The organism is Virgibacillus xinjiangensis (assembly GCF_042643145.1).
Classification (GTDB): Bacteria; Bacillota; Bacilli; order Bacillales; family Amphibacillaceae; genus Virgibacillus_O; species Virgibacillus_O xinjiangensis.
The window spans coordinates 1-57,671 of record NZ_JBHRSA010000004.1 but is presented as its reverse complement, the minus strand read 5'-3'; the positions used below and the strand labels follow the sequence as shown (position 1 = coordinate 57,671).

52 protein-coding genes, 1 tRNA gene and 1 pseudogene (1 of these 54 running past the window's edge) are annotated in these 57,671 nt (G+C 41.8%); 10 read left to right on the top strand and 44 right to left on the bottom strand.

The genetic code is table 11. The features are described 5' to 3' along the window. Positions 1-481: the 3' portion of a transcription repressor NadR gene (locus ACFOGI_RS01230; RefSeq protein ID WP_390267184.1), read on the top strand. The gene continues 59 nt to the left of window position 1, outside the view; 481 of the gene's 540 nt are visible here — the last part of the coding sequence; the start codon falls outside the window, past its left edge; the stop codon is at positions 479-481. Positions 482-550: 69 nt separating this feature from the next. Here ACFOGI_RS01230 and cysK read toward each other — a convergent pair whose 3' ends face one another. The 16 genes from cysK to ACFOGI_RS01150 form a co-directional block, all read right to left on the bottom strand. After that, positions 551-1,471 carry a cysteine synthase A gene (gene cysK / locus ACFOGI_RS01225; RefSeq protein WP_390267181.1) on the bottom strand — a complete coding sequence of 307 codons (921 nt, stop codon included), beginning with the start codon at positions 1,469-1,471 and terminating at the stop codon, positions 551-553. Positions 1,472-1,492: 21 nt separating this feature from the next. Then, positions 1,493-1,921, bottom strand: coding sequence for a PH domain-containing protein (locus ACFOGI_RS01220; RefSeq protein ID WP_390268050.1), 429 nt, complete (start codon positions 1,919-1,921; stop codon positions 1,493-1,495). Between the two features lie 95 nt (positions 1,922-2,016). After that, positions 2,017-3,543 (bottom strand): FAD-dependent oxidoreductase, encoded by a 1,527-nt coding sequence (locus tag ACFOGI_RS01215; protein WP_390267178.1) that lies wholly within the window; start codon positions 3,541-3,543, stop codon positions 2,017-2,019. Positions 3,544-3,606: 63 nt separating this feature from the next. After that, positions 3,607-4,437, bottom strand: a complete 831-nt coding sequence (locus ACFOGI_RS01210) for a gamma-glutamylcyclotransferase (RefSeq protein ID WP_390267175.1) — start codon at positions 4,435-4,437, stop codon at positions 3,607-3,609. Positions 4,438-4,691: 254 nt separating this feature from the next. After that, complete coding sequence (locus ACFOGI_RS01205; protein WP_390267172.1) at positions 4,692-5,555, bottom strand: 5'-3' exonuclease; 864 nt, start codon at positions 5,553-5,555, stop codon at positions 4,692-4,694. A gap of 15 nt (positions 5,556-5,570) precedes the next feature. Beyond that, complete coding sequence (locus ACFOGI_RS01200; protein WP_390267169.1) at positions 5,571-9,185, bottom strand: dynamin family protein; 3,615 nt, start codon at positions 9,183-9,185, stop codon at positions 5,571-5,573. 154 nt (positions 9,186-9,339) lie between these two features. After that, positions 9,340-10,869: an acyl-CoA carboxylase subunit beta gene (locus ACFOGI_RS01195; RefSeq protein WP_390267166.1), complete on the bottom strand. Its 1,530-nt coding sequence runs from the start codon at positions 10,867-10,869 to the stop codon at positions 9,340-9,342. Positions 10,870-10,886: 17 nt separating this feature from the next. After that, positions 10,887-11,666 (bottom strand): enoyl-CoA hydratase, encoded by a 780-nt coding sequence (locus tag ACFOGI_RS01190; protein WP_390267163.1) that lies wholly within the window; start codon positions 11,664-11,666, stop codon positions 10,887-10,889. 62 nt (positions 11,667-11,728) lie between these two features. Continuing rightward, positions 11,729-11,947, bottom strand: coding sequence for an acetyl-CoA carboxylase biotin carboxyl carrier protein subunit (locus ACFOGI_RS01185; RefSeq protein WP_390267160.1), 219 nt, complete (start codon positions 11,945-11,947; stop codon positions 11,729-11,731). After that, entirely contained in the window at positions 11,948-13,315 is a 1,368-nt protein-coding gene (locus ACFOGI_RS01180) for an acetyl-CoA carboxylase biotin carboxylase subunit (RefSeq protein ID WP_390267157.1), read from the bottom strand. 60 nt (positions 13,316-13,375) lie between these two features. Continuing rightward, positions 13,376-14,518 (bottom strand): acyl-CoA dehydrogenase family protein, encoded by a 1,143-nt coding sequence (locus ACFOGI_RS01175; protein WP_390267154.1) that lies wholly within the window; start codon positions 14,516-14,518, stop codon positions 13,376-13,378. Between the two features lie 134 nt (positions 14,519-14,652). After that, complete coding sequence (parC, locus tag ACFOGI_RS01170; protein ID WP_390267151.1) at positions 14,653-17,103, bottom strand: DNA topoisomerase IV subunit A; 2,451 nt, start codon at positions 17,101-17,103, stop codon at positions 14,653-14,655. Positions 17,104-17,127: 24 nt separating this feature from the next. Next, a complete protein-coding gene (parE, locus tag ACFOGI_RS01165; RefSeq protein WP_390267148.1) occupies positions 17,128-19,119 on the bottom strand; it encodes a DNA topoisomerase IV subunit B in 1,992 nt (663 codons plus the stop codon). 173 nt (positions 19,120-19,292) lie between these two features. Beyond that, positions 19,293-19,709 carry a CoA-binding protein gene (locus tag ACFOGI_RS01160; RefSeq protein WP_390267145.1) on the bottom strand — a complete coding sequence of 139 codons (417 nt, stop codon included), beginning with the start codon at positions 19,707-19,709 and terminating at the stop codon, positions 19,293-19,295. Between the two features lie 15 nt (positions 19,710-19,724). Next, positions 19,725-21,251 (bottom strand): ABC transporter permease/substrate-binding protein, encoded by a 1,527-nt coding sequence (locus ACFOGI_RS01155; protein ID WP_390267141.1) that lies wholly within the window; start codon positions 21,249-21,251, stop codon positions 19,725-19,727. After that, on the bottom strand, positions 21,244-22,314 hold the full coding sequence (locus tag ACFOGI_RS01150; RefSeq protein WP_390267138.1) for an ABC transporter ATP-binding protein: 1,071 nt from the start codon (positions 22,312-22,314) through the stop codon (positions 21,244-21,246). The genes ACFOGI_RS01155 and ACFOGI_RS01150 overlap by 8 nt, the downstream gene beginning before the upstream one ends. A gap of 208 nt (positions 22,315-22,522) precedes the next feature. On the opposite strand from ACFOGI_RS01150, the gene plsY reads away from it, so the two are divergent. The 3 genes from plsY (at position 22,523) to ACFOGI_RS01135 (ending at position 23,749) form a co-directional block, all read left to right on the top strand. Next, positions 22,523-23,104: a glycerol-3-phosphate 1-O-acyltransferase PlsY gene (plsY, locus tag ACFOGI_RS01145; protein WP_390267135.1), complete on the top strand. Its 582-nt coding sequence runs from the start codon at positions 22,523-22,525 to the stop codon at positions 23,102-23,104. Between the two features lie 83 nt (positions 23,105-23,187). Beyond that, positions 23,188-23,418 carry a membrane protein insertion efficiency factor YidD gene (yidD, locus tag ACFOGI_RS01140; protein ID WP_390267132.1) on the top strand — a complete coding sequence of 77 codons (231 nt, stop codon included), beginning with the start codon at positions 23,188-23,190 and terminating at the stop codon, positions 23,416-23,418. 34 nt (positions 23,419-23,452) lie between these two features. Next, complete coding sequence (locus ACFOGI_RS01135) at positions 23,453-23,749, top strand: HesB/YadR/YfhF family protein (RefSeq protein WP_390267129.1); 297 nt, start codon at positions 23,453-23,455, stop codon at positions 23,747-23,749. 31 nt (positions 23,750-23,780) lie between these two features. Here ACFOGI_RS01135 and ACFOGI_RS01130 read toward each other — a convergent pair whose 3' ends face one another. From ACFOGI_RS01130 to ACFOGI_RS01100, 7 genes are all read right to left on the bottom strand, one after another. Then, positions 23,781-24,083, bottom strand: coding sequence for a hypothetical protein (locus tag ACFOGI_RS01130; RefSeq protein WP_390267126.1), 303 nt, complete (start codon positions 24,081-24,083; stop codon positions 23,781-23,783). A 2-nt stretch (positions 24,084-24,085) separates the two neighbouring features. Then, positions 24,086-24,508 carry an acyl-CoA thioesterase gene (locus ACFOGI_RS01125; RefSeq protein WP_390267123.1) on the bottom strand — a complete coding sequence of 141 codons (423 nt, stop codon included), beginning with the start codon at positions 24,506-24,508 and terminating at the stop codon, positions 24,086-24,088. A gap of 119 nt (positions 24,509-24,627) precedes the next feature. Next, on the bottom strand, positions 24,628-24,861 hold the full coding sequence (gene tlp, locus ACFOGI_RS01120; RefSeq protein ID WP_390267121.1) for a small acid-soluble spore protein Tlp: 234 nt from the start codon (positions 24,859-24,861) through the stop codon (positions 24,628-24,630). A gap of 127 nt (positions 24,862-24,988) precedes the next feature. Next, positions 24,989-25,129 (bottom strand): FbpB family small basic protein, encoded by a 141-nt coding sequence (locus ACFOGI_RS01115; RefSeq protein ID WP_390267118.1) that lies wholly within the window; start codon positions 25,127-25,129, stop codon positions 24,989-24,991. 249 nt (positions 25,130-25,378) lie between these two features. Beyond that, positions 25,379-28,087 (bottom strand): aconitate hydratase AcnA, encoded by a 2,709-nt coding sequence (gene acnA / locus ACFOGI_RS01110; protein WP_390267115.1) that lies wholly within the window; start codon positions 28,085-28,087, stop codon positions 25,379-25,381. 259 nt (positions 28,088-28,346) lie between these two features. After that, positions 28,347-29,087, bottom strand: coding sequence for an ATP-binding protein (locus ACFOGI_RS01105; RefSeq protein WP_390267112.1), 741 nt, complete (start codon positions 29,085-29,087; stop codon positions 28,347-28,349). Further along, entirely contained in the window at positions 29,053-29,340 is a 288-nt protein-coding gene (locus tag ACFOGI_RS01100) for a PAS domain-containing protein (RefSeq protein ID WP_390268047.1), read from the bottom strand. Before ACFOGI_RS01100 ends, ACFOGI_RS01105 begins: the two co-directional genes overlap by 35 nt. Before the next feature lie 393 nt (positions 29,341-29,733). On the opposite strand from ACFOGI_RS01100, the gene ACFOGI_RS01095 reads away from it, so the two are divergent. Further along, on the top strand, positions 29,734-30,213 hold the full coding sequence (locus tag ACFOGI_RS01095) for a DUF2621 family protein (protein ID WP_390267109.1): 480 nt from the start codon (positions 29,734-29,736) through the stop codon (positions 30,211-30,213). A gap of 41 nt (positions 30,214-30,254) precedes the next feature. Here the strand turns inward: ACFOGI_RS01095 and ACFOGI_RS01090 are convergent, their stop codons facing one another. From ACFOGI_RS01090 to ACFOGI_RS01055, 8 genes are all read right to left on the bottom strand, one after another. Continuing rightward, entirely contained in the window at positions 30,255-30,731 is a 477-nt protein-coding gene (locus tag ACFOGI_RS01090) for a CcdC family protein (protein WP_390267106.1), read from the bottom strand. A 67-nt stretch (positions 30,732-30,798) separates the two neighbouring features. Continuing rightward, complete coding sequence (locus ACFOGI_RS01085; protein WP_390267103.1) at positions 30,799-31,230, bottom strand: Na(+)/H(+) antiporter subunit B; 432 nt, start codon at positions 31,228-31,230, stop codon at positions 30,799-30,801. Positions 31,231-31,298: 68 nt separating this feature from the next. After that, on the bottom strand, positions 31,299-32,003 hold the full coding sequence (locus ACFOGI_RS01080) for a cytochrome c biogenesis CcdA family protein (protein WP_390267100.1): 705 nt from the start codon (positions 32,001-32,003) through the stop codon (positions 31,299-31,301). Positions 32,004-32,191: 188 nt separating this feature from the next. Next, positions 32,192-32,419, bottom strand: coding sequence for a YneF family protein (locus ACFOGI_RS01075; protein WP_390267097.1), 228 nt, complete (start codon positions 32,417-32,419; stop codon positions 32,192-32,194). Between the two features lie 45 nt (positions 32,420-32,464). After that, complete coding sequence (gene sirA / locus ACFOGI_RS01070; protein WP_390267094.1) at positions 32,465-32,935, bottom strand: sporulation inhibitor of replication protein SirA; 471 nt, start codon at positions 32,933-32,935, stop codon at positions 32,465-32,467. Between the two features lie 125 nt (positions 32,936-33,060). Continuing rightward, positions 33,061-35,064 carry a transketolase gene (gene tkt, locus ACFOGI_RS01065; RefSeq protein WP_390267091.1) on the bottom strand — a complete coding sequence of 668 codons (2,004 nt, stop codon included), beginning with the start codon at positions 35,062-35,064 and terminating at the stop codon, positions 33,061-33,063. A gap of 113 nt (positions 35,065-35,177) precedes the next feature. Next, a complete protein-coding gene (locus ACFOGI_RS01060; RefSeq protein WP_390267088.1) occupies positions 35,178-35,411 on the bottom strand; it encodes a DUF896 domain-containing protein in 234 nt (77 codons plus the stop codon). Between the two features lie 95 nt (positions 35,412-35,506). Then, a complete protein-coding gene (locus tag ACFOGI_RS01055; protein WP_390267085.1) occupies positions 35,507-36,145 on the bottom strand; it encodes a YneB family resolvase-like protein in 639 nt (212 codons plus the stop codon). Positions 36,146-36,425: 280 nt separating this feature from the next. Between ACFOGI_RS01055 and lexA the strand changes: the two genes are divergently transcribed. The 3 genes from lexA to ACFOGI_RS01040 all read left to right on the top strand — a co-directional run bounded on the left by lexA (position 36,426) and on the right by ACFOGI_RS01040 (position 38,307). Beyond that, a complete protein-coding gene (gene lexA / locus ACFOGI_RS01050; RefSeq protein WP_390267082.1) occupies positions 36,426-37,049 on the top strand; it encodes a transcriptional repressor LexA in 624 nt (207 codons plus the stop codon). A gap of 190 nt (positions 37,050-37,239) precedes the next feature. Next, positions 37,240-37,313 (top strand) — tRNA-Gln (locus ACFOGI_RS01045). 148 nt (positions 37,314-37,461) lie between these two features. Then, positions 37,462-38,307 carry a protein-glutamine gamma-glutamyltransferase gene (locus tag ACFOGI_RS01040; RefSeq protein ID WP_390267079.1) on the top strand — a complete coding sequence of 282 codons (846 nt, stop codon included), beginning with the start codon at positions 37,462-37,464 and terminating at the stop codon, positions 38,305-38,307. A 93-nt stretch (positions 38,308-38,400) separates the two neighbouring features. On the opposite strand, the gene ACFOGI_RS01035 is transcribed toward ACFOGI_RS01040, so the two are convergent. The 6 genes from ACFOGI_RS01035 to uvsE all read right to left on the bottom strand — a co-directional run bounded on the left by ACFOGI_RS01035 (position 38,401) and on the right by uvsE (position 46,605). Next, a complete protein-coding gene (locus tag ACFOGI_RS01035) occupies positions 38,401-41,136 on the bottom strand; it encodes a tetratricopeptide repeat protein (protein ID WP_390267076.1) in 2,736 nt (911 codons plus the stop codon). 176 nt (positions 41,137-41,312) lie between these two features. Then, complete coding sequence (locus tag ACFOGI_RS01030) at positions 41,313-42,224, bottom strand: AEC family transporter (protein WP_390267073.1); 912 nt, start codon at positions 42,222-42,224, stop codon at positions 41,313-41,315. A 402-nt stretch (positions 42,225-42,626) separates the two neighbouring features. Beyond that, entirely contained in the window at positions 42,627-43,592 is a 966-nt protein-coding gene (locus ACFOGI_RS01025) for a 3-hydroxyacyl-CoA dehydrogenase family protein (protein ID WP_390267070.1), read from the bottom strand. 340 nt (positions 43,593-43,932) lie between these two features. Then, positions 43,933-44,775 (bottom strand): manganese catalase family protein, encoded by an 843-nt coding sequence (locus ACFOGI_RS01020; protein WP_390267067.1) that lies wholly within the window; start codon positions 44,773-44,775, stop codon positions 43,933-43,935. A 487-nt stretch (positions 44,776-45,262) separates the two neighbouring features. Beyond that, the gene (locus tag ACFOGI_RS01015; RefSeq protein ID WP_390267064.1) at positions 45,263-45,436 is read right to left on the bottom strand and encodes a Spo0E family sporulation regulatory protein-aspartic acid phosphatase; all 174 of its coding nucleotides are present in this window, start codon (positions 45,434-45,436) and stop codon (positions 45,263-45,265) included. Positions 45,437-45,627: 191 nt separating this feature from the next. After that, positions 45,628-46,605, bottom strand: coding sequence for a UV DNA damage repair endonuclease UvsE (gene uvsE / locus ACFOGI_RS01010; RefSeq protein ID WP_390267062.1), 978 nt, complete (start codon positions 46,603-46,605; stop codon positions 45,628-45,630). A gap of 291 nt (positions 46,606-46,896) precedes the next feature. Here uvsE and ACFOGI_RS01005 point away from each other — a divergent pair, with 291 nt between their 5' ends. Further along, complete coding sequence (locus tag ACFOGI_RS01005; protein ID WP_390267060.1) at positions 46,897-47,466, top strand: low temperature-induced protein; 570 nt, start codon at positions 46,897-46,899, stop codon at positions 47,464-47,466. A 750-nt stretch (positions 47,467-48,216) separates the two neighbouring features. Continuing rightward, complete coding sequence (locus ACFOGI_RS01000) at positions 48,217-49,554, top strand: N-acetylmuramoyl-L-alanine amidase (protein WP_390267057.1); 1,338 nt, start codon at positions 48,217-48,219, stop codon at positions 49,552-49,554. A 1,333-nt stretch (positions 49,555-50,887) separates the two neighbouring features. Here ACFOGI_RS01000 and ACFOGI_RS00995 read toward each other — a convergent pair. The 7 genes and pseudogenes from ACFOGI_RS00995 to ACFOGI_RS00965 form a co-directional block, all read right to left on the bottom strand. After that, positions 50,888-50,965, bottom strand: coding sequence for a putative holin-like toxin (locus tag ACFOGI_RS00995; protein ID WP_390268044.1), 78 nt, complete (start codon positions 50,963-50,965; stop codon positions 50,888-50,890). Positions 50,966-51,592: 627 nt separating this feature from the next. Beyond that, a pseudogene (locus ACFOGI_RS00990) lies at positions 51,593-51,691 on the bottom strand (transposase); the annotation flags it as partial. Between the two features lie 158 nt (positions 51,692-51,849). Beyond that, positions 51,850-52,215: a transposase gene (locus tag ACFOGI_RS00985; protein WP_390268041.1), complete on the bottom strand. Its 366-nt coding sequence runs from the start codon at positions 52,213-52,215 to the stop codon at positions 51,850-51,852. Positions 52,216-52,647: 432 nt separating this feature from the next. Further along, positions 52,648-52,821 (bottom strand): aspartyl-phosphate phosphatase Spo0E family protein, encoded by a 174-nt coding sequence (locus ACFOGI_RS00980; protein WP_390267054.1) that lies wholly within the window; start codon positions 52,819-52,821, stop codon positions 52,648-52,650. 300 nt (positions 52,822-53,121) lie between these two features. Further along, positions 53,122-54,480 carry an MFS transporter gene (locus ACFOGI_RS00975; protein WP_390267051.1) on the bottom strand — a complete coding sequence of 453 codons (1,359 nt, stop codon included), beginning with the start codon at positions 54,478-54,480 and terminating at the stop codon, positions 53,122-53,124. Between the two features lie 956 nt (positions 54,481-55,436). Continuing rightward, positions 55,437-56,744 carry an LLM class flavin-dependent oxidoreductase gene (locus ACFOGI_RS00970; RefSeq protein WP_390267048.1) on the bottom strand — a complete coding sequence of 436 codons (1,308 nt, stop codon included), beginning with the start codon at positions 56,742-56,744 and terminating at the stop codon, positions 55,437-55,439. 80 nt (positions 56,745-56,824) lie between these two features. After that, positions 56,825-57,577 (bottom strand): 3-oxoacyl-ACP reductase, encoded by a 753-nt coding sequence (locus ACFOGI_RS00965; protein ID WP_390267045.1) that lies wholly within the window; start codon positions 57,575-57,577, stop codon positions 56,825-56,827. Positions 57,578-57,671: the final 94 nt, after the last annotated feature.

Genomic DNA, 57,671 nt, shown 5'->3' with positions numbered 1-57,671 from the left:
CAAACAATCATCAAAGCCAATTACCGGGAGTGAATTTGCCAAACGAGCAAATGTCAGCAGACAAGTGATTGTACAGGATGTGTCCATTCTTAAGGCCAAAAATGAACCAATCATTGCAACCAGCCAAGGGTATTTCTATATGAGCCAAGCTGCTGACAAAGAGACACAGCGCAAAGTCGTCGTCTGCAAACATGTACCTGAACAAACGCTGGATGAGCTCTATCATATCGTGGATCATGGCGTGACAGTGAAGGATGTGATTGTGGAACATCCCGTATATGGTGACTTGACCGCTTCTTTGCGGGTGAGCAATCGAAAAGAGGCAGATGAATTTGTAAGGCGGATACAGGATACAGAAGCTGCGTATTTATTGACACTGACCGATGGTATACATCTTCATACCTTAGAAGCAGATTCCATGGGGAAAATCGAGTCCGCTTGCAAGGATCTTGACGATGCAGGAATACTTTTTTCCCAATAGTATATGTTTCTTGAATTACTTGATCTTCATTTAAAAACCCCGACATCAATAAGATGCCGGGGTTTTTAATTAGTCCTCAAATAGGTCCATACTCAAATAACGCTCTCCGGAATCCGGAGCGATGCAAACAACCTGTTTACCCTTTCCAATATTTTTGGCCACATTGATAGCTGCATAGATGGCCGCAGCACCGGAAGGACCCACAAAGATTCCCTCCATTCTGGCCAGCTTTCTCAAAATCCCGATGGCCTGATCGTCTTCTATCCGGATAATTTCATTGTATACTTCAGTATTGAGGATATCCGGAACAAATCCAGGACTCGTACCAACCAGCTTATGCTTTCCCGGTTGCCCCCCGGAAAGGACGGGAGATCCTTCAGGTTCCACGACAGCAACATGCAAATCCGGAAGTTTTTCGCGTAAAGCCTCACCGGTTCCCGTAACAGTTCCACCGGTTCCTGCTGTGCATACAAAGGCATCCAGCTTTCCATCCATCTGCTCATAAATTTCCAATGCAGTAGTGGTACGATGGATATCCGGGTTGGCTGTGTTCTCGAATTGCTGGGGAATAAAGCTTCCCGGGATTTCCTTCTGGAGTTCAAGCGCCTTTCGAATGGCCCCTGGCATCTTTTCTTCACTAGGAGTCAGTACAACCTCAGCCCCATATGCCTTGAGGATATTCCGTCTCTCCATTGTGCTGTTATCAGGCATCACCATAATCGCTTTATAACCTTTGGCAGATGCATTCATAGCAAGCCCGATGCCTGTATTTCCGCTTGTCGGCTCAATGATCGTAGCCCCTGGTTCGATTAATCCTTCTTCCTCTGCCACCTTAATCATATTGAAGGCAGCTCTATCCTTTACGCTCTTACTTGGGTTGAATGCCTCCAATTTGACATATACATCGGCTGCTTCTTCAGGGACAATTCTATTTAACTTCACCAATGGGGTTTGACCGATAAGTTCTGTAACATTATTAACGACTCTCATACGTTATCCCTCATTCCTGTTTTATTTTTTTCTGATTTCTAAATCGGGGTTTTGTCGGATCAGTTCATCGATGAATTCTTTTTCCTGGTTCGGTGAGACGGACACGATATTATATCTGCCCGAATAGATTTCCAAGCGGTGACGGGACAGGGCTGGAGCAGCAAATATACTTTTTACTTTCCTGATTTCGATGATCTGGTCGATGTTGACTTTTAGCCTGATGGGGCCATATCTGATAATTAAGAGGTTGTTTTGGATTATGTAGCCAGTACGGAACCAGAACCATAATAACAATAAGGAGAACGGCAGCACAAATATTGCCCCGGACAGATAACCCCTTATTAAAGGAGTAGCAACACCAATGACAGCTATTCCCCACATCAAAGCTGTTAACCAGTGGTCTTTTTTGGATGGGAAGTACATCACATTCTCCTTACACATAGAATACATCAATTATATATCACCTGACGGGTTTTACCAAAATATTTAATCGGAGAACTTGGATTTAAAAAAGCCGCTTCCCAGTGGGAATACGGCTTTTTTCCTTATTGTTCATCCAGACGTTTTAATGCTTCTACTGCCGGTCCATCGATCACTTCACCGGTTGCGGTGAACCTGGACCCATGGCATGGACAGTCCCAAGTAGAATTGCCGTCATTCCACTCCACACCACAACCTAAGTGGGTGCAAGTGAGATCCAGCATATGAAGATTCCCTTCACCATCGCGATAAGCACCTACATCCTTTCCGTCCACTTTTAGAACGGCTCCCTGCTCTTTCTTCAGATCCTCCGGCTTTTCAGGACGTGTATAAGTCTCGTACTCATCAGGGTTGTGATTCGATCTTTCATTATCTTGCATACTGCCGATGTTGCGTTGTGGGGAGAATAGTTCCTGATAAGGGTTTTCTTTCCCTTCGACTAAATCAGCCAGCAATTTTCCGCCCACAGCTGCGTTAGCCAATCCCCATTTCCCAAAGCCGGTTGCAGTATATATACCATCCTCCTGTGGATTAAGCAAACCTACGAAAGGCATTCGGTCTGGAGAAATATAGTCATGAGAGAACCAGCGGTAAACTATTTCTTCTTCACCAAAGTTCTCCTTTGCGTAAGTGGCAAGCTTTTCATAACGTTGCTCGCTGGATGTCCCATCCCCGACTGGATGGCTCTCTCCACCCACGAGAATATAGTCTTCTCCCTCTTTATTCATTTTCCTTAATGTTCTTCTTGGAAGGTCTGTGTTGATATACATTCCGTCAGGGAATTCATTCAGCTCATTGTTCACTTTAAGGGCAAGTGCATATGAGCCCTCCGGATTTAAGTTTCCCGAGTAGAATTTATCCGGTTCATGGATTGGAAAATGAGTAGCTACAATTACCTGATTACTTGTGACTTTATAACCCTGTTCTGAATGGCAAAGGATATGGTCTTTGTTCTCTATCTCTACTACTCTTGTGTAGTCATATATTTTTGCGTCAAGTTGAACAAGTTCTCCCAATAAACCATTCAAGAATTTCATCGGATGGAACTGTGCTTGGTTCCGCATCATAAGTGCTGCTTCAATATCCAAGCTTAATGGCAGGTCTTCCAAGAAGTCCCCCTCTATTCCCAACTTTTCATAGGCATCCAATTCTTTCATTAATTTGCTGCGATTCTCTTCCTCTTGGGTAAACACAAATGCTTCCTGTTCTTCTAAGTCGCATTCGATCTGCAACTCTTCGGAGAGCTGTTTGATCAAGGCAATTCCTTCCATGTTCGCTTGATAATATAGTTTCGCCCAGTCCTGCCCATATCGGTTGATCAGTTCATCGTAGACCAGATTATGTTGGGCAGTGAGTTTCGCTGTCGTATTTCCGGTGGTACCATTGACAAGTTCCCGTGCTTCAAGCAGAGCAACTTTTTTCCCGCGCTTTGCCAATAAGTATGCTGCCGTGATACCTGCTATACCACCTCCAACGATTGCTACATCTACATTTATATTTTCATCTAGTTGCTTGTATTTCAACTGATCGGCTGTGGCGCGCCAAAATGATTGGGTCTGATTTGGCAATGAGGTGTTCTTTTGCTGTGACAATGGTATTACCTCCTTATGAATATATCTTTAATACTAGTAACCTGAATAAAGATAGGGTAAACCTCACCCCTTGTTTAGAAGGTTCAGCAACCGTCTTCGCAAGCCGTCGATATAACCTCCGCTAAGAATGCCTTCTGCTCCCCTGAGGATCTCTTCAGCGTATTTTGGTGTAGGAGCTGTCTCTTTCTGTTTTTCCATTCCAATAAAAGTCAAAGTATCAACGATTTGCCCTGACTTCAGTTCAACTTGTACAACAGCAGGACGATAAGCATTCGAGTATACTCCCTCCCGTTGGTACAAATAGTCAATCGCTTCCATTGGTACCTTATATACAATTCCTTCCACCTGTTCACCAAATGATTCGATGATATCCGCCTTACCGCCGTCATTGGAGGATCTGGATAACCGAAAACCGTGATTGTGAAGCAAAGCTTTTCCGATTGAATCATTAAAATGTTGGTCTACCTTTGCCAGCTTAAAACGCTCATCATCCATGCAGGAGCCGTAGGCAAAATAAAAGAGGTCCTCTCTCATTAAATAGCGGTAGACTTTCCAATCTCCTAAAGGGATGGATCTTGCTGTTTCTCGAACAGCATCTTTATAGAGCGGAACTATTACCTCGAAAGATTGGGCCCTGTCATTGTAAGCTGTCCATTCTATCAATCCACCGATTGATGAGTCAGTTCTGATTGTCTGCAGTTGATCAATGGTCACCTTATACATCTCTCCATAGACTCTCTGGAGTGGGTCCTCTTTAAGTAGTGGCCAGCCGTTCCCTGTATCCTCCAGTTTCCCATACACCCATGCATGAAGAGATACGCAATCTGCTCCTTTTAGTCGCTCGTGTAATTCTTCTCCTCTTCGCAGTCTTCCATAGACAAACAACCGATGCATTCAAATCTCCCCCTCCAAAGATTTATATTACGCTATACCCTTTACCTATATTGTAAATGCTACCCCGCGTCGCATATACCCCCTCCTTTCGATAGAATACACCTATGGGGTATGAGGAATACGGGTGGTGGGTATATTGACGGGGTGCGGGGGTATATCGATTAGAGGCTGGGGTATTTATTTGTGCCATATTGTTTAAAGGGAATAAAAAAAGATGGCCTGGTTAAGGCCACCTTTAGTGCTTGATTTATGAATTATATGAGTTTCTCCAGATTCCTGAATTCCAATTCCTGGAATTTTTCCTCGACTTTTCTTTTATCATACTGCCAGACTGCTGATTCCAACTCACAACCAACGGGAACATCGCATTTAATCTCAGCAAGATTTCGGGAAAGATGAAGCATTTCTAGATTATTACGGATCTTTGACTGGACTCCTTTCGGAAGAGAGTCAAGATTTTCAAGCAAATCTTCAATTGTTGTGTATTCTTCCAAGAGTTTCCGTGCGGTTTTCTCCCCAATTCCTTTTACACCAGGATAATTGTCGGAAGGATCCCCCATTAAGGCTTTCAGATCAACTATCTGATTGGGCAATAAGCCTTTTTTATCATAGAAATTCTCGTGGCTGTATACATCATAATTCCCCTGCCCTTTCTTCATGATCGCTACTTGTATTCCTTTATCAACCAGCTGCAGGATATCCTGGTCGCCTGTCAAAACAAGGACATCATTCTCTTCCTTGTACATATTCGCCAATGTACCGATACAATCGTCTGCTTCAAAGTTTTCTATACCGATGTTAGGCATATCGAATGAGGCAACCACTTCTTTAACCAAATCAAATTGTGGCAAGAGTTCTACAGGTGGTTCATCCCTATTCGCTTTATATCCTTCATATAACTCCGTCCGGAATGTTCTGCTTCCCATATCCCAGCAGCATATCATATGTGTAGGCTGAAATCTGTCAGCAGCATCCAACATATATCTTAGAAACTGATACACGCCATTCGTAGGAATACCTTTGCTTGTTTTCATGAAATTCCCCCGAAAGGAAGTGGCAAAAAATCCCCGAAACAATAAAGCCATTCCATCTACTAACATTATCTTCTGTCTATCCATTTTGTTGCTACACCTCTAATTAAGTTTTTTGCTGATTTCCCTGAGGACTTTTTCTTTATCCTTGAGACGGTCCAAGTCTACAGGAGCATTCATCATTTCCAAATGGTTGTTCAGATGCTGTTCTGCATACGACTTTGCTGTCTGTTTGAAATGATCAACTCTGTTTTTCCATGCTGTGCAATAATGCTTTTCCATCTTCGTTCTATTATGATCGAGGTATTGTTGGGCATATGGCTCAAGTTCTTGATAGATTTTGTCCTTCATCATTTCTTTCTCATTCTTTACAAAGAATGCCTTTGTTCCATTATAACCCGCCAGAATATGTTTAAATTCGGCAGGCTTGAGCTGACTGAAAGCCTGCTTATAAGAAGGTGTTTCTATTTCCTGTTCACCTGCTTCAGGTAGAAAGAAAGTCCCATCAATTTTTTCTAAATCCTTGGCAAGTGAATCATGACTCTCTTTTTCTAAAGTACGAAGGAATGATTCAATCCTTAAAGAGACAGCCTGTACCTCTTGAAGCAGCTCATACCCTGAGTAATCCAGCAATTTTTGGAGGCTTTGTTTCAGTTGTTCTTGTGCTTTCCTGCCGGATTCTGTGATGGTTGTAGGATTGAACATCTCCTTGAACATATCATGGAAGCGGATCGACAACCGCTCAAGTACATAGTAAATCTGTTTTTCTACTTTCTGAGCTATCTTGGTCTCGTCCAGGCTCGTATCCCATTCATTTATTGTCTCATTAATTAACTCCATATTCGAGCGAAGCTTTTCTTTACGTGCCTTTCTTTCCTTTTCATTTAAGCTTAAGGATTCTACATAGTGGTTAAGTGTACGATATGCATGATAAACATCCATAGCTGCAGATTGAATCGTAAGCCGTTGGAGATCTTGGCTGATGAACTGATGAAATCTCTCTTCAAATTCACGAATCTGCGAATTCAGCTTGGTGCCATCTTGCTTTTCTTTTAAAGAGCGTTTGCTTGATACAGGGAATAGCCTTGGGAAGCGAATGCCCAACTCTACCAGTTGCTCTTCCACATAGTTTGTTACCATGCTCAATTCTTCTTCATCTGCCGCCAAATCAGCTGCATTGACGATAAAGAACATTTTATCGAGTTCAAAGGCCTCTTTTACTCTACCCAGCTGCATTAGGAAGTCTTTATCCGCACGAGAGAGAGCATGATTGTAATATGTCACATACAAAATGGCATCTGCGTGTTTAATATAGTCGAAAGCGACATTTGTATGCCTTGCATTCACAGAATCTGCTCCAGGTGTATCCACTAGGGTGATCCCTTGTCTTGTTAAGGAAGAATCAAAGTATAAATCAATTGATTCAATATAGCAAGCCTTCGTTTCATCCGTTACATAGGCTGAAAACTCATCCAATGTAATGTCGACCTGGTTGCCAATACGATCTTTTATTTGGCTATATCCCCTCAGCATTGCTGTCAAATAAGACTGATACATACTGTCCAGTTTGTTGTTGCGATGAATTCCCTCTTTTTCAATCCATTCCAGCAGTTCCTCTGTCTTTTTATCCTCCGGCTGAAAGATCTTGGTCATCAAAAGGAGATCGTTTTTAATGGCCTCATGGTCTTTGATTTTAACGGTGACGGTGCCATGGGGATGATCTTTCGTCACAGGGCGGATCCGGTTGACAGCTGCTGTTGTCGGGTTGGGAGAGACAGGCAGGGCCTGCTGTCCGAGTAAAGCATTCGCAAATGATGATTTACCGGCACTGAATGCTCCGAATAAAGCAATGGTAAAGGATCTATCGGTTAATCGATTCTGTTTGCTCCTCAGATCATCTATATGACCTTGAAATCCTGGTAGTCCATTGATTGTTTGTATTGTCTTTTCTATATCCTGCAATACATCATGCACCGAAAGTGTGTCATCCCTCTCTGTACTAATGTCTGTCATTTCCCTGTCGGGTGTATTTTGAGAGATAGTCTGTTGTTCTTCCACCTCATCCGGCTGGAGGAATTCTTGGTTACTGGTCAACGTGCCTTCGATCAGCTCCCAATCCTCCCTGTCGGTTGCAGGTGCCTGCAACTGTGCTTCCAGATGATGTAATTGTTCATCAAGTTCCTTTTTCAGCCTATGCTGTTCTTCCTCTATATGTTTCTGCTTTTTCAGCTTTTCTATCTTCTGCTTCAAGTCTTCAGTCGTTTTTCTGTTCTTTTCTACTATGGCATCCCTGAGTGATGGGAGCAATTTCAAAAACTTTTGCTTAAATTTACTCTTGATATCTGCTCCTACATCATTAGTATAGTTGAGTAAATAATCTCCAGTTACTTTCGCTCCAGGTTTAATCAACCTTTCTGCATCCCCAGGACGATAGGCAACAGTGATTTCCTGGATTGTCTGGTCTATATTACTTTCATTTACCCCATACTCTTTTACTAACCGGGCGAATTTATCCCGAAGTTTCCACTGAATTGCTGTTTCAGCATTTTTATTAAGTGCTCCTATAAATCTTTCAGCCCTCGCCTGACGTTCTTCCTGCGTCTTTTTTTTCGAATTGAAAAGACCTATTTTAAAATCACTTTGTTGGGACTCTAAATAGAGTCTGGCCGTTTCACGAAGATCGGCAGGCATCAAATAGGCATTTTTTAAGGTTTGCTGCATCTCCTGTTGAAAGGCTTTTTCCAACTGTTCAGCTTCAGCCTCGGTCTCCTCCAGTTTGGATTCCCATTCTTCAAGCTCTCCCATTTCTGCGTCGTTTTCCCCCTCGGGAAGCTGATCTTCGTATCGCTTGATTAACTCTTTCTTGTGATCTGCCACCACTTGTTTGACGGAGTGTTCGATATGAAAAAAGGAATCTTTCTTCTTCATTACTTGTTTAACCGATGTCTTAATGTCCTCTACCTCATTATGAGGAGCATTGGGATCGAACAAGGAAGAATAATAGATTCGACTTGGCTGCAATCCCCATTGTCTGAACGTATCAGTAACACTCGTGTGGAATTGTTCGAAAGGTATTTCCTGTTCATCATGTTTGTCCACCTGGTTGATGATTACGTAATATGGAATTTCTTTCTGCTGTAAGGATCGCAGAAAATGTAAATTCACTTCCGACTGTACATGGTTGTAATCCATGACGTAATAAAGGACATCTACTAAATGCAGAGAGGATTCGGTCATGATCCGATCTGCATCATCTGCTGCATCAATTCCCGGAGTGTCGACGAACGATACGCCCGGCCGTACCAGCTCTTTTGCCGTGCTGATTTCAATCCGTTCAATAGCATCCTTATCTTTCGAGTATTCCTTGATCATGTCCATATCATATGGCTCTTGATATTCCACTGGATGATGACGCCGAAAGTAAACCCGCGCGGTTCCCTTTCCGGAACTGATTTTAACTACATTGGCACTGGTCGGGATGGGACTTTTCGGCAGAATATCAGCTCCGAGCAGATAATTGATCATAGAAGATTTGCCTGCAGAGAAATGCCCTGCAAAACTGATGACCAATTCTTCATTTTTCAGCTTCTCATATAGTTCTCCTATTTTCTCAGCATTCAACCGATCTCCATGGTTCTTCATCACTTTATATAAAGCCACGAGCTGGTCAAGTTTGATTCTTGGTCTTATAGCATCTTTAACTGGCAACGTTTTCATTTCCTTTCCTGATTTGTCAATATTCTATCGTTTTATTATACGAGAAACCTGTTGGTATTTCTACCTTCAATAGAAATCTTTGTTTACATAATAATATTATAGTAAATAAAGTTGACTGCAAAAAAACAAGCCCCGGCTCAACCAGAGCTAACAACTAAACCGGATATACCCCATGTTTTCTTTCCGTGAATTGGACATCCTTTCTCTTATACTCCTCGAAACGCATGATTAATTCTTTTCTTAATGCAGAAGGCTGTACAACAGCATCAATCACCATTTCCGATGCCAGCCGGTACACATCTATATTATTCTTATATTCTTCCTGTTTTTCTCGGACAAATGCCTCGCGTTCTTCATTTGGCAGTTCGGCAATTTTATTGGCATATACGGCGTTAACGGCCGCTTCAGGCCCCATCACAGCTATCTGGGCTGAGGGCAGGGCTATACAGCAATCAGGCTCAAAAGCAGGTCCAGCCATTGCATACAAACCAGCCCCGAAAGCTTTGCGCACAATAACGGAAATTTTTGGAACGGTGGCCTCACTCATAGCTGCAATCATTTTGGCACCATGCCGGATAATGCCCGCTCGTTCGACGTGCGTGCCAATCATAAATCCAGGAATATCAGCCAGAAATAATAGCGGTATATGAAAGGCATCACAGAGTTGGATGAATTTTGCTGCTTTATCGGCAGAATCTGGAAACAATACGCCCCCTTTTACTTTAGGTTGGTTTGCGATGACGCCTACTGACTTCCCATTTATTCTAGCAAAACCGGTGATAATTTCTTTGGCGAACTTTTTCTTTACTTCACAGAAACTCTCATCATCGATGAGATGATCGATCAAATGATACATATTGAATGGTGCATTTGGGTTTTCCGGAATCAGATCGGCAATGCTTCCGCTTATGTCCTTAATGCCTTTTGTGGCAACGTCCAGAGGTTTCTCCCGGAAGTTGGCAGGAAAATACGATAAATATCTGCGTGCATAGTTAATTGCTTCTCTCTCATTCTTTACAAGAACGTCACCTACTCCAGAAACAGTTGCATGCATTCTCGCTCCGCCCATTTCTTCCAGGCTCACTTTTTCCCCGATTACTTTTTCTGCCATTCTTGGAGAACCGAGATACATGGAAGCATTCCCGTCCACCATTATCACTACATCACAAAAAGCAGGGATATACGCTCCTCCTGCAGCAGAGGGGCCGAACAACAGACAGACCTGCGGTACTCTCCCTGAGAGTTTTATTTGATTATGGAAAATCCGGCCCGCCCCTCTTCTGCCAGGAAACATTTCTATTTGGTCTGTGATTCGTGCCCCGGCCGAATCCACCAAATAAAGTATTGGGAGTTCGAGTTTCATGGCGGTCTCCTGGATACGCAGTATTTTCTCGACCGTTTTTTCCCCCCAGGATCCTGCTTTAACGGTAGAATCATTTGCCATAACACAGACGGACTGACCGTTCACTGTGCCAATACCAGTAACTACACCATCGGCAGGAAGGGACTCATCCAGACAGTTTGCAAAAAAAGCATCTTCTATATCCAATCCTTCATCAAGGAGCAGTTCTAATCTCTCTCGAACAAAAAGCTTTCCCTGCTTTTTATTTTTCTCATGGTATTTTTCCCGTCCGCCTTGTTTGATTTCATCTGTCCTCTTTTGCAGATCGTCAATATATTTCATGGAATGACCTCCTGCCATTATTCTCCTTTATAAACCGGCTTCCTCTTCTCGTGGAATGCCTTTAACCCCTCGCGTCGGTCTGAAGAATACAGCGTTCCTTTATAGCTCAAATGTTCTATTGCCAAACCGGTAGAGATGTCTGTCTGCATCCCGTGATTAATGGCTGTTTTAGCCTCGCTGACAGCGATTGGGCCATTTTCAGCGATGGAAGCAGCAAGGGTTCCTGCTGACTCTAATAGATTACTCGGTTCTGTCACTTGCTCAATCAATCCCAGTTTGAGTGCTTCAAGAGCAGTAACCGGTTTGGCTGTATAAATCAGACGTTTGGCCTGCCCAATACCTATCAACCGTGGCAGGCGCTGGGTGCCTCCTGCACCTGGAATAATTGCCAAGGAAGTTTCGGTCAGTCCCATTTTGGCTTCTGATGATGCTAATCGGATATCACAGGCAAGTGCAAGTTCCAACCCTCCTCCGTAAGAGGCACCATTCATTGCAGCTATGACCGGCATTCTCATTTTTTCCACATTCCCAATGGTTTCACAGATATAGCTGACCGTTTGAATAACTTCTTGTTCTGACATTCCGCTTCTTTCTTTAAGGTCAGCTCCTGCACAAAAGGCCTTCTGACCTGCACCCGTGATAATTGTACAGTATACTCGGGAATCTCTGTTGATTTGACAGATTACTTCGTTCATCTCATCCAACAGTTCAGTCGACAAAGAATTTGCTGCTTTCGGTCTGTTCAAGGTGATCCGGGCGATATGCGCTTCCGTCACTTTCCACTCGACTAAAGCCATTATATCCTCCTTCTCCTGTAGAATGATGAACCCGTTTTAAATGTGCATTTGATAATCAGCTTCTACCCTGGCTCGATGACAATTAAGATATCGCCTTCGTTTACAAAATCCCCTTCGTTCACTTTAATCTCCTTGACAATCCCATCCTCTTCCGCTGTCAGAGGTATTTCCATTTTCATGGATTCGAGGATGACGATATCCTGATCTTCCTCCACAGTGTCTCCGATGCCGACAGTTATTTTCCAGACATTGCCGGCCATACTAGCTTTCAGCAACTGCATTCATATCCCCTCCTGTTTATTTCTGGCTATGGGATGATAATGGTCATCGATAAAGGAAGTCGTAGTCTGTCCTTTGATGAATGCCTCTGATTGTGCAACTTCCCGGAGCGTTCGCAGATTTGTCTTGATACCTTTGATTTCATATTGGTCGAGAGCTTCCTTTAATCGTTCGATAGCTGCCTCTCTCGTCTCCCCCTTCACGATAAGTTTCCCAATCATTGGGTCATAGAACGGTGTCACCTGATAGTTTTCGGTGACAGCGACTTCGTTACGTATATTTTCTCCATGGGGCGGTTGAAATCTATCTATATGACCGGGCGAGGGATAAAATGAAAGTGGATCCTCTGCATAAATTCGTGTCTCGATTGCATGTCCTTGAATTTGAAGCTGTTCTTGTCTGAACTGGAGTTTCTCTCCATTCGCTATATCTATCTGGGTCTTGACCAGATCAACACCTGTAATTTCTTCAGTAACTGGATGTTCTACTTGGATGCGGGTGTTCATTTCTAAAAAGTAGAATCTCTCCTGCTCATCCACCAAAAATTCTAATGTGCCGACATTTTCGTAACCTAATGCCTTTGCAGCCTTTACAGCTGCTTTCCCCATTTTTCTTCGGGTTTCTTCAGAAATAAATGGGGAGGGGGCTTCTTCTAGGACTTTTTGATTCCTCCTTTGAATAGAGCACTCCCGTTCAAACAGATGAACAACATTCCCGAATGAGTCGGCAATAATTTGTATCTCAATATGATGGGATTCAACAAGCTTCTTCTCCAGGAACATAGAGCCGTCCCCGAAAAACGCCTTTGCTCGTTTGGAGTTACTGGCGAATGCTTGCATCAATTCTTCATCATTGTTCACGGTTTGGAGTCCGATTCCGCCTCCACCTGCAGAAGCTTTCAACATGATCGGATAGCCGATTTTATTAGCACATCTGACGGCTTCTGCAGCAGAGGTTAAAACCCCTTCAGATCCTGGAAGTACTGGAACTCCTGCATTCTTCATAAGTTTCCTGGATATCGACTTATTCCCCATCTTTCTAATGATCTCCGTTGATGGTCCAATAAAGATGATTCCTTCCTGTCTGCACCTTTCAGCAAATGCCGGGTTTTCACTATGGAAGCCATATCCTGGATGAATAGCATCTGCTTTCAATTTCTTAGCGGCCTCCATGATTTTATCCATATTCATATAGCTTTCTTCCGCCCTTGATGGTCCGATTAAATAGCTTTCATCAGCTAAACGGACATGTGGGGCGTACTGGTCTGCTTCTGAATAAACAGCAATTGTGTGTATGTCCATGTCTTTGCACGTACGGATTATACGGCTGGCAATTTCTCCCCGGTTGGCGATCAACAGTCTCTTAATCATGGATATTGCCTCCCCTGATTCTTGTCCTTCATGCCCGCAGCCTGCCAATTAAGTTCACTTTCAACAGCCGAGGTGCCGCGCAATAACAAGTCTCTGAATCTCTGAAGTCCCTTCACCAATCTCCAGCAATTTGGCATCTCTTAAATATCTTTCAACCTCATATTCCCGCATATAACCATAGCCACCGTGGATTTGTACAGCTTGGTTTGCCGCCCGGAAAGCTGTTTCGGTCGCATACAGTTTCGCAAAAGCAGCTTCCTTGCTGAAGTCTTTCTCCTTATCTTTCAACCATGCAGCTTTATATACCATATTACGTGCCAATTCTATTTCCATTGCCATATCCGCCAATTTGAACTGAATGGATTGAAAATTGGAAATATTACTCCCGAACTGCTCCCTCTCTTTAGCATAGGCTAATGACTTATCCAGAGATGCCTGGGCGATTCCCAAACCAAGTGCGCCTATGGATATTCTACCGCCATCCAAGGTTTTTAGAAATTGCGAGAAACCTTGATCCGGCTGTCCAAGGAGGTTTTTTTGTGAAACGCTTACATTTTCCAGGATGATTTGTGCCGTATCCGAACCACGGACACCCATTTTATCATAGTTGCTTGTAATCTGGATTCCTGCAGTATCACTTGGTACGATAATGGACGAAATCGTCTTCTTCCCTTTTCTATCTTTACCAGTAACAGCTGTTACAATCACCTGCTCAGAATATCCAGCATTGGTGATGAAACATTTTTCACCGTTAATCAGGTAATTTTCACCCTCCACCACTGCTGTCGTTTTAGTTCCGCCCGCATCTGAACCAGCATTTGGTTCTGTCAGACCAAAAGCACCAAGGGTTTTCCCTTGAGCCATAGGAACCAGAAATGTTTGTTTTTGTTCTTCAGATCCAAAATAATAGATGGGACTTGCACCTAATGAAACGGCTGCGGCATAGCTCAGGCCAGTACTTCCGCATACTCGTCCGATTTCCTCTACCGCAAGTGCATAGGACAGGGTGCCTCCCCCCGAACCACCATATTTTTCAGGGAAAGGAATTCCCAGCAGACCCAAATCGCCCATTTGCTTGAAAATGTCTGCCGGGAATCTAGCCTCTTTGTCAATTTCTTGTGCCCTGGGACGTATAATCTCGTCGGCGAACTCCCTAACCACTTTTTGCACCATGGATTGTTCCTTTGTCAGTTCAAAATTCACCCCATAACCCTCCTCGGCGTACCGGAATAAGTTATCAATCAGAGTATACATCTAAATATTAGCCTGTACGCTAACAAACATCAATAATTGTTGCTATTTTCTTAACTTTACATCATATTCAGCTGATTGTCCTGTTATTCCTCGGCTTCCTCAAAGGGTTTTTCATAGTCGGGTTCTGCCCAGACCTCGCTCACCTGGCCATGCTTATCAGCATCGATGACGAACGATCCGTTGCTGTACCGGTCCCTGAAGGATAATTCTTCAGGGGAAATAGTGTATATCTCGCCATTCTCCGTTTTGGCAGCCAGCTTCTCATCTTCCTCCATTGCATAAAATCCTTTCACCCGATGTGGTTTATTCTTCAATTCCTTTAGCATTACCAGGCCGCGCTTAGCCCTGCCCGTTTTCTCGAATTCCCTTAATCTCATACGTTTGCAAGCACCCCGTTGGGTTACCAGTACAAGCGATGGGTTGGAGAGACCATCAAATACCTGACCAGCAGCAACATGTTCTTCATCTTTCAACTGTATAGCTTTGACTCCGCCGGCTCTTTGGCCAACCAAAGACACTTCGGATTCCTCATACCACAAGCCGTAACCGGTATTGGAGGCAATAAAAATATCACATCTGCCATTGGACATATGAACATCTATCAGTTCATCATTTTTTTTCACGTTTAGCGCAATCAATGGCTTTGAATGTCGTTGAGCATCATACAATTTTAATTCGCTTCGTTTGATCATCCCATTTTTCGTAAAGAAGATCAGGTAGTGATCATCATGGAACTCTCTGATTGGTATGGTTTTTATAATCTGCTCTTCTTTTTCCATGGAGACAATATTGGAAATATGCTGCCCCATATCCTTCCAACGTATGTCTGGCAACTGATGAACAGGTATGACGAGATATCTGCCCCTGTTCGTAAATAACAGCAGTTTATCTGTCGTATTCAACTCATTCAGTGAGATAAGGTGATCTCCTTCTTTCAAAGCTAGGTCCTCTCCATTTGAAGCAGCGTAGGAACGCAGGCTTGTCCGCTTGACATAACCATCTCTTGTTACGGAAGTGAGTACATCTTCACTGGCTATCATCACTTCAATGTTGATCTTCAATTCCTCTATTTTATCTTCAATAAGTGTTTTTCGAGGTTCTGCAAATGTTTTCTTAATTTCCTTCAAGTCTTTTTTAATCGTCTGATGAAGCTTTTTTTCATTTGACAAAATGGACTCATATTCTGCTATCTTCTTCTGAAGCTCTTCCGCTTCCTTTTCCAGCATGGTGATGTCGGTATTGGTCAGCCTGTATAATTGGAGCATGACAATTGCCTCCGCCTGGACTTCTGTAAAGCCATACGCTTCAATGATCCGCCTTTTGGCATCCTGCTTGTCTTTGGATTCCCTGATGGTCGTAATCAGCTGATCCAGGATGGAAACGGCCTTGATCAGACCTTCGACAATATGGGCACGGTTCTTGGCCTTTCTCAAATCGTAGGCGGTTTGTCTAGTCATGACATCCTTCTGATGCTGGATATATGCATCAATTATCTGGGGAAGGGAGAGCAGTTTTGGTGTTTTATCCTGAATAGCAACCATGTTGAAGTGGTAAGTTACCTGCAGGTCCGTGTTTTTATAAAGATAGTTCAATATACCTTGACTGTTAGCATCTTTCTTCAATTCGATCACAATACGCAGGCCTGTCCGGTCTGTCTCATCCCTTACCTCTGCAATGCCTTCCACTTTTCGGTCAAGCCGGAGCTCGTCCATCTTCTTAACCATATTCGCCTTGTTCACTTCATATGGGACTTCGTCGATGACAATTTGTTGGCGGTTTCCGCGAAGATCTTCGATGTTGGCTTTACCGCGTACAATGACTTTCCCGCGTCCAGTCTCATACGCCTTCTTAATTCCATCTACCCCCTGAATGACCCCCCCGGTGGGAAAATCCGGTCCCTTCATAACCGTCATCAAATCATCAACACCAGCCTGAGGTTTATCCATGCGCAAAATGATCGCATCAATTACTTCTGTAAGGTTATGAGGAGGTATATCTGTTGCATAGCCGGAAGAAATGCCGGTAGAGCCATTGACCAGGAGGTTAGGGAACTTCGCTGGAAGAACGACCGGCTCCTCGGAGGTCTCATCGAAATTAAGGATGAAATCTACCGTTTCCTTATCAATATCACGAAGCAGTTCTGATGTGATCCGGGCCAGACGGGCTTCCGTATAACGCATAGCTGCAGGCGGATCTCCATCAATACTTCCGTTATTGCCATGCATTTCCACCAATACATTTCTCATTTTCCAATCCTGGCTCATCCGTACCATTGCTTCATAGACAGAAGAATCACCATGTGGGTGGTAATTGCCGATAACGGTTCCCACTGTCTTCGCTGATTTACGGAAATTCTTATCATGAGTATTCCGCTCTTCATGCATGGCATATAAAATTCTTCTCTGTACAGGTTTCAGCCCGTCTCGTGCGTCAGGCAGTGCTCTATCCTGGATAATATACTTGCTGTACCTTCCAAATCTGTCACCTATCACTTCTTCTAAAGGAAGGTCCAAATATTTTTCTGGCTGTGCCAAAGCAATCTCCCCTTAATTAGCTATCTATGAATTATGAATTTTATCGTTTTCCAATATGCTTGCATCTTCATCCATCCCGAACTTCACATGGCCTTCAATCCACTTCCTGCGGGGTTCTACCTTATCTCCCATCAATGTCGTCACTCTCCGTTCGGCTCTTGCAAGGTCATCGATGGTTACGCGGATCAATGTGCGTGTTTCAGGATTCATTGTAGTTTCCCATAATTGGTCGGCATTCATTTCACCCAAACCTTTATACCGCTGGATAATGTAGCCGTTTTTAAATTCCTTTACTGCCTGTTTCATTTCCTCTTCTTCCCAAGCATAGACAGTCTTTTCTTTTTTCCCTTTGCCCTTGGAGATTTTGAATAGAGGCGGAAGGGCAATAAATATTTTACCTTCCTCTACGAGTGCACGCATATAGCGGTAGAAGAAGGTGAGTAGAAGTACTTGAATATGCGCACCATCTGTGTCTGCGTCTGTCATGATGATAATCTTATCGTATTGCACATCTTCCATGTTGAAATCTCCGCCTACACCTGCTCCGATTGTATGGATGATAGTGGAAATTTCTTCATTCTTGAAGACATCTTCGAGATTGGCCTTTTCTGTGTTGATTACTTTTCCCCTTAGGGGAAGTACCGCTTGGAATTTCCGATCCCTTCCTTGTTTCGCAGAGCCTCCAGCAGAATCACCCTCAACAAGATATAGCTCATTTTTACTTGCATTCCTGGACTGTGCAGGCGTCAGCTTACCACTGAGCAGTGCGTCCTTTTTCCGTTTCTTCTTGCCGGAGCGGGCATCTTCTCTCGCTTTTCGGGCCGCTTCCCTGGCTTCTTTCGCCTTAATCGCCTTTTTGATAAGCAATGTAGAAATATCCGCGTTTTCTTCCAAAAAGTAAGTGAGCTTCTCGGAAACCACTGCATCAACAGATGATCTGGCTTCCGAAGTGCCAAGCTTCCCTTTCGTTTGTCCTTCGAATTGGAGCATTTCTTCTGGGATCCTGACGGAAACGATTGCTGTCAAACCTTCTCGAAGGTCTGTCCCCTCCAGGTTTTTGTCTTTTTCTTTCAGGAGACCAGTTCTTCTTGCATACTCGTTGAACGTACGTGTGATTGCAGCTCTCGCGCCTGATTCATGGGTACCACCGTCTTTCGTGCGAACGTTATTTACAAAGGACAGCATGCTTTCTGCATATCCATCATTGAATTGAAAAGCGAAATCCGCCTCGATCCCCTGCTGCTCCCCTTCAAATGAAACCACTTCATGCAAAGTATCCTTTTCTTCATTCAAATATGCTACGAAGGATTCTAATCCATCGGGATATTCATATAACTCGTTATCACCTGACCGTTTATCCTCCAATTCTATTTTCAAGCCTTTCAGGAGAAATGCAGATTCCCTTAAGCGTTCAGATAATGTTTCAAAATTATAGACAGTTGCTGAGAATATGGACGTATCCGGTTTGAAATGGATAACAGTTCCGGACTTTCGTGTCTTTCCTTTCTTTTCAAGGGATCCTACTGGTTTGCCACCATGCTCAAACCGCTGGAAAAATTCCTCTCCGTCCCTGTAAATGGTCACTTCCAGCCACTCAGACAGTGCGTTCACTACCGAAGCACCGACGCCATGCAGTCCTCCACTAGTTTTATAGCCGCCTTGGCCGAACTTGCCGCCAGCATGCAGAACTGTGAAAATCACCTCTGCTGTCGGCCGGCCTGTCCGATGCATACCTGTTGGTATCCCTCTTCCGGTGTCCTGTACCGATATACTGTTATCTTTATGTATGGTTACCTTGATGAGATTGCCGTAACCGGCCAAAGCTTCATCTACGGCATTGTCCACTATTTCAAATACTAAATGATGAAGACCACGAGTATCTGTGCTTCCAATATACATGCCAGGCCGTTTTCGGACAGCGTCCAAACCTTCTAGTACCTGAATCGATTCGTCTGTATATGTTTCTGAATGATTTACCAACCTGCTGTCGACTCCTTTCTTGTTCACCGAGTCCATGGATACATGCTATATTTCTATAATAGAACAAATGTTTGTTTGTGTAAAATTTTGTTTTCACGCCACCCTATAAGTACTTCAAAACATGTGCTATTAAGTATACTATATCTGTAAGCAGCATGCTAACAGCAAAAAAGGATGACAGCTGTGTGTCATCCCTCTCGCTCTCCATATTATTTCAAGAGAACGGCATGGACTACCTTAATGCATAGGTCCATTATTACCGTAAATTCACGTTCTTTCAAGTAGTGGTAGGCATCTTCATTGATAATGCCTTGCTGAGCCCAAAAAACACGACAATCTGTTTCTGCGGCTTCTTCAGCAATTGCCGGCAGATGTTCCGGCCTCCTGAATACGTTGATGATATCAATCGGTTCTTCAATTTCTTTCAAAGAACGATAGGACTTTTCACCAAGAACTTCATTCACCATAGGGTTGACTGGAATAATCCTGTATCCGTTCTGCTGCATAATATCGGCAATTTGGTAGGAAGTCCGGCCGGGGTTATCCGACAGGCCGACCACCGCAATGTTCTTTGACGTACCCAATATATTTCGCAACTCTTCATTCGACGGATTTTCCCATCCCATAAGAACCATCCTCCTCTAATTTTCCAGTAAGCCTTCTTCCACTAGATATTCCCTTGCTACATCATGTGGAGATCTGTCTTCATAATCAACTTGATAGTTCATCTGTCGCATTTCATCATCGGTGATTTTCCCGCCCAGCTGGTTCAGGGAACCTTCCAGTTCAGGGTATTGCTGCAGAGTCTCTTCTCTAATAAGTGGTGCCCCCTGATATGGTGGGAAAAGATTTTCCGTGTCTTCCAGGGTTACTAATCCTAATTCCACCATATAACTGTCTGTTGCATAAGCATCGATAACTTCAACTTCCCCGTTCGACAGTGCATCCTGCCTAATTCCCGGTTCCATTGTGCGGATGTTACTTATATCGATATTATAGACATCTTGCATCCCAACATAACCATCATAACGGTCGGTGAATTCTAGCGTGAAACCGGCAGTAATTTCATCCTGTACCTTTCTGAGATCTCCGATCGTTTCCAAGTTATACCGCTCTGCTAGTTCCCTGGTTGTCGCTACCGCATAGGTATTATTGAACTTCATCGGCTGCAGAAATTCCATGCCATATGTTTGTTTCATACCCTTTTTCGCTTGTTCATATACATCACCAGCCTCGTTGCTCTCTGCTTGTTGTTCTAGATGCGTTACAAGGGCCGTGCCTGTAAATTCAGGATAAATATCAATGTCCCCCTCCTGAAGGGCAGTAAACACGAACGCTGTTTTACCTAAACCAGGTTCGAGTGCCACTGTCAGATCTGTATCTTCTTCAATCAGCAGTTTGTACATATTTATTAATATTTCCGGTTCAGAGCCCATCTTACCACCGATAACTAAATCGGCACGTGAATCTTTTGTGGTGAAGAAAGGAATGCTTACAATCAACAGGGCACTGACTAAAACTGCCAGGAGAGATTTAAAGCCAATCTTGCCAGAAACTTTCTCCAAACCACGTAGGATGACATCCAAAAATATCGCCAGCAAGGCTGCCGGTATCGCTCCCAACAGAATCAGGTGAACATCTGCGCCCCGGTCAATCCCCAAAAGGATCAGTTCTCCCAGTCCGCCTGCTCCAATTAGAGCTGCAATGGTTGTCGTACCAACAATAAGTACCATTGATGTACGGATCCCTGCCATGATAACTGGCATTGCTAATGGAAGCTCGACCTTTGTGAGACGCTTATATGAATTCATCCCCATTCCGGTAGCGGCTTCTTTCAATGCTGGATCGACTTCTTTGATGCCAGTATACGTATTTCTTAAAATCGGTAGAATTCCATATATCGTTAAGGCTACAATGGCAGGTGTAGTCCCGATCCCAAAGAATGGGATCAAGAACGCTAGAACGGCTAGGCTCGGAATGGTTTGCAAGACAGCTGATACACCAATAACCGGGTCCGCGACCTTTTGATATCTTGTCAAAATGATACCAACAGGCACAGAGATAATGATAGCGATCAACAACGCAAGGATCGAAATCTGCAGATGTTCCCAAAGTGTTTGGTAAAGTTGGTCTTGCCTCGATTGAAGAACGGAAATAAACTCACTCACTAGTAAGACCCCCGTTCTTCTGCAATTCCTCATCTTTCAGGAAAGAAAGGATTTGATCATGACTGAGAATCCCTACTAACTTGTCCTGCTTTAATACGGGGAAGAATTCCTGTTTATTATCCAAAACCATATCCGCAGCTCTAATCAATGGCAGATGGTTGTCCAGTGTTGTAACAGCGGTGGGTTCCCCATCCTGTACCGCGCCCAAATATAAACCAGATTTATCACATACCGCATATAATCCTTGGTGGGGTATTGCTCCGTTATCAAAAAATGTTTCTGTAATCACGCGCTCATCCGCAGGTTGGGCAATGACATCTACGGCGGTATGCCAAGGAGATTTTTTCTCACCGATAAAATCTTTGACAAATTGATTTTTTGGACTGACGATCAACTGCTGAGGTTGGTCATATTGTACGATTTCTCCCTCTTTCATCAGGCACACTTGATCCCCGATTGCTAATGCCTCGTCCATATCATGGGTAACAAAAACGATGGTTTTCTCAATTTCTTTCTGAAGCCTACGAATATCTTCTTGAAGCTGTTCACGACTGATAGGGTCCAATGCACTGAAAGGCTCGTCCATAAGAATGATGTCTGGATCAGCCGCCAAGGCCCGGACCACTCCAACCCGCTGCTGTTGCCCACCAGACAATTCGTGAGGCATCCTGTCCATATAGGTTGATGGTTCCAAACCGACCATATCCAACAAGTCCTCACATCTTTTTTTCACTTTTTTCCGTTTCCATTTCATCATCTCTGGAACCACAGAAATATTTTCAGCGATGGTCAAATGGGGAAACAACGCTATTTCTTGAAGCACATAACCGATATTCCAGCGAAGTTCATCGATGTTAAATGTTTTTATATCCTGGTTATCTATATAGATGGATCCGGCTGTCGGCTCTATTAAGCGGTTGATCATTTTAAGGCTGGTTGTTTTCCCACACCCGCTTGGACCTATCAATGTAACAATTTCCCCTTTTCGGATCGTTAAGGAAAAATTCTTGACTGCTTCGGTCCCGTCCGTATAAGTTTTCCATATGTTCCTGAATTCAATCATCATTTTCCCCCTGCTGTAGAACTTTAATATGCATTGATTTCTTACAGTCTTTAGTTTATACCCTACATTCAATAAAGAAAAACGATACACCTTTCCGGGGATAAGAACAGGGATCTTTCCAATTTAAGGTTCTTTCCTTCCCTACTTCATGCTAAAATAACAACAGATTCAAAAGGATCAGGAATTCTTTTAGAAAGTAGGAGCGATGATGGACTATATTTTATTTGGTATTATTGCATATCTTTTAGGTTCTATCCCATCGGCTTTGATCGTTGGGAAAGTTGGATACCAGCTCGATATAAGAGAACATGGTAGTGGAAATTTAGGTGCAACCAACACATTCAGAGTATTGGGGTTAAAGGCTGGGATCATTGTCACTTTGTCTGATATCTTAAAAGGTACAGCTGCAGCAAGTCTACCTCTCTTAATGGACGGGGATGTCAACCGACTTGTAATTGGGTTGTTCGCTGTTCTTGGCCATACATATCCTCTTTTCGCTAGATTTAAAGGAGGGAAGGCTGTAGCTACTTCGGGAGGTATTATATTGGGAGTGAACCCATTGCTATTTGCTCTTATGATTATCAGTTTTTTGCTTACTCTGTACTTCTCCAAGTATGTATCATTATCATCGATGATTACGGGTATTGTAGCTGTAATTGCCTCCTCTATTATGGGGGAACTGGGACTCACCATCGTCACAGCTTTGCTTACACTCTTTGTTTTTTATAGACATAAGGAGAACTTGAGGCGTATAAAAAACAAGACAGAGCCCAAAATCACTTGGATGTGACCTATGTATTGCACCATGCTGTCAGACTTTAGTATACTTGAACCATTAAGTGATGATAGCAGATCCAATGAAGGGGTCATAGGATGAAACACATTTTCATAGGAATCATTACATTCTATCGGAAGGCAATAAGCCCTTTCACTCCTCCCTCCTGTCGTTTTTATCCAAGCTGTTCTGCATATGGATTAGAGGCATTTGAACGTTTTGGAGCAGTGAAGGGAGCCTACTTGACCATAAAAAGAATCAGTAAATGTCACCCTTTCCATGCTGGCGGAGTTGATTTGGTGCCAGAGAAGGACGACCAGAAACGATGATATAAGGGATCTGGATTTAAAGGAGAGATTATATTTGGAAATACAAATCAGTAAAGAAGCAGCAAAATGGTACAAAAGAGAAATGGACATAGAAGAAGATTCCACTTCGCTGCGATTTTACGTACGATATGGCGGAATGGGAGGAAACATCCCAGGATTTTCATTGGGAGTGAAAGAGAGTATTCCCGAGAATCCACATACTTCCAAGAAAGTGGAAGGTCTCCAATTTTTCATTGAAAGTAATGATGCTTGGTATTTTGATGGCAAAGACCTGAAAATAACCTACAGCAGAAAAAATGACGAACCACAGTTTAAATATTTAGAACACTAAAAAAGAGGTGTGCTGCAAGCACACCTCTTTTCTAATCCAGCTTAAATCTTTTCAGGTGTTCATACTTCCCTTCCCTCTTCAAAATATCTCGCTGCCTGCTCCCAAATAAGTCAAAATGAGGGTAATTCTCATCACGGTGGATCCACTTTGGATGGAGGTCATACTGCGCTCCCCATTTTTCCAGTTTGGTTAAATTACTGCATCCAACCTTTGTGACAGAGTCACATCCGGGGAAACGATCATCCAGCCAAAAATGAGTCAAGAAAGCGATCTTCCCATCTGTTACATCTTTTTTCCATGTTTCCACTTCTTTTTTACTTACTCCGAATGCCATCTTTAATCGTCCTCTTTACTTTGAAGGTATGCTTGATGCCACTCCGGGAAAGCCTTTCTTAACGAAAGGGGCCTGAAGCTATCTTTATGTACAATGACATGCTGGGTTGTGCCCTCTACAGCAACGTCGCCCTCACCATTGAGGATTTGATAGCCATAGGTTGTCCGGACGCCATTATATGCTTCAAGCCAAGTGATGACAGCAACCTCTTCTCCATACCGGACGGGCCTCTTGAATGAGACATTGGCATCGGTCACCGGCGAAACGACATTATTTCTCTCCATTTCGGTATAACTGAGACCAAGGTTTTCAATGAACTTGGTCCTTCCTATTTCGAACCACACGAGATAATTGGCATGGTAAACAACGCCCATTTTATCTGTCTCTTGATACCTTACTTCTATTGTAGTTCGTATTTTCCTCATGTTCTGCCCCCCTCACTGTCTAACTTTCTATATCCTACCATAGATAACCAGTAAGAATGCAGATTTTTGTTTCGAAGGGCATTAGGAGGAAGGGACCAAATAATGGCCCCTTCTTGAGCTTAGTGAAGGTTATTGTGTTGTGCTTCATCCTTGATTTCTTGGCGCATTCCTCTCACTGCCTCTTCTCGTCGCTTGTTCTTTTCCTTGATTTTCTCTTTTTGTTCCCCATGGGAAAACTCCATTGTCTCGTTAGCTTTCTCCATGTTCTGCAAAGTATCTTGCACCATACTCTGAAGCTTTTCTACATTGTCACTGCGATCGTCTGGCTTCGGCTTATAATTATGATGTGTCACTTATAACCCTCCTCTGTATGGCTCACCCATAGTCTTTTCAAAATATGGATCAATATAACTGTAAATGATTACCTTAGACAGAGACAGAGGAAATCCCATATCCAGTATGATTGGATATGGGACTAGGTTATTCGGCTTTCTTTTTTTGAGAAGAAAGATGGATGCGTTTATCCACTTCTTCTTCCAGTTTATCCATCAACAAACGATCGTTCAATATTTGTTGGCGGTTTTCCTTTACTAATTCCTCAAAAGTTAATCTCTTTTTCAAAGAAATAGCAGTTCACTCCTTTACGTGCCGTAGAGAAAAGGGTTGATTACTGGAAAAGCTCCAGCATGACGATCATCGTCTCTCTACCAGCTGATATTCCAGCATTTTTGGTATACAGCCAAGCTGTTAGTAAGAAGTATCACCAGCTATTTCAATTAATATAACTTTTCGTTAATTGAATATATAAAATTTATCTTTTATATAATAAAAAACCAGCATCGATATCGATGCTGGTTCTTTAAAAGACGATTATGCCTCTACTTTATCACGAAGAACCATTTGCAGGATTCCTCCGTGACGATAATAATCAATTTCCACTTCACTATCGAAACGGGCAATCGCGTTAAACTCTGTCGTCTTCCCGTCCTCATCTACAGCAGTTACTTTTACCAGATCATGCGGCTTGACATCTTCACCTATCTCCACATTAAATGTCTCTTTACCGGTCAGACCTAGTTGATCAGCACCTTGGCCTTTCTCAAACTGTAATGGAAGCACGCCCATCATGACCAGGTTTGAGCGGTGGATACGTTCAAAGCTTTCAGCAATAACTGTCTTGATGCCCAGAAGGTTTGTACCTTTAGCTGCCCAGTCACGTGAAGAACCCATTCCGTAGTCTTTTCCACCAAGGACGATTAATCCTGTGCCATCCTGCTGATACTTCATAGCAGCGTCATAAATAGGCATGACGTCACCAGTCGGCCAATATGTTGTATATCCGCCTTCCGTACCAGGAGCCAGAAGGTTACGGATTCGAATGTTGGCGAATGTTCCACGCATCATAACCTCATGATTTCCACGGCGGGATCCATAGGAGTTAAAGTTACGAGGAGATACTCCTTTATCCTGCAGGTGCTTGCCAGCCGGCATATCTTTTGCGATTGCACCAGCAGGTGAAATATGGTCCGTCGTTACAGAATCACCGAACTTGCCAATAGCACGCAGTTTGTTTAATGGCTTTACTGTATCTGCTTCTTTGGACAACCCTTCAAAGAATGGAGGGTTTTGTATATAAGTAGAATCTTTATCCCATTCAAACAACGGTTCGTCTGTCGTATTAATTTCATTCCATTTTTCATTGGATTCAAATACATTTTCGTATTCTTTACGGAAAATCTCAGGTGTAACAACCTTCTCGACCTGCTCCTTGATTTCTTGCATAGAAGGCCAAATGTCATTCATGTATACGGAATTTCCGTCTTTATCTTGGCCTAAAGGTTCTTTAGATAGATCTACGTCCACTGTTCCCGCTAATGCATACGCAACAACCAACGGAGGAGAAGCAAGGTAGTTCGCCTTCACCAATGGATGAATCCGCCCTTCAAAGTTACGGTTACCTGATAGCACAGAAGAAACCAGCAGGTCATTATCGGCTATAGCCTGCTCAATCTCTGGACGGAGTGGTCCTGAGTTACCGATGCAAGTAGTACATCCGTACCCGACAAGGTTAAATCCAAGCTGATCCAAATAAGGCATCAAGCCGGAGTCTTCCAAGTATTTGGTAACAACTTTGGAACCAGGAGCAAGAGATGTCTTGACATACTCCGGAACATCCAACCCTTTTTCGACCGCATTTTTCGCAAGCAGTCCTGCACCAAGCATAACATATGGGTTGGAGGTGTTTGTGCAGGAAGTTATGGCTGCAATTGCCAGAGAACCTGTTTTCATCACAGAACGGCTGCCATTAGGATGCTCGATTTCTGCTTCTTTATCAAATTCGGATTTATCCATACCGAATCCTTGGTTTCCTTCCGGAGCAGTTACAGCTTTATTGAATTCCTCTTTCATGTCGGAAAGCGCAATCAAATCCTGTGGACGTTTCGGTCCAGATAAGTTCGGTTCAAGATCTGACAGGTCAATTTCCACTAACTCCGTATACTCTGGGTCTTCCTGATCGGCGGAATACCATAGATTGTTTTCTTTGCAATACTGTTCTACGAGGTCCACCTGGCTTTGATCACGGCCTGTAAGCTTCAGGTAATTTAAAGATTCTTCATCCACAGGGAAGAAGCCGCATGTCGCTCCATACTCTGGTGCCATATTGGAAATGGTTGCACGGTCTGCAAGAGGCATATCTTTAAGTCCCGGCCCGAAATATTCGACAAACTTGCCGACTACATTTTTCTCACGCAACACCTGTGTAACTTTTAAAGCTAAGTCAGTAGCTGTTGTTCCATTCGGAAAGCTTCCCGTGAATTTCACACCGATCACATCAGGTGCAGGAATAAAGGATGGCTGTCCCAACATTCCAGCTTCAGCTTCGATGCCGCCAACACCCCACCCTAGGACTCCTAGACCATTGATCATAGTGGTGTGTGAATCCGTACCGACTAATGTATCTGGATATGCTTCCAATTCACCTTCACTATTTTTGTTTCCGTGTACCACATTTGCAATGTATTCCAGGTTTACCTGGTGAACGATTCCTGTGGCTGGTGGTACTGCACGATAATTTTCAAAAGCCTTCTGAGCCCAATTAAGAAACTCATAACGCTCCGCATTTCGCTCAAATTCAAGGTCCATATTTGCTTTCAACGCATTAGGCGTACCGTATTGATCGACTTGAACAGAGTGGTCGATAACAAGGTCTACCGGAACTTCCGGGTTGATCTTGTTTGGCTCTCCGCCCATATCCACCATAGCTTTCCTTAAGGAAGCCAAGTCGACTACGGCAGGAACCCCTGTAAAGTCCTGTAGGATTACGCGGGATGGCTTGAAAGGTACATCACTGCCCTTCCCACCTTCTGTTCCCCATTTAGCCAAACCTTCCACATGCTCATCTTTGATCTGATGGCCATCATGCTGGCGAAGCAATGATTCCAACAGAACACGGATAGAGAATGGCAGACGTGAAACTTTGCCCAGCCCAGCATTTTCTACCGCCTTTAAATCATAGTAAGTATACGTTTTTCCGTTAACGTCAAATTGCTTTTTGGAATTAAACGCGTTATTTCCCATATTTTAACCCCTCTCCCAAAATCTTGCTGTCGTCATAGTCCCTGTTTATCTTTAAAGAAAACGGGTACAAATGACCGTAGTGCAATTCTCTGTTAATACTAATTGCATAAAGGAAATGAATGAAAATTATCATTTCGATTTATATTTTATACGAAGAGAGACTATAAAACAATTATTTAACGTAAAAGTAGATATATTAATATCTTATGTAAAGTGATAAGGAAAACTTATACTCTTGCTAAACAGCTATGTTCTGAACTTATATCCCTTCTTGTGTTGGAAAACTTATCATAAAAGTACTTCCTTTCTCTTCATTTCTTTTTACGGAAAGTTTTCCATTATGCCTTTCCAGAATTTTTTTGGTGATCATCAAGCCAAGCCCTGTGCCACCCTTTTTGGTGGTGAAGAAAGGCTCACCTAATTTGTGGATGAGCTCATCAGGAACTCCTGCTCCTTCATCCGTTACCTGGATGCAGATTTCTTCAGTATTCTTTATCGTTTTTACAACGATTCTGCCAGGCTCTTCCATTGCTTCTATGGAATTTTTGATTAAATTCAGCAAAACTTGCTTCACTTGTGAACGGTCACAATAGATGAAAGAGGCATCTTCCTCTTCTGCTATATGGCTAATGTCGATACCTTTTATTTTCGCCTGGGTCGACATCAGTGTAACCACATCCCTTATCATTTCTGTCACCGGCTCCATTTTCAGATGGTCTGTCAATGGTTTGGAAACAAAAAGCAGTTCCGTGGTGATTTTTTCCATCTTCTCAATTTCTTCCAACATGATCTTATAATACTCATCCCTGCCTTTGACTCCAGCCTGCAATAATTGGAGAAACCCTTTCAATGAAGTAAGGGGGTTTCGGATTTCATGTGCAATACCAGCAGCAAGCTGTCCAGCGTCGGACATTTTTTCATACCGAATCATCAGTTCTTCCAATTCTTTTCTCTCTGTCATATCTTTAAAGATGCTGACGTAGAAATGGTTGCCTGTCATTTGGTCTTCTATTTTTTTTTAAATTGCATTCAGATCTGATGTACTCGCCATTAGTATGCAATAGACTGGCCGTAAACGTTTGGCTGTGTTCCGCCGCCTTATCTACGGTATTCTTTATGAAAGAGGCACCCTGGGGGGATACTAGTTCATGCCACTTGAGTGTCCGGACTTGCGAAAGGTCATAGCCGAGCATCTTCTCAAAGGATTTAGATATGTACCTGGCATTCCCTCCTTCGTCCCAAACAATAATCATTCTATCGGTGGCCTCACCTATCCAACTCAAAATTGAGGGAGGGAGCTTGGACTGGTCTGTTAGAATCCCACTTGAAAACCCTCTGTTTGTCTCCGGGTTGTTTTGTTTATATAGATTTTTATACTGCATGGTTGTAAATTCCTCCCTCCAAAATATAAAAGCCTGCAATTTTCACATACACTATTGTCCGTTCTGTTTGCCCTTTCAAGCGCCTTGTGTCTTGTCTAACCCATAAATTCCTATTATAATTGATGTTAACGGCTTGTATGTTCCTACCATAATTTTACTATCAGATTATATGTAATACTACTATAAAGAGAACAAAAAATAAATCGCTTGAAATTAGAAAATAGGGTTTCCGTTATCGTTCTCTTGGAAAACCAGGTGAAAAAAATGGCAATTGTATTGGATTATTTAATCGTACTTTGGGGTTTTATCATGATCGGTCTCATGGGCATTGGCGGTTTTTTCATGTTTCGAAAGTTCCTGAAAAAACTGCCAAAAGCTGACGGCCGTTCTGATATGGACTGGGAAGAATTTTATATGGAGAAAACACGACATATGTGGCAGGAAAAGGAGAAGGAATTTCTAGAGGAACTTGTCTCGCCAGTCCCGGAGCTGTTCCGAGACGTTGCCAGACACAAGATTGCCAGTAAGGTTGGTGAAGTGGCACTCCGAAAAAATGAACAGACCATTACTGAGGATACATTGATTGAAGGATATATAGTAGCAACTCCCAAGCGGGATCATAAATTTCTCCGAAAGAAACTGGAGGAAAAAAATATCGACACTACACCATATGAGCACCTGTTCAGCCAGTCAAGGGTGGATTATGCGGAAAATTGGCAGGAGCGCTATCCCTCCGGCCGATGATTGTCCACAAAAATGCGCCAAGAGTTTTTCTTGGCGCATTTTTAGGCTGTCTGACATTTCAGCTGCCTCTCCATCTGTACATATTTATAGAGCATGGCAGATCGCCATGTCAGAATCATGAAGAGAGCCAGAATGAAGAACATTCCGCTCGTCTCACCAAAGGAAATCGTACTGCCGATAATCAATTTGAAGACCAGTCGGAATACAAGCAGAGCCACGAGGATGACCGCAAAGTATTTAGACGGTATCAAGTAGATGTCCTGGCCCCTTACCTCAAATTTGGTTGTTTTAATAAGAAAGATTGAACATACCATACCTGCCGCTCCAGCTTCGAGAACCTGCAAAAAATTGATGTGGAACATAGGAAAGATAAACATCAATCCTCCCGTACTCATAAATAAAGGCGGCAGTATGATCTTCCTTACTGAGGCGGGCTTCTTAGCCGCCCTGAGGCGGATAACAATCATCATGGAAGCCATACAGGCAGCAACAATGGTACTAGCTATCAGCCAAAACATGCTAACCACTCTTTCCTGTTGGCAAATACGGTATTTCAATAAGCTTATAAGTCATTCAAGCCCCTCCTTATTGCTCCGTATCTTCAGCGATCGTTAAGATGATGGTCATCATGACACCGACAACCGTTAAATAAACACCTAGATCAAATAACATGGCTGTTGCCAATTCCACTTCACCAAATATTGGAAAATGGAAATAACCGAAAGTTTGGGATAAGAATGGCACACCAAACAGGAAGGAACCGGCTCCGGTACCCAGTGCGACAGCCAAACCGATCGGTATCATTGTCGTATAATTAATTGGCAGCATCTTCTTTACGGCTTCCATTCCATAGGCCATGTTCAATAGAAGAATGGCAGCGGCTGTCAATAAACCGCCGATAAACCCGCCTCCGGGAGCATTGTGTCCAGCGATAAACAAATAAATGGAAAAGCCAAGCAGAATAAATGTAATAACGGAAGTGGTCGTCCGCAGAATTAGGTCATTCGTTCTGTTCATATAAATACGTCCCCTTTTTCATTCACCTTATAATACTTAATGATAGTACAATTATACCTAAAAATCCATTAAAATCCGTAGAACCCAAACCACCCGGCTAGAAATGCAGTTATCTTGGTCGTCCAGTCAAAAAACAAGGCAACCCCCATGGCAATCATTACATAACCGCCGATTTTCACCAGACGGGAACTGTGTTTTTTAAACCAACTTAATTTTCCTATGAAAAGAGACAGGACAAAAAATGGTATGGAAAATCCTAGTACATAACTGATCATCATTACCATGCCTACATCAGGGTTCGTGGCTGCAAGTGACAGAACAATAGCCAGAATGGGCCCTGTACAAGGGGTCCATCCAAGAGAAAATGCCGTACCCACTAAATAGGATCCAAAGTAACCGGCAGGCCGGTTTTTAAATTGAATTTTTCTATCTTTCATCAGAAATTCAAAATTCAAGACACCTACAATCACAAGACCGAAAAAGACAATCAGAACGGCTCCAATTTGCCTGATAATGTTCTGGTAAGTCATCAAAAACTCGGAGATATAGGAAGTCGTAAAACCTATCATGATGAATACACTCGAGAAACCAAGCAGGAAAAACAAGGTATGGAGCATGGCCTTTTTATTGAGCTTTGTATTTTCCTCCTGAATATCGCTTACACTCATACCGGTTATGTAGGATAGGAAAGCTGGAAAGAGAGGCAAAACACAGGGGGATACAAACGACAGGAAACCTGCCCCGAAAGCGAGAAAAACATTGATCTCTTCCATAGTAATCCTCCTAATGACATCGCTTTATTCATTTTAACAGAATCAGAAGGTCAGACAAGCAATTGATTTTGACAATAACGCAACAATCACATCAAACTTTCCAGCAATTAAAAATACCCCCAACTATAAGAATAGAAAGGAGTATATCTGCATGCCTCACATTATTTTGAATAATGAATTAGTGCATATTACTTACCGGACTGATTCTGGTTGTTCATCGCCCGCATCATTTGATTGATTTTCTTTTGGCTAGGCTTCTGTCCCATCTGCATCATTAATGTGCGTAGCATCTGTTCATTGATTGGCGGGTTCTTCTTTAAATAATTCATCATATACTTTCTTGCAATGAAAAATCCAAGCGCAACACCGGCAATCAATGCCAAAATTGCAATTAGTACGACCCAAATCGTGCTCATTTCAAGCTTTCCTCCTTCGTGTTGTCTCCTATACAGTATAGTAAATTACTGATAAGAATACAACACATGTCCACTCAGGGATACATTGAGCTGCTGGATGGGAGAGATCCAGCCGAACTTCAAATGATTGTTTCCTACTACGAATAATTTGTTATCAAATCTACGAAGCAGGGGAAACAACAAATCTTCTGCATCCTGTAATGTTTTACAGACAAATTGTAATTGCTTTTCCTTTATGTGTAAAGAAATATACTTATCTTCCAGATAGAATTCCACCATGTCCCCATTTATTACGATCTTTTCACTACGAGAAAAACCAAAGTCACGGCATGTCTCCAAATATGTAACTAAATCGTTGACGGAAAAACTGTTTGTAATATAGTTAAATTGATTTCTTAGGTCTGGTCTGCGGTGGTTGCGTTGATAAGCATATATGAAACGGTATAATAGATCACTTTTATGGAAATAATTATTAGCTATTTCTTCTTTGATCCAGAAGATAGAATACTCATACATACAATCATCTCCTTTTATAACCTATTATACGTATGTAACTTTAAAAAAATGTCACTTCCTCTTGCAAACCCCCACTAGTTTTGTCAAAAAAAGATGGCTCCAATAAAGGAGCCATCTTCAGACAATTACTTGATAACAGATTCTACATACTTAATCACATTTTCGACGGTGAATCCATATTCTTCCATCACTTTTTCTCCATTGGCAGAGGCACCGAATCTGTCAATGCCAAGTACTTTTCCTTCGTCGCCCACATAGCGTTCCCAACCGAAAGGTGAGCCCATTTCGATTGCCACACGACTTTTCACAGCAGGAGGAAGTACCTCATTACGGTAAGCTTCATCCTGTGCATTAAAGCGATCCCAAGAAGGCATGCTTACTACGCTGACCTCAATTCCTTTTTCTTTCAGTTCCTGTTGCGCACGTACCGCCAGTTGGACCTCAGAACCCGTTGCAAGAAGCAGGGCATCCGGTGTTTCTTTATCGCTTTTGCTTACGACATAAGCACCTTTTTTAACACCTTCATAGGCTTTTTCCTTTGTTCCTTCCAATGTTGGGAGGTTCTGTCTGGTCAGCACAAGAGCGTTTGGCTGGTCAGTTGATTCGAGTGCAAGTCTCCAAGCAGCCTGTGTTTCATTAGCGTCTCCTGGACGGATTAGAGATAATCCTGGCATCGCTCTCAGAGAGGATAATTGCTCGATCGGTTCATGGGTAGGACCATCTTCACCTACAGCAATGGAATCATGGGTAAACACATATGTTACAGGAGCCTGCTGAATAGAAGCCAAACGGATAGATGGACGCAGATAATCACTGAAGACAAAGAATGTACCTGCAAACACTTTTAGCCCTCCGTGAAGTGCCATACCATTCAGGGCAGCACCCATGGCATGTTCACGCACACCGAACCAGATATTTCTTCCAGCATAGTTTTTACGTGAAAAATCATCTTCTCCTTCAATCAGCGTTTTATTTGAGCCTGCCAGGTCGGCACTTCCTCCGAAGAAGTTTGGCACGGACTTGGCAATAGCGTTCAGCACCTTGCCTGACGATGCACGTGTCGCCAATGTATCCTTCTCAGGCTCAAATACTGGAAGTTCTTTATCCCAATCTGCAGGGAGTTCCCCTTTAAGTGCGAGTTCAAACTCTTCGCCTGCTTCCGGATATTTTTCCTTATATGTTTCCAGTTTTTGGTTCCACTCTGCTTCAGCTTCTTCCCCTTGCTTACCGATTTTTTCATTGAAATCGGCATAGACGTCTTCTGGTACATGGAACTCTTCATGTTCCCATTCATAAAATTCCTTCGTGAGTTTGACTTCATCTCCGCCCAGAGGAGCACCGTGAGATGCAGCAGAAGCAGATTTGTTCGGAGAACCATAGCCGATTACAGTTTTAACTTCGATCAATGTCGGCTGGTCTGTATTCGCTTGTGCTTCTTTAATGGCATTACGGATTTCGTCCACATCATTTCCGTCCTCTACACGGAGTACTTGCCATCCATATGCCTTGAAGCGCTGCTCAGAATTGTCGGAGAAAGACCTGTTCAGATCACCATCAAGGGAAATATCGTTGGAATCATAAAGAGCAATCAGCTTCCCTAGGCCGAGATGTCCAGCCAAAGATGCAGCTTCATGAGAGATCCCTTCCATCAAGTCCCCGTCACTGACAATTGCATAAGTATAATGGTCAACCATATCGATGTCATCTTTATTGAATTTTGCGCTTAGATGAGCTTCAGCCATAGCCATTCCAACTGACATTGCTATCCCTTGCCCAAGTGGCCCTGTAGTTGCTTCCACACCGTCGGTATGATGTACTTCCGGATGTCCTGGTGTTTTGGAATCCCACTGACGGAAATTCTTCAGATCATCCATTGTCACGTTATAACCCGAAAGGTGAAGCAGGCTGTATAGAAGCATGGAACCATGGCCTGCAGATAAAACAAAGCGGTCTCTATTGAACCACTTGGAATTTTTAGGATTATGGTTCATAAAGTCTGTCCACAATGTATAAGCCATTGGGGCAGCGCCCATAGGCAAACCCGGGTGTCCGGAGTTTGCATTCTCGATCGCGTCGATCGACAATGTACGAATGGTGTTGATTGATTTCTGTTCAATTGCGTTTGCCATTTAAAATCTCCTTTACTCTTTCTGTCTGATAAGTTTGTCACATATACATTCTATAATGAAACATTTCACATAACAAGTCTGAGTTCTGCTCCTATGGAAACGTAAAATTAAATTTAGTGCTTTTTATTCCTGTCTTGAAGATCCCTTACTTTTTGAGGAGTTACATCGTTCCCATCAGGATCCATGACTGTCATCGATTTGAACTGGTTTTTAAACGACCTGCGGACATTTTTCAAGTATTCTTCCCGAAGCTGTTTCTGTTCCTCTTTTTCCGTTTCCGTCAATCCGTCTTTCTTTGATTTTTTGGAAAGCTCATTGATCCGCTCAATTTTTCCTTTTGATAACATGGTCTATAACCTCCTTGGCTGTCCTGTCCAACAAACTAAAAGAGCAGGGACAGTCTCGTCCTTGCTCTTCATCTTATCTTTCCATATGGACATTATCAAGTATTTTGATACTCCTTGTATCTACGGTGTACCGTCGCTTTCGAGACAGGGTAACCCAAGTTATTCAAGGTCCTGGCAATTTCTTCAAACGTAAGTTTATTCTGTCTCAACCGTACTACTTCTTCTATTGGGAAATCGACTCTCTCCCTGCCTGGGGCATTATTGCGGTTGGAAAGGTTATCTGCTGGGTTGAAGCCGTTGCTGACCGCCTTTTTCATTCCTCTCTTAATTTTGGTATTATGGATTTTACGTTGATATTCCTCTACGATTCCTACAATTTGGAGAACCATGGAATCGGACTCGGAAAGTTCCAATTCTCCATCGTGGATTGCGGTATAAACTGGAACCTTGAGTTTTTGCAGCTGATGGAACAAAGCGATTTTGGTATTTCCCCGGCCGAGCCTTGTCTCATCCTGTATTAGAAGACAGTCAGCTTTTCCTTCTGTAAAATAATCCAGCATTTCAAATACCCCGTCCCGGTCAATATCATAACCGCTCTTCTGTTCTTCTATGGTGGCAACCACTTCAAAACCGAAATTCACAGCAAGATCATTAAGTTCCTTCCTCTGCCTTGCGAGTGATGTTTCCTGTTCGGTTTTATTCGTACTTACTCTACAATACACGATAGCTTTCATTGGACAAAACCCCTTGTGTTAATCTCAGCTGGTTATCATAGCAAAATAAAGAAACCCCAACATTAATATAAAAGTAATTATATAAAATGCATCGGTCTTTGTTATTTTACCAAACATTCAGCATTCCTCCCACTAAAATATAAGAACTATTGTTCGCATACAAATCATGTTAATACGAACATACGGTCCTGTCAACCGTTTTTTCGAACTAACGTTTGCATTAGCTAGTACCGAATGGTAAACTATCACTAGTAAATTCTATGTGCGAGGTGTTTGATAGATGACTAAGCTTTCAAAAAGGCAGCAAATGATCCTTGATTATATAAAAGAACAAGTCGGCGATAAAGGTTATCCACCTTCCGTCCGAGAAATCGCTGAAGCAGTCGGACTGGCTTCCAGCTCCACGGTACACGGGCATTTATCCAGATTGGAGAGCAAGGGCTTCATCAGGAGGGATCCTACAAAACCGCGTGCTATAGAAGTCTTGAATCTGGAAGAGGAAAACAATATTCCAAGAGAAGAAGTTCGGTATGCCCCAGTCATAGGTAAAGTTACAGCAGGCTTGCCTATAACTGCCGTGGAAAATATCGAAGAGTTCATTCCTCTCCCTGATTCCACTGCAGGTACGGATGATAATCTATTTATTCTAGTAATTGATGGGGAAAGTATGATAGAAGCTGGAATACTTGATGGGGACATGGTCATCGTAAAGCAGCAGAACACTGCTCAGAACAGTGATATAGTGGTAGCGATGACCGAGGAGAATGAAGCGACAGTAAAACGGTTTTTCAAAGAGAAGGATCATATCCGTCTTCAGCCGGAGAATGCTACCATGGAACCTCTCATCTATGACAATGTGACGATACTTGGAAAGGTAATAGGTCTCTACAGGAATATCCATTAAAAAAGCTGCCATGTGGCAGCTTTTTTAATGTTCCTTGCCCATATACATGCTAGAATTGGACTGCTAATTTCGAGCAAACATTTCCTATACAATATAATTTTGTCTTCGTTTTGCAGATGCCCCTCGCGGTACATACAAATTAAAAAGAACTTCCATTCATGAGCCGCTTTCCCATACTTAATCTGCTGATTGGTCTATAGGCAAGCGGTAAGGCAGCGGGTTTTGATCCCTGATTCGCTGGTTCAAGCCCAGCTAGACCAGCCACCCCCACCATAGTTGGTCCAATAAGGTACAACACTGCCAAGTAAACCCGGACAGTGTCGTACCTTATTTTTCATATCGCGTGCACACCCCATTAAACAGAGAATATACTGGCAAGGAATCACAACTATAACATTAGGGATGTGGAGACATGATACAGCTGCCCGGACTGGATTTTGAATCAGCATTCAATTGGGCTTCCGATCCCATTGAACATACGATTCTTAACCAAATGCATAGCCAGCCTGTCGTTTATTCCTACCAATCTATTGATGGATTACAGTTTGAATTAAAGTTGCGCAAAAATATCATAAGGAGTGCCAAAGCACTGAATGAGAGTGAAGCAAAATTTGAAACCTTTAAAAACTCCCGCTGTAACCCCGATTTTTGGCATCGTACAAATGTTGGAGGGTTCCGTTTAAGACAGGATGTTTCGCCAGCTGATGGTATCTTGGATATATACAAAAACAGCTCTTTGTATGGCTTTGAATGTGCTACAGCTATATTGATCATCTATTACCATGCTGTACTGGAGTCCATCGGAGAAAGATTGTTTAATCAATATTTTCAACAGCTATATTTATACAGCTGGCATCATGATACAGATCTGGGTATCCAACGAATTCAGACAGAATATATATTGCCAGGCGATGTTGTTTATTTCAACAATCCCGATTTCCATCCCGAAACGGACTGGTGGAGAGGAGAAAATGCAGTAGTTTTGGAAGACGGCATGTACTTTGGGCACGGTATGGGGATTACGACCGGGGAACGGATTATCCAATCTTTAAATCAACAACGAAGACCAGGTGGAACGCGATCAGCGTATTTAATGCGTTCCGCTACCAGGCCTTCTTTTGGCCATCTCGCTCGTATCACTTCGCTTTCTCGAAGTTTTGCCCCTTATAAAGTCCACTACCCCGTCGTCCATCATGATAGGACCTCTCTTTCCTACACTGGATACCTAAGCTTTTTAAATGGAGTTTATTACTCTTAGACGTGAAACACCCATCCCTTTTAGGGATGGGTGTTGGTTGTTAGTTTTCAGGAATGGAAAAACAAGAAGGTCCAATGACTTCCTCCATCATACTTAGTGATACTCATAAAGGGAATTACCTGCCACAGACATCCACTTGTATTGATGCAGCCTTAATTCGAAGAAAGTTAGCGGATCCTCATATTCTTCAGGATTCTCCCTCATTTTACGGAGGGATGTTTCATCTTCCTCAATTTCTTTATGGGTTTGACTTACTGTCCGTTTCAATTCTTGCTCAGGCTCAGTGAAAAACAAGTGTATATCTCGTTCCAACGATTTCTCGAATAACTCGAACTGCTGCATGAACATCTCTGTCACAGATGCAGCTGCTTCACTGTAATCTTTAGATTCAATGTACTGTTTGTACTTATTATAAAGCCTTTCTCTATATTGAGGGATAGAACCAGCAAGCTTGCCAGCCCCTTTGAACAAGATCGTGGAGGAACCAGGATGGCTGACCAAGTCATTCTTCTCCAACTTGACACTTCTGCTTGTTATTCGAGTCACATCCCTCTGCCAATCCTCAAGTATTTGCATATCTCCATGCAAATCCAGTCGTTCTTCTCCAAGGAATTTGTTAATGTTGCCGGCAGTTTTACGCAAAAAGATTTGGCTATTTTTGAATTCCTCTTCACTTTCCTCCATCCAACGGTTCATAGAAGATCTGAAAAGAGGCATTGCTGTCTCCTCAAAGTAATGGGCAACCTGTTTATTCATTTCCTCATTCAATTCCCGCAACATGGTTTCAAAGTCCTCATCTTCTCTCACATATTTGGAACAGCTTTGCAGCAAGCCTGGAATCTCCTTCACCATTTTTTCCTGTAAATGATTGATAATACTGTTATAGGATTCGGTAATTGCCTGTACTTTATTTTTTTGTATATCGCTCAGTTGGCCATGGGCTCCTTCTAGCTTTCTGACCAGTTCCTTGTTGTCTTTTATATTCTGGATGAGTATTCTTTCTCGTTCCAAACGTTTTTCTTTCAACAATTGTATTGATTTTTCTGTATAGAAGAGAATCTTTTTGGCCTGCTCCCTCTCCATATTAGCATCTTGCTTGAGAGCAGGAAGAAATGTAGGTAACCCACTCCTGAGACCACTGCTTTCCGTATTCATGGGGACTGTAAGAATTTGTGCGTCAGGGAAAAAGGTATGGATCTTTTCTTTCATTATATCGATTCGCCCTTCTTGTTCCTGATTACTAGCAGCTGTAGAAGTGTTGCCAAGCAGGATACACATTGGCAAATCAGGCTTCTGTCCCCTCATTTTCACTGCCATATCAAGTTCTGCATCTGTTATGGTCGTTCTGCTATCAAAAGCGAATGCAAACAGCAATCCGTCTGCCATGGGAAGATACATAGCGATATCTTTTTCCGGAACAGTTATCATAGATAGATGATTTTCTCTCAGGAAAGGCGCTGGAGTTTTATAGTCAAAATATATTTCTTCATCCGGAAGTTCTTCCGAGGTTCCTCCAGAGTCATCTACGTATCGTGCCTCCGTTTCAGTTACCGCGTGAAGTTCTGCTTCTTCTGCATCCTGTAGCCTTGTCACACCATTATGTGAGTATGCCAAACCTTGCCCCTCAGTTATTTGTTCCATCAACTCATGTAATATTTGTACTTCCTTGCCAGTTAGAAGCAGATGAACAGTATCTGTGCTAATCAGGTCTTTCACCATCCATTTTATTCGTTCATCCACGGTTGTGTCGTGTGCCTCTCCCCAATCCTTAACAGCCTCAAAGAGTTTATAAGCGTCCATCACACCGTCCGCAGCCCGATAGGAAGGATGGTTGAATAAGCATTTTTCCGCTTCATCTATTAGGGAAGCATCAATATTTGAAGGGAATATCCTGCTCCATGCCAAAAGGGCCGATGCAGAAACCGAGGCATCCGTATTCGCAGTCAGCCGCATCCAGTTAGTTAAATGACTTGGTAAAAGATGAAATACTTCTCTGATCAAATATCTCCCATCAATAAGGACATCATACGTCTCTTCATATAAACCCGGAAGCAATTTCCATATATAGTCTTCGTCTCCCAGTTCTAATTGAAGTAAAATATGATTGATCTCTTCCAACCATTGGAAATAGTAACCAGTATGCATATAATTATTCCAAAGTGCCGCAGCCAAGTTATCAAATCGGCTCCTATCCACATAAAAAGCAGCAGTAATTACTTCTTTAAAATATCTAGGTGCTGTATTTTTCGCATGCCCTTCATCTATGTAAGTTTCTAACACCTTGAACCAGGATTGTGATTCTGTACGAACTGCTTCATTTGCAGCAAGCTCAACTGCTGCATCCCAGTCAGCCTGCTCCTCGAAAAAGGAACGAGCAGTCGCGGTTACATCCGGGTAACCAGGATATAGGTCGACCGCCTCTTTAATAGATACAGACGCCAAATTATAATTGCTGCGTTTTATGTATAATATGAATAATTGCATTAGCAGCTCCGTTTTGAGTACGGAGGAATCAGTCTCCACTGCTTTATAGTACTCTTCAGCAATCGCAAGCAAGTTCAATTGCAGATGTGCATCCCCTATATTTTTTTGCGCCCACGGCTTTAACTCGTTGGACACATTCTCCCATTTAAAAATAGCAGCTTCATAATCTTTGTGGCGATAATACACCTCCCCCTGTGCGAAGCGGATATCCGAGAAGTCTGATACTTCGTTCTGTTGTTCCTCCATATATTTTTCACTAAGTACCTTTATTGGGTGAATATTGTCATTGTCTTCTATAATTGTAGTGTAATAGGATTTGTTGATTAGTTGATTTTCCAAGTTCATTTGACGTCCCCCCCGCAAAGCGTTCTTAGAAAGCATTGTGTTATACGACTGAGTTGTTTGCATTCAATTATAGACAGATACTAAGTATATACCCTTCGTCTAGTAAATGATAAACATATCCCTTCCTCTCCTGAATACCTTTCATAAAGTGAAACCTCCAAGAGGTATTTGACTTCCTAGCGTATGAAATTGGCAAAAACATATAAAATGATAATACTGATGAAGATGGTTGTGTTGGTAATATTCGCCATAAGCCGAATGCTGTTGGTACTATACTTGAACTCCACAGCAAATGTGATAGCAGAAGTGGCTGCCGGCAATAATAGACCGATTAAAACAGTATAGAGGAACATGTCCTCATATGGCAGCGTGAAATATAGAATGCTCCCAAATATCAGACCAAAGCTATACTTGAAAGTTAAAAATTTCATGGTCGGCAGCAAGAATTGCTTTTCGAAATTAAAATTCAAATAAAGTCCTAACAGCAATAACGATAGTGGTATGTTAGCCTCTGATATGGTGCCAGCCACTGAAATGACCATCTCCGGCAACTGAATATCATTGAAATTAAGCATACTTGCAATAAAATAGGTCATTAATGGAATAGATTTGCCAAGTTTCTTCAAAATACCTAATGGTTTAAGGCTCAACCCTTCCTGTGAAAAATAACTTCCTAGGATATAAGCAATTCCAAACGTAATAAATGAGGCTCCGACATCAAACATACTGAAATAGGTTATACCGTCCATTCCCCATACGGCATATACTAGTGGAAATGCAAATAAGCCGACATTAAAACCGGATGTCAGCATTAAAAAAGATCCTTTAAGTTCCCTTTCCTCTTTCCGGAAAATCAAAAAACCGAATAGTGTGGTCACCAATCCATAAGAAATCACAATAATCGGTATGTACATTAAAGATGTTTCTATTCTCACCGAATCAAACGTGACAAGAACAAGGGCTGGTAGCGTAATTTTGAAGATGATTTTAGCAATCACTTCTCCATCTCTTTCTTGTAAAACGTTTAAACGCTTTAAGAAATACCCAAGTGCAATAATTAATACTATGGACAAGAATTCTTGGTTCATTTAGACGAAAAACTCCTTCTCGCTGCAGTTTTACCATAATCTTTTATATGGTCCTATTTTTGCTGCTAACTCATCTTATCCAACCATTAGTGTATCATGCAATACCCAATCGTGGGGATTTACACCACTTGTAAAACTGCCCTTCCATAAGAGAAAGGGATAGCAATCCTCAGGTTGCCTCCTTCATTTGCCCTCAGGTGATTTCTTAAGCCAATCTTGTATTGTTTAATAACTGCCACAAGAAAAATATCGCCCTGTCTTATGTATGACAGGACGATATAGGAAAAATGGTATATTGCTTCATTTTTAAAGCGCTTATAAGATAGAACCACAATCTTGACCACCGACTGCATACCCTGTTCTCCGGATTAGAATGAAGATTACGCAAGGAGGCCTTCCTGCTTATTTGATAGAGGAGACATTTTCTCTGTTATTCTCATCTTTTTGCTGCAATAATTTGAGAAGGTCAAGGAAGTTTTCATCTCGATTGTGGATTGCTTTTTCTCCATAATCATCATATTGATAAAAGCCCTTATTAGTACGGATACCATGTTGATCATTGTCTATCATTTCCTTTAAGAAGGAAGGCACTTCTCTAGTATTCGATAGGTCCTTCATAATATTTCCAACCATAGCTTCTGTGGTTTGAAGACCAGCCAAATCTTGACTCTCCATCGGGCCGCAAAAAGCCCATTTAAATCCCATGCTTCCCTTCATAGCGGTGTCAATATCTTCTGCGGTAGCTACCCCGCTTTCCATTAAGTTGAAAGCTTCACGCAGCATGGCTACTTGCACACGGTTCACGATAAAACCAGTGATTTCTTTCTTTAATACTACTGGAGATTTACCAATTTCTTTCATTAAGTCATAGGTTGTTGTTACAACATTTTCACTAGTTCTTTCCGTTTTGACAATCTCCACAATCGGCACGAGTTGTGGTGGATTAAAGAAATGGGTAATGATGAACCTCTCCGGGTGCTTCGCCCGTTGATTCAACTCTTCCAATGGAAAGGTAGAAGTATTCGATGTGATGATCGTATCAGCTGAAACGCTGTTCTCAATAATTTCGTAAGTCTCTAGCTTTGGTTCTAGAATTTCTGGAATAGATTCGAAAACGAAATCAGTATCTTGCAGAGCTTCATGTAAATCCGTTGTATATGTAATACGTGATAAAGTCTGCTCCATCTCGCTTTCTGAAAGCATTTCTTTTTCAACCATTATCTCTAAGCTGTTAGTCATAAGGTTTTGTGCTTTTTCCAAGGAGGATTCACGCCTGGCTCGAATGCATACGTTCTTTCCTGCTTGAGCAAATAATTGAGCCGCACCATGCCCCATAATGCCTGCTCCAAGTACGGTGATGTTTTTCATTTTCATACCCCTTCCCTGTTAATTGTTTATTAATTTGAACGGAACCCTCAGCAAAGGGAAAGTACCTTGGTGCTGCCTGTATTTCCCACTGTAAAACTTACCGTTATTGGGCTTGAATATATCTCCATAAGAGTATACCGTTCCATGAGTAGATCTACTTTTTCAAGAATTTTTTATGGTAATGCTTTCATACATTTATTTTATAGAATAATTCGCATTATATAAACTCTTTTGTTCCTCTATAAGGAACAAAAGGGGAATTTTTGTTAAATATGGTTTTTAAAGGAGAAATCCCCATACCTACGCCGGTTATGGGGATTTCTATACATACATCAAAGTATTATTGTGACGGATTGTGGTTCGCATTATTAGGCGGTGTGCCGTGGATGTAAGGAGGTGCTGGTGCGAGTTTAGGGTTCTGTCCCCTCGCTTTAGGTTGGCTTACATACTCAAATTGACCTTGGCCGTCCATGCTTGTTCCATTAGCCCACCTGCCTGTACTGCTTTCCTCTCCTTGTGAGAAGTTCATGAATGAATAAGAGACTTCTTGCTTCTCAAATTGTTGGTTGAAGGTTGCCGGAACAATCGCTTTTTGATTTTGTTCAAGTTCTTCAATTGCAGCCATCCATTGGTTCTGATGCATGGTGTCTCTTGCAATCAACCAGGAAAGCATATCACGTACACCACGGTCTGTAGTCATTTCATAGAGACGCACAACTTGTAGCCGGCCCTGGGATTCCGCGTTCAGGTTAGCCCGGAAATCAGCTAGCAAGTTTCCACTCGCAATTGTATACCGCGCATTGAATGGGTATCCCGCACTATCATTAGGCTGCGCACCCAATCCATTAACAATTGCATGCTGAGGATTCATGCCTCCTAACACCGCCTCGATTACTGGATCTTTAGCAGCTTCTTCCTGCTCTTGAACAGGTGCGTTATCAAGCAACTGTGCAATCATCGTAGCCAACATTTCAACATGGGCAATTTCTTCAGTACCGATGTCCAATAGCATATCACGGTATTTCTGTTCCCCCCGGCAATTAAATCCTTGAAAGAGATATTGCATCATTACTGTAATCTCACCATATTGACCACCCAGCACTTCCTGCAGCTTCTTCGCGTACACAGGATCCGGACGCTCTGGCTTTGCCTCATATTGAAGTTCCTTTACATGATAAAACAAGCTTTTCACGCTCCTCTTTTTTAATACTTCATGTTTAAGTTAACCATTCGGTCTCTTATTATCCAGAGCGGTTGAATACACCCTGTAAGAAACTTCTTATCACGGAGGTACCACTCAAGCTTAGTAATTTTTACAAGTCGATTGGAAGGAATGAGTGGGAGTTTGTGATGAACAATTATGTGGACATGTATTTTAGCGGGAGAATATGTAGAGAAGGATGATCAGCGTTTTCCATCGTTGCTGAACAAGGGATTCCCGAATCCATTTACACCGTTGGCTATATAACAATGGGCGTGGAAATGAATGTCGAGAAGGCGAATCATTGGGATCAGTAAGCTGTACTCCAAGGTGACAAAGAAGCGAGGGACCGATTCGAGAACCTATAGAAACTACGCTATATGGGATACGACTGTAGACTAAAATAAGTAGCACCGTCCTATAAAACGATGCTACTTATAAAAAACTGTATGTTGTTTGTCCTGGTGAGTTAATAAAAATCTCCTTTAGCAAACCTGTTTAGAAGATCGTCCAATTGTTGGCTGCATTGGACTGTCTGAATGTCAGCCAATCCATACTTCAAGCCAAGTTGTATCATCTCCTGCTTTTTGACTATAATAGCTGCAGTCAAATCCCACTCATTTTGTTCTGCTGCTTGTCCCATTTTCCTCTTCCCTTCTTATAGCCAATTACATTCCTTATTTAAATACCTAACGAAAATATTATGACAACATATAGTGATTCACACAATAGTTTCGACAAAAGAAGTGACTATGCAACAAATATAGGGGCATTGTGAAAGGCTGCCATGCAGCATGTTCAACATGTATAGATATAGCTATCACTTGTCCATGCCTAAGTTTTTACGTAAAAACTTGCCTCATCGACCACTTCTATGTCTTCCCTATCTTTTAAATCCTTCATTAATTGAAATAGAGCGCTATCTTTTTTCTTAGCTTCAATCATGCAGTCCATTTGGGGAACTGAGCCATTTACCTCCTTTAAAAATCGCATGAACATATCGGAATCAACAAAATCTGCATGACTTCGAAAAGCTTGGTCGCTTTTTGGACTGGAGATGTGCATCTTTAGAGGGAGTGGTGAACTTTCCCAAGTGCCTATAACCCGATCCCAGTGCGACTCCCAATTAACGTCCTCATGGTTGGCTAAATGATGGTGATAATCAAAAACCACTGGGATTCCCAGTTTTTCACCAAGAAAGAGACAATCCTGCAAGTTGAATGATTTATCATCATTTTCAATCATCAACATCTTTTGAATACCTGCCGGGACATGTGCCCAGTTGGAAATAAATTGTTCCAATGCCCTAGGCTTATTTTTATAGGTACCCCCGACATGCAGGACACTGCGATGAGTTAAATCGATACCCATCCCTTTAAGTAGCTGAGCATGATGGATCAAGTTTTTAACAGATGCGTTGAAAACTCCATCTTTTGTACTGTTCAGGACAACAAAATGATCTGGATGAAAATCAAGGCGCATGTTGTGCTTCTGCGCAAAATTCCCTACTGCTCGCATATCATCACGTATCGCTTCCAAGTAATCCCACCCAGCCAGTTCTTCATGTGTGGCGAGCGGCACAAGACGTGAACTGAGCCTGAAGAATTTAATATCATGAGCAAGATTGTGTTTTAGCAAACGAAGAGAATTTTGAAAGTTTGACTCGGCAATGCGTTCTAAGCGGGAAACCGCCGCCTCTTTATCCTCTATTTGCTGAAACCGTTTGTAGGTCATCGTCTGCGAGGGCGAACAGTTTTTTACATTAACGCTCATCGCTACATATCCGAGTCGAAACAGTGTCGAATTGGTCAAAAGTATCCCCCCACTATAAAGATGGGTTTAGTGTTTACATGTAGAGGCGTTCATAATCATTTAAAATTTAAACTTGTAACTCGCTAAAAGAAGATTAAGTCATGTCTCATTAAAATATAAATGCTCAACGATACGGCAAGGAAGGGGCGAAAAGTTGTGAACAAAGTGTCCCAGAATACAATGCAACCATCATTTCTTCATAGATCTAATGCATTCATTTATGATTTGAAGAGTTGAACCTTCTTATTTGTGGGTATAGACTAATAACCCCATAAAAGGAGGATTTTGCTAATGGATCGGATAATCGGCGGCGCCTTTTCGGATGTGGAGAGTGCGGAGAGAACGATTAGCCATTTGAAAGATATAGGATATACCCGTAAAGATATTTCAGTTCTTGCTAAAGATAGAGGCAATGTGAGTAAAATCGAAAATGATACAGGAACTGATGCTACCACTAATGAAGGCGGGCGAGGAAAAAACTCTGGCAAAGGGGCTGGCATCGGTGCTATTTCAGGTGGGGTACTAGGCGGTCTAGTCGGTTTGGTTGCGGAAATCGGTCTATTGACGATACCCGGGATCGGGATACTAGCGGCAGCAGGTCCAATGGCGACGACCCTCTCCGGCACGGCAATCGGAGCAGGCAGTGGAGGAATTATTGGAGCTCTGGTTGGAGCTGGCATTCCTGAAGAGCAGGCCAAACAATATGAACAATATCTTAAAGACGGCAAAATCATTGTATTAGTTGAAGCCGGCGATGATAACCAACAAATCGTCTATCGCTCTTTCCTATCCAATAAACCAATGAACACGGAGATGTACCCAGAAGACGTGGTTATTGCCCAAAAGAGACCAAACTTTTAATGGTAGATATAGCAGAAGGTATTCCTGTTAATGGGAATACCTTCTTGTTCACTTGTCATGTGAATCCAGATAGTCTGTACTCTTCCCTTCAAATTCAACAGTCGTTCAAGTCCGTAGAAAAAACTATAAGAGCAACCAAGGAATTGAGGTTTCTATAGGAAAAACTGACCTAACGGAAGAAGTTTAAACTTTGTTGATGTTTGCAGATTTCAAACAGAAAGCACACAAATATGGCGCGACCGAACATTGAACAATGTTTTGTCTGTTTGGAAGTAAAAGGGGGATTGTCTAGTGATCAATATTAATCGCTTCTTAGCAATTGGAAACCAGCACAGCTATACAATTGCCGCTTAATCATTATCAGACTAGTAATATTACCCTCATCGATAATCTTCTTATATAGAGCCTATGCTGTCTACTCGACAAAGAAGCGCAGTCAGTATGTATATTCAGTTTGCTTTGAGATCTTTCATCATAAAGAAAAGGTGGCTAACTCTTCTTCTTGGGATAACAATTTCAGCTTCCCCCAGTAAAATGATGACTTATCTCGTTATAAGTGTTATACGCTTCATAAAAATATAATTAATCGCCAGTGATAATAACCCAAATCTACTCACTTAATTGCTTTCCTTCCCTGTTAGACAAATACCTCTTTCTTGAATAATTAACATGTCTGTCCAGTGCTCCCAACCTTTCTCTACATATCATGGTAACGTAAATTCAAATTATCTCAGAAAGGGAGATTAACAGATGAAACTTTATTTGGACCCCGGGCATGGGGGATCAGACCCGGGAGCACAAGGCAATGGCATGCTGGAAAAGGATATCGTACTGGATATCGCCCAGCGTATTCGGACCATCCTTACTACCAATTATGGAGATGTGGAAGTCAGGATGAGCCGTACCACGGACACCAGTAAGAGTTTGAATCAACGGACAACGGAGGCGAATTCCTGGGGCGCAGATTACTATCTTAGCATCCATTGCAATGCCTTCAATGGCTCAGCACGAGGATATGAAGACTATATCTACAGCGGTTTATCAGACTCCTCTGCGACCGCACGGTACAGGGACATCATTCATGAAGAAGTCATGGAGGTCAATCAGCTAACGGATCGTGGAAGGAAAAAAGCCAATTTTCATGTATTACGCGAAACACGAATGTCTGCCCTCCTTACAGAAAACGGCTTTATCGACAATCAGCAGGATGCTCGATTAATCAGCGATCCTTCCTGGCGGCAAAGGGTAGCTCAGGGACATGTCAATGGATTGGCAAGAGCCTTCGACCTTAAGAGAAAACCAAGCAATGAGACACTTTATAAGGTGATCTCCGGTTCCTTCCAGTCAAGGGAGAATGCGGAACAAAGGGTAGCCTATCTCCAATCACGGCAGATTGAGTCTTTCATTGTTCCGTATGTTACTTCTGGTACCGAATGGTATCGTATCCAGGCCGGTGCCTTTTCCGACAGAGTAAATGCCGAAACACGTCTCGAACAGGTCAGAAGTGCCGGGGTGGAAGATGCCTTTATAATCACGGAGAGCAACGGGATGCAGGAAGAGACAGAAGGTTACTCGATTCTCGGAGAAACGTATCTGTCCCCGGAACTGATGAACATGTATGCCAAAGAGATAAACCCAGAGGCCATAGACCTTGCGAGGTATTACTTGGAAATCGGAGAACATTACGGCATCAGGGGGGATATTGCTTTTGCACAAGCTATGCTTGAGACTGATTTCCTCCGATTTACAGGAACTGTCCAGCCCGAACAGCACAACTTTGCAGGAATAGGCGCAACTGGGCCGGATAATCCCGGAGCAAGTTTCGATACCGAATGGGAAGGTGTTCTAGCCCATATTCAGCACCTCTACGCCTATGCTTCCACTGATCCTCTCCCGGATGGCGAACTATTGGTGGATCCGCGGTTTGATCTGGTTCAGAGAGGCTCGGCACCATCGTGGGTCGCCCTTAATGGAAAATGGGCTGTGCCGGGAGACCAATACGGTCAATCCATTTTGAATGTCTATGAAAGAATGGTTAGCAGCTCCGTCAGCACCTTGGAAAATTTAATGGAAAATATAGGAGATTAACTAATTTACCACCCGTTTTCCCCTGTACCAATATACCTCCTCTCCCTAGAAGGTACTTGCATAAATAGTGTGCAAGTGCCTTCTAGGGGGAGGAGGTATAATTCTTGTTGGTTTATCCATAATTAAAATTAATCGAGAAAAAATGGTTAAGTCCTTGCACCAAGTGATAAGCTGAATGACTACTTGTATGATTCCTTCTCCTTCTCGGCCGGAGATATTCTTTGTTAAGATTTTTTCTGGTCATCAAATTGACGAATTATCATAGCTATTTGTTGCTAATCAACTATAAAATCTGTTTTCTGAATATGTATGATTACCGGGCGCTAGGTCTTCCCCCTGATAATGTACATGCTGTAAGTAAGATAATGAGTAACCCTAACAGGTACAAAATATTTTTCTCGTCAGGTATTTATTTCGCTCCTTTTTGAACCCTTTTGCACACCCCACAAAGAGCAATTATGGGCAACAAAATAAGGAGCATTTCAAAGTAATATTACTCATCCAATTGTTATAACGTTCCAATTCTCCCCTCAACTGATCGGATATGGGTTAGGTATTGCGAGATTGGTAAAGGGAGTGGCGATGTTCCCGCTCTTTAAAATGAGTCCAACTTATGGGGCAATCGTAATTAATTTGTAAAGTTTCAGGGTTGATCCCGGGTAGTTGTATATTTAAAAGCTAGATTATGAGAATGCAACAGATGAACTATACGAATCCCCCAGAAATCCAACGATTCCTTTGTTAGGTTGAAGACTAGGGAGAAGTTTTCCCTTCAAAATGGACAGTGTAAACATATGTTAAAAAAAATACATAACAGAGGAAGATCTAGTAAAGTCGAGTGGCTCTCTCCGCTTGAGTTAATTTAATTATGAATTTAACACACTAGCTAAACAAATGAAACTTAAATAGTGATTGTTTTGCAGAAATCTTCCCTTTAAATCTTATACCCGTTAACAGACACGCAAAGGTAAAATACCAAGTTGAGTAGAATGAGGAGAAAATGCAGACTAATATGTGAAGAAAGAAGTTTTGAAATATTATCTAATGCCTGCTGGGCGATACAGCATTATTCACCATACTTTGACAACTTATTCGCACCTTTTGGTGTTTCCTTTATTATATGTGCTATACTCTAGAAATACTTCAATATTGTAAAATATAAACAAATGGTTTTAATTTCACCAAATTTGGGATATACTAAAGATAGAAAATCCTAAATTAAAAAACCGTATGGTGCTGTAACACCAAACGGCCAAGTGTAATAGCCCTTCAAGGGGGCGACTCACTTTCGGATAAAAAACCACCTTAATCGCTTGTCAGGCCTATAGGGTGGTTATTTTTTATCCGACAGTATGGCTATAATTAATGTTCCAAAGGAAATCATTAGAATCAATGCTTCGAATACTGTCATCAGAAACACCCCCTTTCTGCAAGCGTTGAGAAGGGAGTGAATCACCACCCATGAAAGCCTTATACACTTGGCTTTATTATAACAAAATTTATCAATAAATAGTGAATTTTCAATAAAATCAACATAAAAATAGGCTCTGTATGGAGCTTATGTCCATCCTAGAGCTCAGTGGCCTTGAACTAACTCTTTTCATAAGCCACTAACCTTATGTAGACATTACGATAGTATTAGCTCATATACAAATGGAGAACCTAACACCTCAAGCCCCCTTCTAAGGCATATTCACAGTCTTAGTATAATGTAATCTCATTTCTTATCATGCAGCAAGGGGTTTTATTTTTTCATTTCGGCCACACACTTAAATGACCAGGCAGAAGTCCCTTTCTCGTTATTTTACTATAACATTGCTGAAGCACATAGTCTGCACGTCAATTTTAGTCAAGTCCCCATCGTTGTGTAAATTCTAGTTACAATTTTTCAACCACTTATTGATTAAGGTTGGATTTGGTTTGGCAGAAGGGGGTTCCCCCTTCCTGCCAAACCAAATTTCCGGGCGCTCACACTACCCTTTTCTAAACAATATTTTCTTCTTTTGTTCCTCTGCATAATCCATCAGTACAGCCCATTCAAATGGAAAACTGATTGGGTATTCGGGAAGATACGGATGACCTTTTTTCTGCGTCGAACCTCTTGTTTCAGGCGTTCCAATGAATTCGTACTCCGGATAAACTGATGGTATTTCACCGGTACATTAAGGATTTGAATGACATATCAAACCCCTCTTCCAAGGTCTCTATCACCTTCTTCAACTTCTGATCTTCTTCATATTGGATGATGAATTCATCTTTGAACTTTCTAGCTTTTACGGTATCAAAAATCCTTTTTCAACTCCACCTTGACTTCATCCACTTGTTTACAATTGGGTCCAACTTCTCGGTCAAGAAGGAGACAAAAGACTGGATACACCCTCTCCATCTAACTCTTCTACTTATATTCTTTACTTTACGAGTGGAAACACCGTCAACTGCCATTTCAAGCATGGAAAGTACGAAGGCTTTATTGAATCGCTGATAATTTTCAAATATAGACGGAGCGAAGCCCCTATGAGAGTTTTCGTACACGTAAGTTTTCTTTCCGATATTCATCATAAAATCTCGCTCGTAATAGCCATTTCTATAGTACGCCCGATTCTCTGAAAGATCATAACGGGAAACTTTTAGGTGTTCATCTCTTTTTTTCCAAGTACTTATTCAGTACCAGAACAATGGTCGGTTTTACTACCGCATCAATATTTGAGCTCATTACGGAAAGGCTTTTAAAACATCCATATTTAGGCTAAACTGTAATGGGGTCACATCGATTCTCTTTTTAAATTTTTTCGGCCGTAGAAAACATTTTAACCAAGAATTGATGTGATCATTCTTTTTTACACTTTTACACAATTATACGGACTTATTCTAAGATTTCATCCGTGATTATACTCCGTTGCTTCACTCTTGCATATTAGTTAAGAACTTTTGAACAGAAGGTCCTCTGAAATACGGCGTAGCATCCGGAGCCAAGCAAGTGTTGTACATTAGCAATTTGTATCACCTCACCATAAAAATTTAACAGAAAAAATAAACACCGCTTGCACGGTGCCCTTATGATCCTTCTTATTTTGTTATTTTTATTATTGTTTCTTAGTATAGTTTTCCTTGTTGCAATTGGTTCAAGAGGTTATCCAATTGTTGGCTGCATTCGAGCGTCATCGGGTTTGTCAATCCAAACACCAAGCCGAGTTGAATCATTTCCTGTTTCTTTCTCCTGATAAGTGCAGGCAGATCCATGTCTACTGGTTCAATCACTTGCCCCATGTTTCATTTCTCCTCTTTATTAATTTCGAGTAGGCCTTTCGTTTAAAGACCCAACGAATATGATTATGACAACTTTCCATTTTTATGGCAATAGTTTCGACAAAAGTAGTCATATGGGAACAAAGTTAGATACCGGTATGGAAGCATTTGTGTCGATGATTATTATATTTACAAAAGCCATATTTATTTTGGCTGGAGCAAAAAAGCTGGACATATGATTGTAGATATCCCTCAAATTTTCTCTTCCAAAGTTATTAATGCTATTGATTTACATAGGTAATTTTCACTTGTTTGAGCCTCCTATTCTGCTTTACTTAGTATACCAACACTCTTACTAGTGGCTCTTGTCTCTATATTGGAAGCTGAATATTTATCAGCAATGGTTGATAAACCAATAGCTGCGACAACACCGATTATTGAAAATACCAGGAAATTCATGAAGTTAGGTAAAGCCATTGTCAACAAGAATCCCCCTAGAATCGGTCCAGTCATACCGCCGAGTCGCCCAATTCCTGAAGCTACCCCTAAACCTGTTGATTTCATTTCTGAGGGGTAGAACGATGTTACATAAGCTTGTATCAAAACTTGGGAACCTGTTGTAGCAGCCCCTGCAACTGCTACTAATACAAAAATATAGAATGTACTTCCGCCTAATCCTAGTAACGCTAAAGCAATGGCTCCGGAAATATAAGATGCAATGATAACCTTTTTAGAACCATATTTTTCACATAAATTACTTAGAGCAAGAATCCCGAGAACAGCTCCGCCTTGAAGCCCAATAAGGAAGACTAAACTTGAATTTAAGCCATAGCCAGCTTCGATCATTAGCTTAGGTAACCAAGTGTTTAATCCGTATACCATTAATAAGGCACAGAAGAATGCTATCCAAAATCCAATAGTACTTAAAGCTCGATTCTCTTTAAACAATCCTGCAACAGGAACCTTTGTTGATGTTGTTTTTACTTCCTCGACTTCATCAGTCATCTTGAATGTTGAATCAGGGCTCACTTTTACCAGAGTTGCAAATAACTGTTCCTTCTTACCAGTCCGGATAAGATAGCTAGTTGACTCTGGTAGTTGCTTCATTAAGAAAGGGATCGTTAGAAGCGGCAAGCCTGCAACAATAAAAACAGATTGCCATCCAAATGCCTCAATCAAAAGAACTCCAACAGTTGGTGCTAGTGCTCCGCCAATGGCAAAGCTAATGAGTGTAGAAGATACTAATTTGATTTTCATTGTTCTAGGAGCATAATCTGATACTAATGCTGCAATATTCGGCATAATACCTCCTAAACCTAATCCCGCTATAAAACGACATATAGAGAAAGTCATTGCTGAGTTTGCAAAACCACACAGTAAGGTGAATAAACTAAATAGCAGTACATTGATGATAATAACTCTTTTTCTCCCAATACGGTCAGCTAATATACCAAATATAATTGCTCCAAACATCATTCCGAAGAGACCGTAGCTTGCTATTGTCCCTGCTTGGACCGAACTTAACCCCCATTCTTCCATTATGATTGGTAAAGCTGTTCCATAGACAGCCAAATCATATCCATCGAACAAAATGATTATAAAACTCCATAAAAATAGACTTAAATGAAAGCGCTTAAATTTACTGTCACCAATAATTCGTTCCGGATTTACTTTTGCCATTACACATCTCCCCTTCTCATTTCTGATTCCAATAATAATCGTCTTGTTAATTATCGAATATTTAGAATTCTAATGATACAGGTAAGCACCTCCTCAATCTTCAATAATAAACCCTATTATAATGGCATGTACTTGGGAATATAAGGTAAAAATTCCTCTATACGCAACATATATTATAAAAATTTAAATAATTTAAAAAATAATTAATTGGACAACAATTTTTACATAGCTATGCCATGGTAAGTATGGGAAAAGATTTAATGATTCGACTCTTCAGCTGAAAGAGAAATCCCTTGTTAAATATTAACCTTGCCATATAATGAGAAAGCTTTTAATTATTTTGGGGCATAATTGGGGCATCGTTGGGGGCAAGATCAGTTGTAATCTTCTGGACAAGAGTCCAAAAAAATGCATCAGGAGTGTAAACCTTCCTAAAACTCAAGACCTTTCTTTTATACCGTTAGGTTTACACTCCCTCTTTATTTTACAAACTTGCATAAAATGGTTTCGGAAAGATGATAGGTGGATTTCCGTGATGATTTCCGTGATGAAATAAATTGGTTTCGATCAACCGAAAGCCAGGCATTCACACATAGAATCTAGAGAAAGTAAATGTTCAAGACGTTTACCCTATTCTCTTTCTATCATACAGGAATCTATCATCAATACCTTTGCCTTTTGGGAAAACACACGAAACGTGTGTCTAACTAGCAGATGCAGTTTAATTTATGAAAAAAGAGTATCATGTGTTGTTCAGCAACTGCGCCCGAACCAAAACTAATTATCAATGTATTTCTCACCTTATTGATTTTTTTATTTATTTGACCCTCTTATATAAACCATTGACCGGATAAGTAAGTCTAGTTACAATTACCATTACGAGAAAATTCTCAAGTTTTCATACTAATATCATTTCTTGCCTTTTCAACCAGTACAGTTATTTTATATTTAATTTATTAGGTTAATCCTAAATGTTCACGGAAGGTATGTTCTTCGTAATTCTTTCTGAAAATACCTCTTTTTTGCATTTCAGGAACAATCAGTTCAACAAAGTCTTCTAAACTACCGGGTAATGTAGGAGGCATAAGATTAAATCCATCAGCCACGCCCGCTTCAAACCAGACTTCCATCTGATCCACAATTTCTCCAGGTGTGCCTATCAGCGTGTGATGTCCACCGCCAGCACTTAGATATCCTAATAATTCTCTTACTGTAGGTCGGGTATCATTTATAATTTCTAGTATCGTTTCGTAACGTCCAACTGGACCAGTAAATTCTTCTACTGTGGGTAATTGAGGTACTTCTTTATCAATTTCCCAATCAGAACAGTCTTGTTGAATAAAGAAACTCAACTTTCTTAAAGCTGTTTCAAGAGGTAATTGCTCATCTAATGCTGTTTTTTTGGCTAAAGCTTCTTCATGAGTATGGCCTACATAGGTTACTAAGCCAGGAAATACTTTAATATGCCTATTGCCGTCTTCGCTTTTTTTAACTTGTTCATCTAATTTTTCGCGAAATTCTTTTGCTTGCTTTAAGTTCCATGACACTGAATAGACTGCATCGGCGTATTTTGCGGCTAACGCAATGCCTTGTTTAGATGCCCCTGCTTGCATTGATACTGGTTTGCCCTGAGGACTTTTTGGCGTAGTGGATGGGCCATACACTTTGAAATAGGTCCCTTCGTGGTTAAAAGGCTGAATGTTTGCCGGATTTATCAATTTTCCTTCTTCTCTATCATGGATAAACTCATTGCTGTCCCAGGAAAGAAATAATTTATTCATTAACGCAGCGAATTCATCTGCCTTCTCATAACGTTTGTCATGGGAAGGTAATTCTTCCATACCATGATTCAACGCCTCAAAATCAGTCATTGACGTAACGAGATTCCAACCAACCCGACCTTTTGTAATATGGTCTAAACTTAATAGCTGCCGTGAAGCTGTAAAAGGATTAGAAAAGGTACTTGAAATGGTTGAAACTAACCCCACATGATCAGTCACTTGTGAGATAGCAGTCAAATTGACTACTGGATCAAACCAAAACGCTGGCATCTCACTAGAATCTTTGCCTTGAAATGATTGATGATCAGCAAAAAATACTGCGTCAAAGTAACCCTTTTCCGCCAGCTGTGCTAAAGATTGGTAATATGAAATGTCTCCGATGTGTTCCACGCTCGATTCAGGCATTAACCAAGCTGCTTGATGGTGTCCACAACCATACAGCAAAACACCTAAGTGTAGTTGTTTTTCTTTCGTTCTAGTCATTTGTTTACACCTCAACATACATCATTATTAATCTCTTTACTCCTTTTTTGGTGAAGAGTTATTCTTGGTAATCTTAGCTACTAGTTCATTGTCAATCCGCCGTCTACTGTAAAGTTTTGCCCTGTAATACCGTCCGCATTTTCCGAAGATAAATAAGCGACCATATTGGCTACATCTTGGGGTGTGGTCACCTTCTTCAATGGTGTTGATTGAGCAATTACGTCGAATACCTCTGGTGTTGTTTCAGCACTGGCGTCCGTCGTTTTTAATAACCCGCCTGAAACTACATTCGCTTTTATCCCATATTGTCCTAATTCAGAAGCGATATTACGTGTGAAACCTATTAATCCAGCTTTAGCTGTCGTATATTCATGGTAAGGCACCACAGGGTTTTGATATAAATTAGTACCTATACTTATAATACTTCCATTTTGCCGTCCAATAAATTGAGGTATGACGCTTTGAACTACATTAAATGCTGCTTTTAAAGTACCATCTAGTTGTTTTTGGTAGTCATCCCAAGTAAGTTCTGTGAAGGCTTTCTGTTTATTTGGATCAAACTTGAAGTCTACTAATGCATTGTTGACAACAACATCTATTTGGCCAAAATATTCTGTTGCTTCTTTTATCAATCTATCTACTTCACTACGATTTGTTACATCAGCCTGAATTGCAACAGCATTCTCTTTACCAATCTCAGAAACGAGCTTCTCCGCAGCATCTTTGCTCTTATAGTAATTGATAACCACTTGAAATCCTTGTTGTGACAATGTCTTTCCAATAGCCGCTCCTAACCCCCTACTACTGCCTGTTACTAATACTGTTCTAGTCATTCTAACAACTCCTATGTTTTTTATTTCATAATCGAGTAGGAGGAGGTGACTAACCTCCGTCCTCTCACACCACCGTACGTACGGACCCGTATAC

Coding starts and splice junctions, on each gene's coding strand:
- cysK (WP_390267181.1), bottom strand. CDS start 1,471: ATGAGAGTCGTTAATAATGTTACAGAACTTATCGGTCAAACCCCATTG.
- ACFOGI_RS01220 (WP_390268050.1), bottom strand. CDS start 1,921: ATGTATTCTATGTGTAAGGAGAATGTGATGTACTTCCCATCCAAAAAA.
- ACFOGI_RS01210 (WP_390267175.1), bottom strand. CDS start 4,437: ATGCATCGGTTGTTTGTCTATGGAAGACTGCGAAGAGGAGAAGAATTA.
- ACFOGI_RS01205 (WP_390267172.1), bottom strand. CDS start 5,555: ATGGATAGACAGAAGATAATGTTAGTAGATGGAATGGCTTTATTGTTT.
- ACFOGI_RS01200 (WP_390267169.1), bottom strand. CDS start 9,185: ATGAAAACGTTGCCAGTTAAAGATGCTATAAGACCAAGAATCAAACTT.
- ACFOGI_RS01195 (WP_390267166.1), bottom strand. CDS start 10,869: ATGAAATATATTGACGATCTGCAAAAGAGGACAGATGAAATCAAACAA.
- ACFOGI_RS01190 (WP_390267163.1), bottom strand. CDS start 11,666: ATGGCTTTAGTCGAGTGGAAAGTGACGGAAGCGCATATCGCCCGGATC.
- ACFOGI_RS01185 (WP_390267160.1), bottom strand. CDS start 11,947: ATGCAGTTGCTGAAAGCTAGTATGGCCGGCAATGTCTGGAAAATAACT.
- ACFOGI_RS01180 (WP_390267157.1), bottom strand. CDS start 13,315: ATGATTAAGAGACTGTTGATCGCCAACCGGGGAGAAATTGCCAGCCGT.
- parE (WP_390267148.1), bottom strand. CDS start 19,119: ATGGACTCGGTGAACAAGAAAGGAGTCGACAGCAGGTTGGTAAATCAT.
- ACFOGI_RS01160 (WP_390267145.1), bottom strand. CDS start 19,709: ATGGGATGGGAAAATCCGTCGAATGAAGAGTTGCGAAATATATTGGGT.
- ACFOGI_RS01150 (WP_390267138.1), bottom strand. CDS start 22,314: ATGATTGAATTCAGGAACATATGGAAAACTTATACGGACGGGACCGAA.
- plsY (WP_390267135.1), top strand. CDS start 22,523: ATGGACTATATTTTATTTGGTATTATTGCATATCTTTTAGGTTCTATC.
- yidD (WP_390267132.1), top strand. CDS start 23,188: ATGAAACACATTTTCATAGGAATCATTACATTCTATCGGAAGGCAATA.
- ACFOGI_RS01130 (WP_390267126.1), bottom strand. CDS start 24,083: ATGGCATTCGGAGTAAGTAAAAAAGAAGTGGAAACATGGAAAAAAGAT.
- ACFOGI_RS01125 (WP_390267123.1), bottom strand. CDS start 24,508: ATGAGGAAAATACGAACTACAATAGAAGTAAGGTATCAAGAGACAGAT.
- acnA (WP_390267115.1), bottom strand. CDS start 28,087: ATGGGAAATAACGCGTTTAATTCCAAAAAGCAATTTGACGTTAACGGA.
- ACFOGI_RS01105 (WP_390267112.1), bottom strand. CDS start 29,087: ATGACAGGCAACCATTTCTACGTCAGCATCTTTAAAGATATGACAGAG.
- ACFOGI_RS01100 (WP_390268047.1), bottom strand. CDS start 29,340: ATGATTATTGTTTGGGACGAAGGAGGGAATGCCAGGTACATATCTAAA.
- ACFOGI_RS01095 (WP_390267109.1), top strand. CDS start 29,734: ATGGCAATTGTATTGGATTATTTAATCGTACTTTGGGGTTTTATCATG.
- ACFOGI_RS01090 (WP_390267106.1), bottom strand. CDS start 30,731: ATGTTTTGGCTGATAGCTAGTACCATTGTTGCTGCCTGTATGGCTTCC.
- ACFOGI_RS01085 (WP_390267103.1), bottom strand. CDS start 31,230: ATGAACAGAACGAATGACCTAATTCTGCGGACGACCACTTCCGTTATT.
- ACFOGI_RS01080 (WP_390267100.1), bottom strand. CDS start 32,003: ATGGAAGAGATCAATGTTTTTCTCGCTTTCGGGGCAGGTTTCCTGTCG.
- ACFOGI_RS01075 (WP_390267097.1), bottom strand. CDS start 32,419: ATGAGCACGATTTGGGTCGTACTAATTGCAATTTTGGCATTGATTGCC.
- sirA (WP_390267094.1), bottom strand. CDS start 32,935: ATGTATGAGTATTCTATCTTCTGGATCAAAGAAGAAATAGCTAATAAT.
- tkt (WP_390267091.1), bottom strand. CDS start 35,064: ATGGCAAACGCAATTGAACAGAAATCAATCAACACCATTCGTACATTG.
- ACFOGI_RS01060 (WP_390267088.1), bottom strand. CDS start 35,411: ATGTTATCAAAAGGAAAAATTGAGCGGATCAATGAGCTTTCCAAAAAA.
- ACFOGI_RS01055 (WP_390267085.1), bottom strand. CDS start 36,145: ATGAAAGCTATCGTGTATTGTAGAGTAAGTACGAATAAAACCGAACAG.
- lexA (WP_390267082.1), top strand. CDS start 36,426: ATGACTAAGCTTTCAAAAAGGCAGCAAATGATCCTTGATTATATAAAA.
- ACFOGI_RS01040 (WP_390267079.1), top strand. CDS start 37,462: ATGATACAGCTGCCCGGACTGGATTTTGAATCAGCATTCAATTGGGCT.
- ACFOGI_RS01035 (WP_390267076.1), bottom strand. CDS start 41,136: ATGAACTTGGAAAATCAACTAATCAACAAATCCTATTACACTACAATT.
- ACFOGI_RS01030 (WP_390267073.1), bottom strand. CDS start 42,224: ATGAACCAAGAATTCTTGTCCATAGTATTAATTATTGCACTTGGGTAT.
- ACFOGI_RS01025 (WP_390267070.1), bottom strand. CDS start 43,592: ATGAAAAACATCACCGTACTTGGAGCAGGCATTATGGGGCATGGTGCG.
- ACFOGI_RS01015 (WP_390267064.1), bottom strand. CDS start 45,436: ATGGGACAAGCAGCAGAACAAAATGAGTGGGATTTGACTGCAGCTATT.
- ACFOGI_RS01005 (WP_390267060.1), top strand. CDS start 46,897: ATGGATCGGATAATCGGCGGCGCCTTTTCGGATGTGGAGAGTGCGGAG.
- ACFOGI_RS01000 (WP_390267057.1), top strand. CDS start 48,217: ATGAAACTTTATTTGGACCCCGGGCATGGGGGATCAGACCCGGGAGCA.
- ACFOGI_RS00995 (WP_390268044.1), bottom strand. CDS start 50,965: ATGACAGTATTCGAAGCATTGATTCTAATGATTTCCTTTGGAACATTA.
- ACFOGI_RS00980 (WP_390267054.1), bottom strand. CDS start 52,821: ATGGGGCAAGTGATTGAACCAGTAGACATGGATCTGCCTGCACTTATC.
- ACFOGI_RS00975 (WP_390267051.1), bottom strand. CDS start 54,480: ATGGCAAAAGTAAATCCGGAACGAATTATTGGTGACAGTAAATTTAAG.
- ACFOGI_RS00970 (WP_390267048.1), bottom strand. CDS start 56,744: ATGACTAGAACGAAAGAAAAACAACTACACTTAGGTGTTTTGCTGTAT.
- ACFOGI_RS00965 (WP_390267045.1), bottom strand. CDS start 57,577: ATGACTAGAACAGTATTAGTAACAGGCAGTAGTAGGGGGTTAGGAGCG.